The sequence below is a fragment of the uncultured Lacinutrix sp. genome (assembly GCF_947500325.1).
GTDB lineage: Bacteria > Bacteroidota > Bacteroidia > Flavobacteriales > Flavobacteriaceae > Lacinutrix.
In genome coordinates this window covers 1-42,572 of record NZ_CANMRQ010000026.1, presented here as the reverse complement: position 1 = coordinate 42,572, position 42,572 = coordinate 1, and the positions used below count along the sequence as shown (strand labels likewise).

Genomic DNA, 42,572 nt, shown 5'->3' with positions numbered 1-42,572 from the left:
ACTAGCACTTTGATCTTGAACATACACAGAGCGAATGTTTTTAACACTTTTAGAAGCGTGTTTTACTGCTTTTTTTGTTGCATCTTCCCAACTTTTATCAGAGTTTGATAATACTTCAATAACTTTTAATACTGCCATAATTTTTATTTTTAATTAAATGATTAGTATAAAGCTACGACTATTTAGTCAAATTTTATTGATTTATAAAACCTAAGCAATATAAATATACGATAAAGTGGTGTTTTTTTTCGATTATCCGTTTATCGCTTCTACCGTGTTTACTTTTCCTTTAAGCATTTCTTTAAGCATATTTTCAATACCATTTTTTAAAGTAAATGTAGAAGAAGGACAACCGCTACATGCTCCTTGTAGGATTACTTTTACGGTTTTTGTTTGTTCATCATAAGATTCGAATTGAATATTACCTCCATCACTTGCTACAGCAGGTTTAACATATTCTTCTAATATATTCACTATTTCTTTAGAAGTATCATCTAAAGTTTCAAAATGAGCATCTATTTTTTCAGTAGTATTTTCAATAACTTCAGGAGCACTTGCAGAAACTATTTCTTTTCCATTTTCAATATAAGTTCTAATAAACTCTCTTAGTTCATTTGTTATTTCTTGCCACTCAGCAACATCGTATTTAGTAACAGATACGTAATTTTCATCAATAAAAACACTTTTTACAAAAGGAAGGTGAAATAATTCTGTTGCTAAAGGCGAGGGTTTTGCTACATCAATTGAAGTGAATTCGTATGCAGCAGTTACTAATTTTTTATTGGCAACAAACTTTAAAACAGAGGGATTTGGCGTGCTTTCAGCATAAACAGTAACAGGAACTTTCTTAGTGTTATCCGTATTTTCAACAACAGTTCCACCATTATTTAGATACTCTTCAATTTGTTGAGCAACTTCTGACTGAACATCTTTCCATTCTACAATATTGAAGCGTTCAATAGCAACAAAATTACTAGTGAGATATACTTTTTTTACAAAAGGTAAATAGAACAATTGTTGCGCTAAAGGTGATGATTTAGCTTCATCGATATTATTAAATTCGAAGCTTTGGTGCTGTGTAATAAATTGATTTAGTTCAAATTTGATTATAGTATTATTTGAAGTTTCTTGTATTGTAACTTTATATGGAGTCATTTAGCTTTAAATTTTTTACAAAAATACTAAAAGAAAAGTAGAGGAATCAATATATATGCTAATTAATGAAAAGTTCAATTCGTCTAAAATTTTAGCTTTTTTGATAAATCCTTTTTATATTGCTAGCTTTAACTTTTGTGGGTTTAATTATATAAACTAAATCTTTATATTTGGCAAAATATAATTTATTCGACAAAAAAGAGTTAATAATACCAATGGCTTGAAGTTTAGAACCAATATCTACTTTGAAAATAAACATTTTATGAGATTACAAAGGTTATTTATGTTAGCAGTTTCTGTGTTTTTATACAGTCAAATTGCTAAGGCGCAGGAAGGTCTTCCTATTTATTCTGATTACTTAACAGATAATTATTACTTAATTCACCCATCAATGGCTGGAGCAGCTAATTGTTCTAAAATTAGAATAACTGGACGTCAACAATGGTTTGGTGATGATAATGCACCCGCTTTACTTACTGCAAGTATTAATAGTAGAATAGGAGAGAGTAATTCTGGAATTGGTGCAATCGTATATTCTGATAAAAATGGATTTCATTCTCAAACAGGAGTATATTTGACTTATGCACACCATATTTTATTTTCTAGAAGTACTACAGATTTAAACCAATTGTCTTTTGGTTTAAGTGCAGGAGCTTTGCAGTATAAGTTAGATGAGACAACGTTTCTGCAAGATGGAGATAATGATCCATTAATTGCTGGAATTGAGCAATCTGCAACAGAATTTAATGTTGATTTTGGCTTTTCATATAACTTATATAATTTTTACGCACATGCTACAATAAAAAACTTATTGAATAATGATGGTGTGAATTTTAATAATAATGCAGATGGTCTTAATTTTAATAATTTAAGAACTTATCTAGTCTCTTTAGGTAATACGTTTAGTAATTTTAATAGTGATTGGAGTTTTGAACCGTCAGTAATGTTTATGTATAGAGAAGCTACAGAAGAAGCTTCTTTCGATATTAATGTGAAAGCATACAAGGCAATGGATTTTGGTAAAATTTGGGGAGGATTATCTTATAGAAGAAGTTTAGATGGTGCCGAATTTCAACAAGGATCTGGTGTAAGTAGTCAAAAATTACAATATATTACTCCACTTTTAGGTGTTAACCTTAATAACTTTATGTTTGCCTATACATATAGTTATCAGTCTAATTCGGTAGTGTTTAATAATGGAGGGTTTCATCAATTAACATTAGGTTATAACTTTGGTTGTGCTAAGGAGCGTTACCATTGTAATTGTCCTGCAATTAATTAATGTAAATAATACATATAAAAAAGCCTCGATTAATATCGAGGCTTTTTTATTACAATTAAAATGGAGATTATTCCCATTTGTAATTTTTGTTTTTTGCTTGTTTTTTTATGGCTTTAATCATGGCGCTTTCTAAACCATTATTATTACTCTTTTGTTTTGAAATAAAAACTTTACGTTTAGCATTTAATTCTTGAATTTTTTGCTGAATAGTTTCACGCTCTTTTTTCTTTTGTTTTATGTGTTTTTCTATTTCAGTTTTATTTTTTCCTTTTAATTCGGATGGTAACTCGCTCAGTTCAATTTCTTCTAATTTAAAGTTTTCATCATCAGATGCATCTACTAAATCCCATGATTTATTTTTATATAAGTGAGAACTCTTACTAACAGTTCTACTTACAGCATTTGCATTACTATATTCTTTTGCATTGCTATCTTGATCTGCTTGTAATTGCATTTTTGAAGCGCCTATATTACCATACGCGACATAAGTATTATTTAGTTTCTTATTAAATTCTAAAATTTCATCATCGTATGGAGAAGAAACATAATATGTTTCCCTATTATGATTAATTGCCATATAATCGCCATGAGCATTATCTGCTCCATCTTTCCAATAACTAGAAATACCTTGATTATAATCACCGCAAAAAATAGTGTTTACAGTAATATCATTATTATGTGCTTTTTTAGTAGCTTCTTTATAATTTACTTTACCCTGAGTAAAAGGTTCGTTTCCTGCTATAAAAATGAGCCTTAAATCTGTTTTGTTTCCTTTCCAATCTAACTGATCAATTGCAGTGTTAATAACGTGGCCACAGTATTCATTTCCTCCTTTGGTAGTTAATGAAAATAGTTGTTTTGAAATTTCATCCAAGTCATCGCTAAAGTTTATAACTTGACGAATGTAACCTTCGCTTCCATTTAAATTATCATTACCATATTCGTATACTGCTATTTGTAAATTAGGTTTGTCATCATCACATTTAGCATAAGATAATTCATTTACTATTTGCCATAACTGTGCTTTCGCTTGATCTATTAAACCATCCATACTATTGCTAGTGTCTAATAATAAGGCAACTTTAATAGAATGTTTTTTAGGTTTGTGAGCGTCTTTTGTTGCAGTATTAATTACATATCTGTCATTTTCTTTTTTGTTGTTGGCATTACAAGCAGATATTCCTAATGCCATTAGAGCTATAAAGCTCATTTTGATTGCTATTTTCATAATTTATATTAATTTAAATTTAACCGATATAGATGCTATTAGTTTTATTTTTCTAAAATCAGGAGTTTTGTAGTAATCATTTTTTGAATCTGAATTATAAATACGACTTGAATTACCACGAATTTTAATAGAATTATTAGCAAGGAAATTGAGGTTATCATTGCTGTCTTCTTTTATATGTATTGCTTTGCCAATTTTTTGATTTACAGCATTTGCATAATCTGAAGCTTTTGTTTTTGCTACTTTAAGAGCTTCGATTTTATTTTGTCTCCGTAGATTTTCAATGTCTGAATGACTTATTTTTATTATGGATGTGTTTGAAATCTCTAGAGTGTCACATACTCTATATACTTTACTTAGAGATTCACTATCGCTAACTAAGAGTTCTAAATACTTAATTTTTGAAACTTCATTTTTAGCTAAAAACCTTTTTAGATAATTACCAGTATAATCTTTCACCGATAATTGTTTATCTGTATCTATTCCAATTGATTTAAGAGATGAAATAAGTTGTTGTTCTTGCTTTTCAATACTAATTTTACCTCTTTTATCATTTTCATTTAAAACAATACTAATCGTAATTTCATTTGGTGTTATTTCTGTTTCAACTTTACCTGTAACATCAATATATGGCTCGTCTATAAAGTTTTTTTGCACATTTTGAGAGAATAAAAAGATAGTGCTAAACAGAAAAATTTGGATGGATATAATTATTTTTTTCATAATCTTAATTTTCTAGTTTTAATTCTTTTACATTAATATTACCTTGATCTGAAACCATAAAAAATTTATTTTTAATGACTTCTTTGGGTTCTGGTTTTTCTTCTTTTGGTTTTTCTGTGTACTGTAATTTTATTTCCATACCAATTTGAATAACGGGTTCAACAATTGAAGGGTTAATAACAATGTCATATGCTTTAAAAGATAATGGTTCGTAATAGTAAGAGGTTTGTTTTTTTGCTTTAAGAACTCCTTTTTTCTTCTTTAAAGCTTCCATAGAAATACTATTAAAAGCTTGATAGTTTTTATAAAATTCTTTTGGAAAATAACAGTATTTAATATCTGCTATAGTAGGTTTGTAGTTCGATAAATCAAAACCTAGATCTTCATAAAATTTTTGTTTTTCTTTTAGAGTTTTTAATATTTCAGCCCTAAGTTTTGTATATACAGTTTCAATATTATCAATGAAATAATCAACCTTAACAAGATTATATACTTCATTTTTTGCAAAAGCAGATAGTATTTTTTCAAATTGATTAACCTTAGTGAATTTTACATGAATATTTTGTTGTAATTCAAAGCCTTTAGGGACTTCATGATATTTTTTACTGAATAATTTGCGCTCAACAACTGTTTCGTATACAGGAACAAAAGAAATAACATCAATTACAAAGTCTTTTGATGGAACACCTATTGAGACTAATTCATTTTTAATTTTATTCACAGTCTCATTCATTAGTCTATTCGTGTCTTCACTTGTTTCTCCAATTTGTACGACATTAAAAACAGCAGTGTAGGCATCTGCGACAACATTATTTAAGGCTTTTACATCTATAGATATTTGAGCATTAGGTGTTAATGTTTGGCGCCTAAAACGGTTAATGTTTTGATCATAAATATTAGCGTTTCCTAAACTTTCGGAGCTCATTACATTTTGTCTTGAAATAGTTGTAGCATTACCTTTAATTTGGGCAAAGGTTATTGTGCTTACAAATAGAAATACTAGATGCATTTTTGTTTTCATATAATTTTTATTTGTTATTAAATCTGGGTAAACTTAAAATCAACTTAGTTTTAAAAAAAACGATAATGAGTAAGCCTTGTTTTTAAATGAGTGAATAGTCTATATGATTGAGTAAACAAGTAGAAATAGTAACATTTAAACTTATAATTTGAATGTTTCGGTTTTAATATGCCAACTAAAGTGTGTAAGTTTATCCTTTAGAAATATTAATGAATACAAATAAATACTACATATTATTCTTAATCTGTGCTTTAAGTTTTATCAAACTTGATGCTCAGAACGATGAAATTAATGACAATAAAGTCGAAGATATATATTATACCATTAAAGGATCTGTTAAAGAAAGTGATACAAAAGAACCAATACGAAATGTAAATATTCAAGTTAACGGAGGTAAATACACGTCTACAGATAGAGAAGGAGACTTTAGGATTGAAGCTAGAATAGGAGATGAGCTTATGGTTAGTCATAAAGATTTTCAAACGGTATACCATACTATAGATAGTGGAGATAGAATAGCAATAGAAGTACAACCTAATTATAGTCCTGTACAGACTAAAAAATATAAACGGAATAATTCGTTTAATAGTTTAATTGACTCTGCTAAGTTTTATAGAAAAAAATCTGCAGAAAAAAGTGTTCAATTCATTACTGAAAGTATAAAGAATAGCACATCTGTTAAACAAAATGCAGAAGCTTTCGAAACACTTGCAGATATTTATATGCATTGGAAACAGTATGATTTGGCTATTACTAATTATAGAATAAGCCTTAATAACTATAATTCTAATGATGTTAAATTGAAACTGGCTGAAGCTTATATGAAGAATAAAAACTTTCAAGAAAGCTTAACTGTTTATAATAGTTTGAATAAATCTAATTTATCAAATTATCAAACAGTAGAATTGTATGAAGGACTTGGTGATGTTAATAGATCTATCAAGGATTATAATGCCGCTATAGATGCTTATAAAACAAGTTTAAATATTGCTAGACAGAGTTTTATTACGCCAAAAATCACCGATTTAAATTCCAAGTTAGCCCAGACATATGGTGAGAGTGGATCTAAGGGTGAAGCCAAAATTTATTTTAAAAACTCCTTAGATTTAGCATCTCAAGAAAATAAAACTAGAGCAATAAAAGAAAAAATTACAGTTGCAGATTTTAATAATTCTAATGCAGATTATGAAGAAGAAATTCAGTTAAGAAAAGAGGCTATTCCTCAAATTCAAGATATTGAAACCGATTCTATAATTGAAAACGAAAGCGATTTTACAATACAAAAACAAAATTATAAAATAGGTAATGCCTATTATCTTCAAAAGGATTATAGTAATGCTATATCTTACTTAGAAAAAAGTATAGAAGAAGCAGATAAACGAGAAGATCTAGATGTTGAAAAAGATGGAAAACGTAAATTATTTGAAGTGTATGAAAATGCTGGTGATTTTGAGAAGGCAAAAAAAGCATTCGATGATTATACTGAGACTTTAGATGCTTTATATGCAAAAAAAGATCAAGAAATTATACATGCAAAACGTTTCGCAAAAAAACTTTCTGATAATGAAAATCGTATTATTTTATTAAAAAAAGACCGTGAACTATCAGAAAGTAAATTTGAAGCCACAGTTGAACGTAACAAGAGGCAAAAAATAACAATATACTCGCTAATTGGAGGATTATTACTCTTATTATTAATAGCCTATTTAATGTATAAATACATTAAACAACAAAAAACAGCAAATAATTTATTAGCATTAAAGTCATTAAGAAGTCAAATGAATCCTCATTTTATTTTTAACGCACTCAATTCGGTAAATAGTTTTATAGCTACTAACGACGAACGTACTGCTAATAAATATTTAAGTGATTTTTCAAAACTTATGCGTGCTGTTTTAGAAAATAGTGAAGAAGACTTTATACCATTGCAAAAGGAAATTGAGCTTTTAGAATTGTATACTAAGTTAGAGCATTTTAGATTTCAGGATAAGTTTGATTATAATATAACTGTTGATGATACTATTAATGTTGATGATTTTCAAATACCTCCAATGTTATTACAACCATATATTGAAAATGCAGTTTGGCATGGACTACGTTATAAAAAAGAAAAAGGAATTTTAGATATTTCTATAGTTAAAAAAGAAAAAGAAGAAATAGCAATTACAATTGTAGATAATGGTATTGGGCGTGAAAAATCTAGAGCACTAAAAACAGAGAATCAACAAAAACAAAAGTCGAAAGGTATGGGTAATATTAAAAAGCGTGTGTCTATTTTAAACGAAATGTATAAAGATAAAGTTGATGTGTTTATAGACGATTTCCAGTCTGAAGGAGATATAGGAACTAAAGTAGTAGTGACTTTAAAACGAGATTAAATGAAATTAAAATCGATAATAGTAGAAGACGAAGAAACAAGTAGAGAAATTTTAAAAAATTATCTCAAAAAGTATTGTCCTAATGTTGAAATTAAGGGTGAAGCTGCTAATATAAATGAAGCTTTAGAACTCATTAGAGGCCAAGACTTAGATTTAGTCTTTTTAGATGTAGAAATGCCTTATGGTAATGCTTTTGATTTGTTAGATAAAGTTGGCGATCGTAATTTTGAAACAGTTTTTGTAACGGCATATAATCATTATGCTATAGAAGCTTTAAATGCACATGCGTCGTATTATTTAATGAAACCTATTGCTATTGACGATTTGATTAAAGCAGTCGATTATGTCGTAGAAATTAAAACAAAAGAAGATGCTTTACAAGATCAAGTTTTAGTACCAAAAACAAGTAAAAATGTTGATGGTAAAATTACGATACCACAACAAGATGGTTTCGAAATTATTAGTATAGCAGATATTTTATTCTGTAAAGCTGATGATAATTATACTGAGATTTACCTTAATAATAATAAACGTAAAATAGTAAGTAAAACATTAAAACACTTTGAAGAAACACTTAAAGGGTCAAGTTTTGCTCGTGTGCACAAGAGTTATTTGGTAAATGTGAATGAAGTTGTGAAATATGTAAAAGGAAAAGGTGGAAGCGTTATATTAAGCAATGGAAAAGAAGTGATGGTGTCACCATCAAAAAAATCTGAATTATTATCTTACTTTAAATAATAAAATTCCTGAGTAAGCAGGAATTCCATAAAAGAAAACAAGAATATCGTATGCTTTTAAAAGAATAAAAGTATTCTTTATATATAAACCAAAAAGGAGCTCTAAAAGTAAAAAGAGATTCCTTTTTTCAAAGGAATTTTATGCCAATAATAAAACCAGTAAAAGGAAAAACACCACAAATACCACAAGATTGCTACATAGCAGAAAATGCTACTATTGTTGGAGATGTGACAATGGGGAAAGAATGTAGTATATGGTTTAATGCAGTATTACGTGGAGATGTGCATTACATTAAGTTAGGTAATAAAGTTAATGTTCAAGATGGAGCAGTAGTACATTGTACTTATCAAAAATATCCAACAACTATTGGGAATAATGTATCTATAGGACACAATGCTATTGTTCATGGCTGTACTATTCATGATAATGTACTTATAGGCATGGGAAGTATTGTAATGGATAATTGTGTAGTAGAGAGTAACAGTATTGTAGCAGCTGGAGCAGTTGTTACTCAAAATACAATTATAGAATCTGGTAGTATTTATGCTGGTGTACCAGCAAAAAAAGTTAAAGACATAAGTAAGGCACTTATTAATGGAGAAATAAACCGAATTGCTGAAAATTATGTTAAGTATTCTAGCTGGTTTAAAGAGTAGTTTTTATAATAGAGATTAATGCTTCAATAGAGTTTAATGTATTAATCTTTTTTGTAGACATAAACTCCTCAAAACCATTCTGGGTTTCTTTTATAATTATAGGATATGTATAATTTGTATTAGTATGTTTTGTTTCAAATTCATCAATATGAAGAAATTCCATGTCAATATTACTTTGTTCTCTAAAATCTTTCCAAACTTTGTTTTCAGAAAAGGTGTCGAAAGTAATTGCACATAAATTGCAATTATATGTTTTAGGGCTAAAAATTTTATGGGCAACATCTAAAAATGTATTAGCAAGACCTGAATTTGCGTTATAGATGAAGATTAGTTTTTGCATACTACATAAGTAGTGATTATATAGTATAACTTACTAAAAATTTAAATATTCAACTTTAAAACGATTTCCTAAAAGTGACTGCATCACTTCAGTATTTTTTATATTAATATAAAAAGCGTTTGTAGGTTTTTTAATATCATTATTTAATAGACTATACTGCTTTAATATGGTTTTAGTTTGCTTGGCTACCGCTGCACCAGAATCTATAATTTTAACGTGTTTAGGTAATAGATCTAGTAATTGAGGAATAAGATATGGGTAATGTGTACAGCCTAAAACCAAGTAATCAATATTAGCCTCTAGCATTGGTTTAAGATAAGGCTTCAATAATGATCTCATAGTTGTTGTATTCAGCATTCCTGTTTCAACTAAAGGCACTATGCCTTCTCCTACTTGTTCAATTATTTTAATGCCATTAGAATACAGGTCTAATGTTTCATGAAATAATGCGCTAGATAAAGTGCCTTTCGTAGCCAAAATACCTATTGCTTTGGTTTGTGTTTGTAGTGCGGCAGGTTTAATAGCAGGCTCAATACCAATAAAAGGAACATCATATTTTTCTCTTAAAATAGAGATGGCATTGGTTGTAGCAGTATTGCAAGCAACTACGATTATTTTACAGCCTTTTTGTAATAGATACTCTGTATTTTTTATACTAAGTTCTATAATTTCATTTTTAGTTTTTGCGCCATAAGGTGCGTTTTTACTATCGGCAAGGTAAATAGTATTTTCATTTGGTAATAAGGTGCGAATTTCTTTCCAAATAGAAGTGCCTCCAACACCAGAATCGAATATGCCAATAGGTTGTTTACTCATAGAAATGATAATGTTATAAAAATACAAAAGCCACCTTAAATAAGGCAGCTTTTATAGTTGTAAAATTAAGTTTTAATTAGATACCTAATTCTTTCTTTACATCTGAAAGTAAATCTTTACCTTCTGCAGTAATTAAAGTTGCTCTGTCTAAAACATATTGAAAACCTTGTGCTTTCGCTACTTTATTAATTGCAGCTAATGCTTTTTCTTGAATAGGCTTTAATAATGCTAATTCTTTCTTTTGAAGTTCTTGTTGAGCATTAGCAGCATATTGCTGAATACTTTGTGAATCTGTTTGTACTTCAACTAAACGCTTTTCATTCTCTTCTTGAGTTTTTCCAGCAGCCTCAGTTTCGTATCTTTTCATTTTGTTTTGATACTCTGTACGCATAGCTGTTAAATCTGCTTCGTAAGTTTTTCCTACTTTTTCCATTTCCGCTTGCGCAGCTTTCATCTCTGGCATTAAAGAGATAAGCTCATTTACATTAATGTGAGCGACATTAGATTGGGCATTTGTAAAACTAGTTGCTCCAATAAATAATGCTGCTGCAATAAGTAGTGTTTTAAATTGTTTCATTTTTAATAGTATTTATTTGTGTGTTATAATTATTAATTGTTATCGTCTTGAGTATCGTCTTCTGGAGCACTTTCTTTCGCTTCTTTTGCTTTCTTACGGTCCTCTAAGATTTTTTTTCTTTTTTCTTCTAATGCTTTTTTTCTTGCAGCTCTATCTGCTAACTTTTTTTGTCTACGTTCTTCTAAAATTTGCTCTCTAGTTTTTGGAGCTTCTTCACTTTCAGAACTTTCTTTTTTATTTTCAGTACCTTCTTCTTTATCTCCAGCTTTTTCTTCTTCACTCATTTGATTCTCTCCATCTTCAGTTGTTTTGTTTTCGGCATCTAATTTTTCTTGCTTAGCTTTTTCTCTATCTGCTAAAATTTTTGCTCGCTTTTCGGCTGCCGCTTTCTTGCGCTCTTCAACTAATTTTTTTCTTGCCGCTTTCTTTTCATCTAATGCTTTTTGTCTAGCGTCTTTTCCTTCATTTACTTCAACAACAACATCTTCTTCTTTAGCTTGTTTTTTATCTTTTCTAGACTTTAATTGCTTACGTTTAGATGCTCTTGTTATTGTTCTTAATACGCGTTCACTAATATCAAACCTTTCAGCAGAATACAACATTACAACATCGGCAGATTTATCAAAAACGAAATCATATTTTCTTGCTTTTGCAATATCTTGAACGGCTTGAAAAATTTGATCTTGGATAGGCTGCATTAATTGCCTTTTTTGAATCATTAAATCTCCATTTGGTCCAAATCGTTTTTGTTGATAGTCTAAAATTTCTTTTTCTTCAAAATTTATATCTTCTTCACGTTCTTCAATTAATTCTTTGGTTAATAATACTTTTTCAGTATTTAAAGCCTCACGCTGTTCTTTAATAGAATTTAGTTTAGCTTCTATCTCAGTTTTCCATTTTTGTACCTTAGATTCAAGTTGAGTTGTTGCTTCACCATATTCAGGAACATTTTCTAAAATATATTCGGTATCTATGTAGCCAATTCTAACACCTCTGCCTTGGGCATTAATATTCCAGCTCAACATAGACATTATAGTCAATAAAAAAAGAACTTTAAATTTCATCTGTTTAGTTTTTATATTCATAAGCTATAAACTCAAAAAATGACAGATGATTGTCTTGATCCTGTCTTATATTTTGAATTACTTAGTTTCAAAATAACGAATTTTAATTTTAAAAATTTAATTCCTGAATCAAATACTCAAACTGTACATTGAAAATATCGTGCCAAAAATAAAAATTTATAGGGATAGTACATATAAAAACAGCTTTTAATTTATTGATTAAAAGCTGTTTTTGTCTTAAAATTGTTGTCCAATAATAAAGTGCGTTTCCCAACCATGTTTAATTGTTTGACCAGGTAATGCATCAAATCCATGACCAAAGTCAATACCTAATAATCCAAATGCAGGCATAAATATTCTAACACCTAAACCAGCAGATCTTTTAACATTAAAAGGATTATAATCTTTAAAATTATCATAAGATGCACCTGCATCTAAAAACCCTAAAGCAAATATTTTTGCACTTTGTTTTAATGTAATAGGATATCTTAATTCTAACGAGAATTTATTGTAAGCAGCGCCACCATCTTGACTAGATAAAGCTTGATTTGGATAACCTCTTAATGCTATAACTTCTCTACCATCTAAACTAAAATTACCTAAACCGTCACCACCTAAATAAAAACGCTCGAAAGGAATAACACCTCTATCTTGATTATAAGCGCCTAAGAAACCAAATTCGATAGTAGATTTAAATACAAATTTGTCCACCAACTTAGTATACCAATCTCCTTTAAATTTTACTTTATAAAATTCTAACCATTTAAAACGTTCTTGATCAATTTTAGATATTCTATCTGCAGCAGTAGTTCTTTGTGCTGCGGTACTATTTGTATTAGCTAGAATTGCCGACTTTTCATCACGCTCTTCTTTTAGAGATTTATAATCTATTCCATTAAATGCAGAATATGGTAAAGAGAATTTGGCAGTGACATTAAAGTTAGAACCTCCTGTTGGGAAAATTGGATCGTTAAATGTATTATTTCTACTTAAACCTATGGTGTATGATAAATTATTAGAGTAACCGTCGCCAAATGTGAACAGACCAGTATTGTAGTTTTTTAAATTATAATGCTGAAAACTTAAGGCCTGAGATAATGTGAAATAATCATCCGGTACAGATAAACGTTTTGCTAAACCGAAAGTAATTCCAGTAATATTAAAGCGTCTATTTTTATCTGCTCTTCTTGTTTGAGGATCAAATAAAAATTGTTTTGTATGTGATAATGATGTTGAAAATTGAACAGGTTTCTTTCCTCCCATCCAAGGTTCAGAAAACGAGAAGCTATAGGTTTGGAAAAATCTACTTGCTTGTAAACGTAAAGCTAATTTTTGACCATCACCAGTTGGTATAGGTTTGTATGCGTCTGCTTTAAAAAGATCTTTAATTGAGAAGTTGTTAAAAGATAATCCAAGTGTACCTATAAATCCACCACCACCATAACCACCTTGTAGTTCTATTTGGCTAGATCCAGATTCAACTACAGAGTATTCCATATCTATAGTACCATCTTCAGGATCAGCATTGTTAAAGTTAGGAGTAATTTGCTCTGCATCAAAGAAACCTAATTGACTCAATTCACGAACAGTTCTTACAACATTGGCTTTACTGTATAATTCACCTGGTCTTGTTCTTATTTCTCTATAAATAACATGGTCATTTGTTTTTTCATTACCAATAACAGATACTTTATTAAAGTGTACAGGTTTACCTTCAGTAATTCTAATTTCCATGTCAATAACATTGTTATCTGCATTCACCTCTACTGGATTAATTGTAGAGAACAGGTAACCATTATCTTGGTATAAGTTAGTTATATCATTACCATCTGGTTTTGTTTCATCTGCAATTCTTTTTGCTAATTCTACACCGTTATATGTGTCTCCTTTTTCTATACGTAATATACGGTTCAAAAATTCATCAGTGTATACGGTGTTTCCAACAAAAGAAATGTTACCATAGCTATATTTTTCGCCTTCTTCAACTTTAATATTTAAAGTAACATGTTTTTTGTCATTAATTATCATTGTGTCCGAAATAATACGAGCATCTCTATATCCAACAGATTTGTACTTGTTTATTACATTTTCTAAATCTTCTTTATATTCAGCTTCAATATATTTTGAGCGTTTTAGAATACGAATTATATTTTTTTGCTTCGTATTTTTCATCGCTCTTCTAAGCTTTTTGTCACTTAAGATTTCGTTACCTTCAAAATTAATCTTCTTTATCTTTACTTTCTCTCCGCGATCTACATTAAGTAACATGTTTACTCTTGCTTTTTCAATAGAGTCGTTTACTTCAGAAGTATTTATAATAACCTTAGTGTTTAAATAACCTGCTTTACGATTTTTATTTTGAATGTAGTTTTTAGTAGTTGTAATAAGGTTTTCTGTAACTTTAACACCTTTTTGAAGCTTATTTTCTTTTATTAGAGCTTCTTTTTTTCCTTTTTTTACACCATTTATTTGAAGTTCACTTAATTCAGGCAAATCAGATAATCTAATTTCAAGATATGCGTTTCCATCTTCAACTTTAGTAAGATAAACCTCTATGTCACTAAAAAGATTTGATGTCCATAGTTTTTTTACAGCATTACTTATTTTTTCTCCAGGAATAGATATGTCTGTTCCTTTTCTTAATCCAGAATAAGTGATAATAGTTTGCTCACTAAAGCTAGTATTTCCTTTTACTGTTATTTCTGCTAAGGTGTATGTTTTACTATTTGCATAAGATAACTCTTGCGCCTGAGCAAAAAAACTTGTCATTGTAATGATTACAACTAATGCGTACTGTAGGATTTTTTTCAATTGTAATTGTTTAGCTAATTTGTTCACTTGTTTTCCCAAATCGTCGTTCTCTTTTTTGATATTCTGAAATAGCGTCATAAAGATGCTGTTTTGTAAAATCTGGCCAAAGTATTTTTGTAAAATACAATTCGGCATAAGCAATTTGCCATAATAGAAAATTGCTAATACGTTGTTCTCCACTAGTTCTAATTAGTAAGTCAACGTCTGGTAAATTTTGCGTGTAAAGATGCTCATTAATAATCGATTCGTCAATATTTTCTGTAGAAATTATATTATTTTTAACTTTAATACTTATTTCTTTAACGGTATTTAATAATTCTTCTCTAGAACCATAGCTTAAAGCTAAGGTTAAAGTCATTCGATTATTGTTTTCTGTACTTTTAATAACATCACTTAATTCCTTATTTACTTTAGAAGGTAAGGTTTTAAGGTTGCCAATAGCTGACAGTTTTATGTTGTTTTCTTGAAGTGTTTTTATCTCTTTTTTTAAAGAAGACACTAATAATTTCATTAAAGTATCTACTTCTAACTTTGGGCGATTCCAATTTTCGGTAGAAAAGGCATATAATGTTAGATTTTCTATTCCTAGTTCTGCACAAGCTTCTACTGTTTCTCTAACAGATTTAGTCCCGTTTTGATGTCCAATAGCTCTAATTAATCCTTTTTGTTTAGCCCAGCGACCATTGCCATCCATAATTATGGCGATGTGTTTAGGTAATTTTTTTGTATTTAAATCTTTTATATCCACTTTCTTTATTGTGGGCAAAAACATGGGTTTCTACCAAAAGTATAAGTTAAAGTAATGCCTGTAAAGACATACCAATCATTATTATTAATGTTTCCAAAGCTTAATGATGAATCAGCACCTTGAAAATCGGGCAAACTACCATCTAATTCATCAGAAAAAGTATACCTAGCACCAATTTCTAAAGCTAAAATAAAATCTGTTGATATTGCCGCTTTATAGCCTAGAACCATTGGTATACCATAAGCAAAGCTAGATGTATTAGCAGGTGTGAATTCTCCTTGACCGTTAAAAAAGAAATTATCATGTTTTGCTACACTAATTCCAGTATACAAATATGGTGTTGATACAAAATCGCCACCATGTAAATCAAAGGGTAAAAATGTAAATTCCATTCCAGCAGATAATTCTAGAAGATCATTAGTAAATCCAAAACCTCTAATTTGTCTACTAGGATCATCAGAATCACTATCATTAGCTTCTAATTGAGTATACATAAGTGATACTCTATAAGAATGTCTTGGACTTCTATTCCATTTATATATGGCACCAAAAGCTACGTTATTGGGCGCAATGTAGTTAGTTGCTCCAACATCGCCTATAAAGTTACTGCCCCCAACGAAAATACCAAATTCGTTAATTTGAGCAGAACTTAATTGTGTGCTTAAAAATACTATTAATAAAACAGTTAAATACCTCATAAATCTTCAAAGTTTGCAAATATAATAAATAAGATTAGCCTATAACAATTTAGACCAAATAGTTACAGTTTAAAACAGCTTTTAGATTGAAATATTGTAAAAAAGTGATTTTTGCTTGATAGATTGTTGAAAATATAGCTTTAATTTCGTTTGTCTTCTCCCCAAAGCAGTTTTTTTCTAAGAGTCGTTAAGAAGCTTTCACTATCAAATTCAATCATATTAATAGTAAAGGGAGCTTTTTTTATAGTTATAACTGTATCATTAGAAAGCGTAGCTATTCTTGAGTCAAGAGATACTAGGTAATTGTCTTCTCTACCACTAACTTTTAATTCTATTATTGTTGAGTCTTCTATAACTAAAGGTCTAGCACTTAAATTATGTGGTGCTATAGGAGTTAATACAAAACTTGTAGTATCTGGAGTGATTACTGGTCCTGCACAGCTTAATGAATAACCGGTTGAGCCAGTAGGAGTTGCTATTATTAATCCATCGCTCCAATAAGATGTTAAATATTCGCCATTAAGTTTTGTTTCTACAGTAATCATTGAAGTTGTATTTTTTCTACTTACTGCTATTTCATTAAGAGCAAAATCTAAATCTATAATATCTTTGTTTTCAGGAGTTGTCTCTATTGCTAATAATGTGCGTTTTGATAAAGAATATTTTTTATTATAAATATGGTCAATAGCTTCTTTGATATTTTCTGTTTGTATAGTCGCTAAAAAACCTAGCCTACCAGTATTAATACCTATTATAGGAATGTTTAAGTCTCGAACAAAAGTAATAGCTCTTAAAATAGTACCATCACCACCAATACTAATAAGTAAGTCAAAACTTTCATCTAAAATATTGAAAACTTTATAGTTAGATAGGTTGCCTAATTTAGATTTAATGTCTTTGTAAAATTCAGCTTCAAGAAAGAAAGAAGCTTTGCGTTCTTGTAATGTTTTAGTTAAAACTTTGAGCGCTTCTTTAGACTGTTTTTTAGGATATTGACTATAAATAGCTACTTTCATCTATTACATGTTTAAGTATTTATTTAAATAGTCTGATCGTTCTTTTAAACCAATCAAGAAACTATCTTCCTCATGACTAGATAGTACATTGTAGCTATATCTTCTAAAGGTTTGTGTTATTTCATTTAAATCTGCATTACTTATTTTTAATGTGATCTGAGCTACGTCATTTTCAATTTTTGATATAAAAGCACCTAGTAGTTTACCATTATTAGATTCAACAATTTGACTTGCTTCACTAAAAGAATAATCCGTTAATCCTTTTTCAACAATGATAATAGCTCCAGCTTCTGCAAAAAAGGGTGTTTCATTAAATAGACTAATGACATCGTTTAATTCGTAATACCCTAAGTACACATTTTTATTACTTAATACAGGCATTATATTCGTGGAGTTCTGAGCGAAAGCTTCTAGAACATCTAGCCAGTTTGTATCTTCTCTTACAAAAAAGCCTTCACCAGCATAGCGATAGTCTTCTATTTGTTTATTGCTTTCAAAGCAGTGTGCATCATTTTCTGAGATACAACCTAAATAAACGTCATCTTCATTTTTAATAGGAATATGCGAATAAGTTAGTTGGTTAAAAAGTAATTGAATTTCACTTACCTTTTCAGTGTTTAAAACTGGTTTTATATCATTTATAACGTAATCAAGGAGATTCATTGCAAGTTGGTATTTTATGCAAATTAATTAAAAAATAGTTCAAAACCGCAGTTCTACTTCGTATTTTTGTGATTATAAATTTAAGTTCAAAAATGACAAAACTAAGCGTCAATATAAATAAAATAGCCACTTTAAGAAATGCACGTGGTGGTGATGTGCCTAACTTAGTACAATTTGCAAAAGATGTTCAACGCTTTGGAGCAGAAGGAGTGACTATACATCCTAGGCCAGATGAACGCCATATTCTTTATCAAGATGCTCGTGATTTAAAATCAATAGTGCATACCGAATATAATATAGAAGGAAATCCTAATCCTAAATTTATAGATTTAGTATTGTCAATAAAGCCAACACAAGTAACTTTGGTTCCAGATGCCGTAGATGCTATTACTAGTAATGCTGGTTGGGATACTGTAAAACATAAAGATTTTTTGACTGAAGTTATTACGGAGTTTCAAAATAACGGAATAAGAACTTCTATTTTTGTTGATCCCGAAACAAGTCAAATTGAAGGAGCAAAAGCTACAGGAACAGATAGAATAGAATTGTATACAGAAGCTTTTGCACATCAATACGGCTTAGGAAATAAAAATGGAATAAAACCTTATACAGCTTGTGCAGAGATTGCAAATACAATTGATTTAGGTATAAATGCAGGTCATGATTTGTCTCTTGATAATATTAAATTTTTTAAAGAGAATATTCCTGGTTTATTAGAAGTGTCTATAGGTCATGCTTTAATCTCTGAAAGTATATATTTAGGTATTGAGAATGTCGTTAATATGTATTTGAATAAGCTTAAATAATGCAATTGTACTCCAATATAATAGGCCAAGGACAACCGTTTTTAATTCTTCATGGATTTTTAGGCATGAGTGACAATTGGAAAACCTTAGGTAAACAATTTGCCGAAGATGGTTTTGAAATGCATTTAATAGACCAGCGTAATCATGGTAGAAGTTTTCATAATGATGACTTTAGCTATGAAGTATTGGCAGAAGATTTAAAACTGTATTGTGATGAACATAATTTACAAAATGTTATTTTATTAGGTCATTCAATGGGAGGAAAAACAGCAATGTTGTTTGCTACTTTATATCCAGAAATTGTTAAACAATTAATTGTAGCCGATATTTCTCCACGTTTTTATCCTATACATCATGATGCTATTTTAGAAGGATTAAGCAGTTTAGATTTTGGTGTTTTAAAAAGTAGAGGAGAAGCAGATAAACAATTGTCAAATTATGTTCAAGAATTTGGAACACGTCAATTTTTGCTAAAAAACCTCTATTGGGTAGAAAAAGGACAATTAGGACTGCGTATTAATTTAGATGTTTTAAAAGAGAATGTTTCAGAAGTTGGTGAAGCCTTACCAGTGCATTCTAAATATGAAAAAGACACTTTGTTCTTAAGAGGAGACAAAAGTGAATACATTGCTTTACAGGATGAAAAATTAATTAAAATTCATTTCCCTAGTGCTAGAATTGAAACTATTTCTAATGCAGGACATTGGTTACATGCCGAAAACCCTAAAGATTTTTATACTACTGTTGTTAATTTCGTAAATTGAATTCATAAATAATTTTAAAAAGAAATTAATATGAATCTAATAATCCGCCTTTTATTAAACGCTATTGCTGTTTTTGCATTAGCACATATTTTAAATGGAGTGCAAGTAGATAATTATGTTACAGCAATACTGGTTGCTTTAGTATTATCGATTTTAAATTTATTAGTGAAACCGTTATTAGTTATACTAACATTGCCAATTACTATTTTCACATTAGGCTTGTTTCTTTTAGTTATAAATGGAGTAATTATTTTGTTGGCAGATAAATTTATTAATGGTTTTTCGGTGAGTAACATATGGTCTGCAATATTGTTTAGTATTCTATTATGCATATTACAATCATTGTTGCATTCCTTTTTAAAAAAGGATAAAAAGAAAGCATAATAATAGCTGGATTTCAGTAAGTTAAAAACTTTGATGGAGTGTAAAAAAGTACTACTTTTGCACTCCATTTTTGGTTACAATAAAAAAGTCTATTCAAAATGAATATTACAAGAGAAAATAAAGATGCATTAAATGCTGTAGTAACAGTAGCAATTGAAAAAAATGATTACGCTACTAAAGTTGAAAAAATCTTAACAGATTATAGAAAGACGGCTAACATTCCTGGATTTAGAAAAGGGCACGTGCCAATGGGAATGGTAAAAAAACAATACGGAAAAGCTGTTTTAATTGATGAGGTTAATAAATTAATTCAAGATGGATTAAATAAATATCTTACCGAAGAAAAACTAGATGTTTTAGGGCAGCCATTACCAAAAATGCAAGATGAAATTGATTGGGATAGCGAAACTTTTTCTTTTGAATTTGAATTAGGCTTAGCACCGGAATTTGATGTAAATTTAAAAGGTAAAAAGGCTATTACACATTATAATATTGTTGCAGACGATAAGATGATTGACGATCAAGTTGTAAATATTCAAAAACAATATGGAAAGTTAATTGCTCAAAATGAAGTAGTAAAAGACAGTGAGATTACTGGAACTTATACTAATGAAGAAGAAGGAATTGATAATAAAGTTACATTAACTTTAGATAAATTTAAAGGCAAAGCTACAGAAAAGCAATTTGTAGGTGCTAAGGTTGGAGATGTTCTTACATTAAAAACTAAAGGACTTTATAGTGATGATCATGAATTAATGCATGCATTAAAAATAGAACATGATAAAGCTCATGGTTTAGCAATCGAGGTGAATTTTGAAATTTCTGAAATCAATCAAAGAGAATTAGCAGATTTAGATCAAGAGTTATTTGATAAATTATTTGGTAAAGATACTGTGAAAACGGTTTCTGAATTAAAAGAAAAGATTAAAGAAGATGCTGAAAAGCAATTTGTGCAACAATCTGATCAAAAATTATTAAATGACGTTACTGAGTATTTAGTTGACAATACAAAGTTTGACTTACCAGCAGAGTTTTTAACAAAATGGATGCAAACTGCAGGTGAAAAAGAAATGGATGAAGCGACTGCAAAAGAAGAATATGAAAAATCTGAAAAAAGCTTACGCTACCAATTAATCGAAGGGAAAATCATGGAGGCTAATGGTCTTAAAGTTGATTTTGAAGATGTTAAGGAAAGTGCTAAAGCAATGATTAAAGTGCAAATGGCGCAGTTTGGGCAAATGAATCCTTCAGAAAAAGAATTAGAAGATATTGCAGCACGTGTATTATCTAATCAAGATGAAGTAAAGCGTTTAAGTGAGCAAGTAGTAAGTCAGAAATTATTAAATCTGTATAAAGAGAAAGCAAACGTAAAAGCTAAGGAATTAACATATGAAAAGTTTGTTAAAGAAGTTTACGGTGATAAATAAGACCAACGTTCTTTTTAAAGAATAATCATTATATTTAGGCGTTGAATTTTTTATAATTCAACGCCTATTTTATTCGCGTTAAATTCGATATAAAACTTTTGAAAAACGCATGAATTACATTACATTTAAAATCTTCTGAAAGACTTTAGATAACAAAAAAAGATTAAATTTTTAAAATACATATGGATTACGGAAAAGAATTCGAAAAATTTGCAATAAAAGATCAAGGTATTAATAGTAACTACTACGGTAAAATTATTAGTAGTATGTATCCTCAAAATATGACGCCTTATGTTATAGAAGAACGTCAATTAAATATCTCACAATTAGATGTGTTTTCTCGTCTAATGATGGATAGAATACTTTTTTTAGGAACTGGTATTAATGATAATATTGCAAATATCATCCAAGCGCAATTACTATTTTTAGCAAGTACAGATGCTTCTAAAGATATTCAAATGTATATTAACTCTCCAGGAGGAAGTGTTTATGCTGGTTTAGGTATTTATGATACTATGCAGTTTATAAATCCAGATGTCGCTACAATATGTACAGGAATGGCAGCATCAATGGGAGCTGTATTATTGTGCGCAGGCGAAAAAGGAAAAAGAAGTGGTTTAGAACATTCAAGAGTTATGATTCACCAACCATTAGGTGGAGCACAAGGTCAAGCTAGTGACATTGAAATTACTGCTCGCGAAATAATAACACTTAAAAAAGAATTATATGAAATAATTAGCAAGCATTCTGGTCAGGATTACGACAAAGTATATAATGATAGTGATCGTGACTACTGGATGAAAGCAGATGCTGCTAAAGAATATGGTATGATTGATGAAGTTTTAACTAGAGACTAATAAAATTTTATTAGTATTTAAACTAAAAAAATGGCAAAGGAAGAATTAGAATGTTCGTTTTGTGGTAGGAAAAAGCCAGAAACAAGTTTATTAATTGCAGGACTAGATGCGCATATATGTGATCGTTGTATAGAGCAAGCACATGGTATTGTTTTAGAAGAATCTAAGCAAAGCGATAATAGTGAATTATCTGCTGAATTAATGTTACGTAAGCCACAACAAATTAAAGCGTTTTTAGACGAATATATTATAGGTCAGGAATATACTAAGAAGGTTATGTCGGTAGCGGTTTATAATCACTACAAGCGTTTACTGCAACCGCCAACTAATGATGATATTGAGATACAAAAGTCTAATATTATTATGGTAGGTGAAACAGGAACGGGAAAAACATTAATGGCTAAGACTATTTCAAAAATGTTGAATGTGCCTTTAGCTATAGTAGATGCTACGGTATTAACTGAAGCAGGATATGTTGGAGAAGATGTAGAAAGTATTTTAACACGTTTATTGCAAGCAGCAGATTATAATCTTGAAAAAGCAGAAAAAGGAATTGTTTTTATAGATGAAATAGATAAAATTGCTCGTAAAAGTGATAATCCATCTATTACTAGAGATGTATCTGGAGAAGGTGTACAGCAAGCATTATTAAAATTATTAGAAGGAACTGTTGTAAACGTGCCACCAAAAGGAGGACGTAAACATCCAGATCAAAAATTTATAGAAGTTAACACAGAAAACATTTTATTTATTGCTGGTGGAGCTTTCGATGGTATAGAACGTGTTATTTCAAAACGTTTAAATATGCAAGCTTTAGGTTATAGCGCTGCAATGAGTGAAGATACAGTAGATAAAGACAATATTTTACAATATATTATTCCAAAAGATTTAAAAGATTTTGGTTTGATTCCTGAAATTATTGGGCGTTTACCAGTTTTAACCCATATGAATCCATTAGATGGTAACACGCTTAGAGCAATTCTAACAGAGCCTAAAAATGCTATTATTAAGCAATATAAGAAACTATTTTCTATGGATGACATAGAGTTAAGTATCACAGAAGGCGCCTTAGAATATATTGTTGGTAAAGCTATTGAGTATAAACTGGGAGCAAGAGGCTTGCGTTCACTTTGTGAAGAAATTTTAACAGATGCTATGTTTGAGTTGCCTGGTTCTGACACTAAGAAACTTAGTGTAACAAAAGCATATGCAGAACAAAAGTTATCTAAGTCTACTTTAAAGAAATTGAAGGCAGTATCTTAGGTAAAGGAAATAAAAACTATTAATTAAAACCTATTCTTAATTAAGAGTAGGTTTTTTTATTTTATAAAATGAACTTTAGAGAGTATTTAAAAATTGAAACTGATAGATTAGTTTTAAGGCAAATTAATGTGCAAGATATAGAAGTGATTTATAAGTTGCGTTCTAATTCAATTGTATGTAAGTTTATATCAAGACCTTTATATCAAGATAGAGCAGAAGCCAAAGCACAGATAGAAAAACTTTTACAGCAAATAAGTGAGAATGCTTCTATTACTTGGATTATAATGTATAATAATAAATCAGTTGGGACTATTTGTTTGTGGAATTTTTCTAATGATAGAAAAACGGCAGAAGTAGGATATGATCTTTTACCTAAATATCATAATAAAGGTATTATGACAGAAGCTTTGCAGCCTGTTTTAAAATTTGGTTTTAACGTACTGCAATTAAATACTATTGAAGCATATACTCATAGTGATAATATTAATTCTAGACGCCTTTTAGAGCGTCAAGGTTTTATTTTTTGGCCAGAAAAGAAAGATGAAGGTTTTCCTCTTAATGTGATTTACAGTATAAAAAAACCACTCTAGTACTTAGAGTGGTTTTTCTTTCTATTCGAATTTGGATTAACAAATTAACACATCTTCAAAAGGAATTTAGATTAATAGCAAATAAATATAGTTATAATTATCTGTATTTCAAAAGATTGTATGGTGTTTATTATTCTATAATGATAAACTCTATCCTTCTGTTTTTCTGGTACTCGTCGTCGTCACAAGATGTTTTACAATCTATTAACGGTTGTGTTTCACCATAACCGTGAGATATTAATCTCTCTCTGTTAACACCTTTGCTTACTAAATATGATAAAGCAGACGCAGCACGTTTTTTAGATAACTTCATATTGTAACTATCATTACCTCTGTTGTCTGTATGAGCATTTATTTCAATTTTCATTTCCGGGTATTCAGCTAAAATGCGTGCAATACTATTTAAAGAAATTAAAGATTCTTGTTTTATGCTCCATTTATTATAATCGAAATAGATGTTGTTTACAACAATCATTTTCTTGTCTTCTACTTCTTCAATTACTGCTTTTGTAGCGTCTAATTCTAATTTTTTATTATATGTTTTATCTCCTCTAATATTTGATGTAAAATCAAAATTTGCTTTATCAAAACCATCTTTTTCGATTGCTATTGTATAAGATTCAAAAGGGTTTACTTTAAAGTTATACGTAGCGTTTTCTTTAGTTTTTTGCCTAGCAATTTCTTCTCCTTCTTCATTAAATAAAACAACTAGTGTATTTGGTAATTTGATTTGAGAATCTTTATCAACAATAACACCTTCTAAATTTTGAGCGACATCTTTTACAGAGAATTTATAAATATCATAGCGTCCTTTTCCAAGAGATTTATTTGAACTTAAATATCCTTTGTTTTTTGAAGCCATAAAATAAGCAACTTCATCATATTCTGTATTAATAGTATTTCCTAAGTTAATAGGAGTTCTAAAGCCATTAGTTATGATTTTACTTTTAAAGATATCAAAGCCTCCAATATTATCATGTCCTTGAGATGAGAAATATAAGTATTCTCCATCTTTAGGTATTGAAGGATATTTATCATCAAGTTGAGTATTAATTTTGTCTCCTAGATTTTTTACTTCAGTTAAAGAACCATTTTCTTTTATTTTAGAAACATAAAGGTCGTAACCACCATAACCACCTGGTTTATTTGATGAGAAATATAAAAACTTTCCATTTGGAGATACAAAAGGGTTTTCTATTGAGTAGCCATTAGTGTTTACGTTTAATAACTCTTCTTCAATCCAATTACCATGGGAATCTTTCTCTAAAGTAACTTTGTATAATTTATAAATTGACGTATTGTCTTTAGTACTTCTTGTAAAATACATAGTTTGCTCATCTGGAGAAAATGTTATCTGGTCTTCATTGTTAGTATAAGTATTTATTATTCTTGAAAATAATAAAGGCTTTTTTAATGAACCATCATCTTTAATATCTAAACAAAATAGATTTTTATAACCTTCACCAGTAGCTTTGTCTTTTTTAGATAATCCTCCAAGTTTCTTTGCGGAAACCATGATAAATTTATTCATAAAAAAGCCAGAACCATATTCAGAATATTTTGTGTTGATTCCTACATCTAAAGTTGTAAATTCAAAACCATTAGAACCAATAGAAGTTTTTGGAATTATTGAGTTTTCATTTAAGTTAGCTTCAGCAAGAAAATCTTGATCAGAATCTTGAGCAAAGGTCAGATTTATAGCAAATAAAAAGACTAGTATGAGGGATAAATTTTTCATAATCTATAATTAGTATTAATTATGACGTAATTATAAACTAAGAATACTGTTTTCGTTATATTTTTTAGGTGAATAGCATGAATACTCGTTGAGGAATTTTACACAACATGTAGTTTGTCGATAATTTATTTATTGTGGTGTTTTAAGGATGGATCATCATTAAAATGTCTAAAAAACTATTTTTTAATAACAAAAATTAAAAAAATGAAACAAAACAATAATGTGTGTTTTTTGTTAAATCCTAGAAGAATACAGATTGGCGATTTTTTAAATATTTGGTCGTTAAAAATAAATAAAACCGAATGATTTTAAATCGATTAACGGTAAACGGTTGTTTAATGATTGAGTTTCAGTAAATCCTCAATATAATCACGTGTGTTAGATAATCTTGGAACTTTATGCTGTCCGCCAAGTTTATCATTTTGTTTAAGCCAATCGTAAAATAGTTGGTTTCGAGCGATATTAATTTTAGGTTTATTTAATGTGATATTATTATATCGCTTAGCTTCATAATCTGAGTTTAGAGACTTAAGTGCATTATCAAATAATTCATTGAAATAGTCAATGTCTTTTGGAGGCGTTTTAAACTCTATAAGCCATTCATGTGCTCCTTTTTCTTTACCTTCCATAAAAATTGGAGCAGCAGTATAATCTACAATTTCACTTTCAGTTTTCTTACAAACTTTTTTAAGTGCATTTTCAGCATTTTCAATAATAAGTTCCTCTCCAAACACATTAATATGGTGCCTTGTTCTTCCAGAAACTTTAATGCGATATGGGGATATAGAAGTGAATCTAACAGTGTCACCAATTTTATAACGCCACAAGCCGGCATTGGTAGAAATGATTACAGCATAATTTTTATTTTTTTCTACCTCACTTAATGGAATTACTTTTTGATTTGGAGTGCCATGCGTTTCCATAGGGATAAACTCATAGAAAATACCATAGTCTAACATTAAAAGTAATTCACTTGAATGATTTTGATCTTGAATTGCAAAAAAGCCTTCAGAGGCATTGTAAATTTCATAATATTTGAAATCTTTCTTTGGTAGTATATTACGGTATTGTTCTATATATGGATTAAAACTAACGCCTCCATGAAAATAGACTTCTAGATTAGGCCATATATCAAATAGTGACGTTTTTCCAGTTTTATCTAAAACATTATTTAATAATACAAGCATCCAAGATGGCACTCCAGCTAAACTTGTAACATTTTCATTAATAGTTTCATTAACAATAGCAGCCATTTTAGTTTCCCATTCACTCATTAAAGACACTTTACTGCTTGGTGTACTACTAAACTCAGCCCAAAATGGCATATTATCAATTAATATGGCGCTTAAATCACCAAAAGCAGTACCGTTTTCTTTGTATAGTTCTTTGCTGCCTCCTAGGCGTAAACTTTTACCAGTAAATAGTTGTGAGCCTTCGTTGTTATTTAAATACATGCATAATAAATCTTTACTAGCTGCATAATGACAATCTATTAAAGACTCTGTGCTTACAGGTATAAATTTGCTTTTCGCATTTGTTGTACCACTAGATTTTGCAAACCATTTTATTGGACTAGGCCAAAAAATATTGTTTTCACCCAAACGAGACCTTTCAATTAAGTCTTTATGGCCTTCATAGTTTTTTATGGGTATACGCTCTGCAAATTCTTTGTATGATTTAATGGAAGAAAAATCATATAGTTTACCAATCTCAGTGTCTTTAGCTGTTTCTATAAGTCCAAAAAGTAATTCTTCTTGCACTTCATTTGGGTATTTTAGAAACAATTCAATTTGGTGAAAACGTTTCTTTAAAAACCATGACGCAATTGAATTTACTAAAGGTATTGGCATATTTTTGATGTATATTTAGATTTTAAAAATAACACTTTTTTTTATGACCTACCAAGGCGTTTTAACAAAAATGACAACTGAGTTTTCTCAGCCAATTCAATATTATTTAGTTTTTGAAAATGATTTTATTCACATGAATCAATTATTAAATAAAACGTTGAGATTCCAATTTGTTAAGCATCAATGCTTAAACTGTAAATTAGATAAGCCAATTTATAGACAAGGGTTTTGTAAAAGTTGTTTTTTCGATATTCCTCAGGCTGCAGATTGGATTATGAGACCAGAATTAAGTACGGCACATTTAGGTAAGGAAGATCGTGATTTAGATTATGAGAAAAGTGTACAGTTGCAACCGCATATAGTGTATTTGGCAAATTCTAGCAATGTAAAAGTAGGTGTTACAAGAAAAACGCAGGTGCCTACCAGGTGGATAGATCAAGGTGCTCATGAAGCTATAGAAATTGTAGAAGTGCCTAATCGTTATTTGGCTGGCATTACAGAGGTTGCATTAAAGGATTATGTAGCAGACAAAACGAATTGGAGAAAGATGCTTAAAAACGATATTGAAGATGAAAACTTGATTGAGTGGCGAAATAAATTAAAGCAATATATCCCAGATGAGGCACAAGATTATTTTTTAGAGCATAATACCGAAACATCTATAGAGTTTCCTGTATTACAATATCCTGAAAAACCCAAAAGTTTAAACTTTGAAAAAGCTGGAACTTATCAAGGTGTTTTAAAAGGAATTAAAGGGCAGTATTTAATTTTTGAAGATGGAACCGTAAGTAACATTAGAGGAAATGAAGGTAGTGTGGTTAGTATTGAAATAGTATGATTTAATTTGTAGTTTTTGTTTCTAATTATCGAAAGATTGTAAATCGGGTTTCAAAAATTCTACTTTTGCTTTATTAGAATTGAAAATATCAAAGCTGTAGTGTTGATCAATAAGTTCTTTAAAGTTGTTTTTAAGCTGTGGAAATTCATTTAAAAACGCTTTGAAACTTTTAGATTTCGATTTAAGAATAAAATGGTAAACTATTTTAATAGCTACTATCGTTAATGTTTTGTTGTATTTGTCTTTTGCTCCTACAAAAACCACAAAATTTTGTAATTGAGACTGAATGTTTTTTTCGGCGATTTCAATTCCGTCATTTTTAATACTAATCCATGCTAATCTTAGGTGGGCTTCATGGCTAAATATTTTTGGGTTTAGTTTACATTCTATAAATTGTTTTACAAATTCTATATCACTTAAATTATAGTGTGTTTCCATGGTAATTGTTTTATTATCGTAAAATAAGTAATAACCAAAAAAACCTCGCATTTTAAAAATGCGAGGTTCGTATATATTGTAAGAGTAAACGTATTTACTATACGTTTGCTGCGTCTCTTAATCCTTGGATGTAAGAAGCTTTTTGAATTTGACGTCTGCGAGTTACAGAAGGCTTAGTGAAGAACTGGTTCTCTCTTAAGTTTTGCATCACTTTAATGTTACGGTGCTTTCTTTTGTAACGTTTTAAAGCTCTTTCTATATTTTCTCCGTCTTTAATTTCTATTCTTAACATATCTGTATATTATGTGTATTCTTAAAATTCAGGTTGCAAAGGTACGTTTTACTTTTAAATTCAACAAAAAGAATTATAATTTTTATTTGTTTTTTTCCAATTTTAGATGAAATAAATTTTTGCAGTATTAATCATTGCTATAATAATAAGTAAAACACCAGTTACTTTATTGACAACGAGCGTTATATTTTGAACTTTATTTTTTATAACTAAACTAAATTTACTGTATAAATATAATGTCAATACTTTACCTAAATAAACGCCTATAAAAAATAAAAACAAAATAGCTATTGACGATTGTAAAGATAACATATACATGCTATCATTAATATAACCTATCGCTACTAGCCAATACACTAATACTGGAGGATTTAAAATACCAGATAAAAAACCAGTTAAATATTTTGATTGAATAATTTTTTTCTTTTTAGAATTCTTTTCCTTTTGTTTTTTAAAGAATAAATAAGCTCCAATACAAAGCAGAATGAGAACAATTATAATTTGTAACCATTGATTTTTTTCGATAAAACTTTGAACAATTGTATTGCAATGTAGCGCGTAAAATGAAAGTATAACTTCTGCCAAACCTGCAGCAAAAGCAATTTTTAAGGCTTGCTTTGCATCGTGTTTTAATGTAGTATTTATTACAATAATATTTGAAGCTCCTAATGGAAGTGCACCAATAAAAGCTGCTAATAAACCTAATATAAAATAGATTGTTATCATGTACTTTTTGTAGATGAAAAAACAAAAAGCTTACAATGATTTTTATTAGTTATTCTTTTTTCTTCTTTTTCTTTCCAAACAAGTCTATAATATCTTTTACTGTATTTCCTGTTGATTTAGACGAGTCTGTTTTTGTAGAATCGGTTTCTTTATCGTTTCCAGAAAAAATATCTTGAATAATATCTGTAACTGGTGGAGAAGACTCTGTGTTTACTGAGTCTGTTTCATTATTATTTGTACCAAGAACATCACCTATCATGTCATTAAGCTTATCCTTGCCATCGTTAAGTAATTTTTGTTTTTGTATGTCTATTAACTGTGCTGTTAGTTTTTGCACACCACTAGTTAAATCTGTTTCTACTTTAGGTTTAGTAAATGAACCAGTTAAATTTGTAGTAACTGGGATTGTTATATTATTTACTTTGTCATCATTTATTTTTCCAATTAATCTATTAACTTCACTACCTAAATATTTTGCAGGTACATCTAGTACTAAATTGTAATTCATTGTTTTGTCAAAACCATGAGAACCATCTACGGTAATATTGATGTCTTCGTACTTTATATTAAATGGAGATATATTTACTTTGCCATCGTCAAATTTTAAAGCGGTTTTTAAGTTTTTTAAATCTAATTTTTCAAAGTCAATAAAATTTAAATTACTATTTAAAGCACTAAGTAGTTCAACATTTTTAGGAGTTACTTTGGTTGATAATAATTCGGCTAAAGCGCCTCCAGAAATAGAGCTTAGAATAGGAGTGAAGTCATCGCCTAAAACACCTTTTAAAGAAATAGCACTATTAAGTTTGCCTTGTAGTGCTTGAGCTATTGGAGCTAAACTTTTTAGCATGTCTAAATCGTTAAATGATTTAGATATATCAAAGTTCTCAATCCCTAAATCCATATTAAAAGTTGGGATTTTTGTTTTAGTATCTACAAGACCACTTAAAGATAAATTACCATCAAAAAGACTAGAAGTTACCTTTTTTAAGTCGGCTTTTTCATCTTTAATAACAAGCGTGCCTTTAACATCTTTTAGAGTTAAATTATCGTATAAAACCGTTTTAGCATCAGCATTAATAGTGCAATCTAAAAATGCTGGAATTTTTAAAGCATCGTCTGGCTCTGTACTTTGATTAACAGGTCTTTCTGAACCACCTTCAACCATAAAATCACTAACTGTAAAAGTATTTGAGTTTACATTAAAGTTTCCTTTTAATTTTTTATCACTCAATAAAAAGCCTAAAAGGTTATTTATATTTCCTGTAGCATCTAAGTCTGTTTTTCCTGTAGTGGCTTTAAAATGCTCTAGGGTGACAATGCCAGGTTTAAAATTAATATCTGCTTGAGATATTTTTATTGGATTTACAATGTCTACCGAAGAAAATTCAAAATCACTAATACTAATGTCACCGTTGTTTTTAATACGTTCATAAGCATTAGTATCTATAGCGTTTATATCAAAATTAGTATTGATTTTCCCTTTAACAATGCCTTGTAACTTGTTTTCAAGTTCTAAAGGATATGCTTTTGTAATATTTGCTAGATTAAGAATACCATCAATACTTGCATTTATTATTTGATTACTAGTAAGGTTCTTTATAGTTGCTGAAGATTTAAAAGCGTCTTCATCAATTTTAAAATCTAAGGTTTTAATATCTAGAAAAGTGTCATCTGTTTTTCCAGTAGTATTTTTTACCGAAGCATTTATACTAATATTTTCAACGCTTTTTGGTAAATCTGGATATTTAAACGATGCGTTGTTTGAAGCAATATTAATATCTATAGTAGGAATTGTATTGTCAGTAGCTAAACCTTTAATTATACCTTTTACTTTAAAATTCCCTGTAGTTTGTACGTCGCTAATGTTCTTAGAGTATACTGTAGGAATAACAGCTAAAAAATCTTTAAAATCTGATCCAGGGTTTTCAAAAGTAATATCGATATTTTGACCATTATCTACATTTTGGACAAAGCCATTAAATTCCAAAGGCAGATTGTTTATTAAACCTTTGTTTTTTTTAAATGAATATTTGTTTTGTTCTAAATCTAAGCCAATCAAAGCATCTAATTTAATTTTGTTATTACTTAAATATTCAGTGCTGTCAACAGCTAATGTTATATTTGCTTTAGTTTTAGTATCCATTTCTGAAACAGTTTCTGAAAAAACACCTTGGCCAGAATGATTAAGTTCGGTTATATAAATTTTATTATTAGCAACTTCATCTAAATAGGTGAAGGCACTATTTTTTATTGCATAATCTTGAATGTCAAGTTTGAAACCCTCAGAAGTTTCTGAAGTACTATTTTTAGTTTCACTTTCCTTAGCTATATCCCAATTTGAATCTCCAAATTTATTTGTCTTTAATGTTATTAATGCTTCTTCAATATCTATACTGTTTATAATTACAGGATTTTCACTTGCTTTTTTAAAAAGCTCTTTCACAGACATATCAAAAGAAAGAGACTTTACATCTGCTAGTGTTTCATTTTCAAATGGCGCTAAATTGGTAATTTTAAGACCATCAAGAGAAACATTGGCTTGGGGAAAACTGCTAATAAAACTTAAGCTAACATCAGTAAATTCAACTTTTGCATTTACATTATCGTTAATGAAATTGCGAACCATGTCTTTAATTTGAGATTGAAAAATAAATGGAGCTGTAACTAATATAATTATTAATATTAGTAAGGTTATACCTGTAATTTTTAATATTTTTTTCATCTTTAATGTTTGTCTTTCAACTTCGCTCAAGAAACTTAAGCATTAAATTTTAGGGTGTGTGTTATAATAGTTACGCAATAATGATACTAATTGTCGAAATGGGTTCTTAATTTAAGACAAATTTATAATAATTCGATTTCCTCGTTGATTTTTAGGTTAAAACGTTTTCTAAATAAATAAACACCTAAATATAAAAATGGAGTGTCTAAAGCGGCAATAAGAACCTTGAATAGAAAACCACTAACTAATAATCCTTTAAAATTTTCCCATGGAATAATACCAAAAGAGCATAGTAGAATTAAAATTGTAAAAGTGTCTACAAATTGAGAGAACCAAGTGGAAAAGTTATTTCTAAGCCACAATTTTCTACCATTGGTTAAACGTTTCCAAAAGTGGTAGATTTGAATGTCTACAAATTGAGCAAATAAGTAAGTTATCATACTTGCAAACACTGCGATAACAGAATTTCCAAAAACGGTTGTAAACATTTCATTGTTTACATAAGACCAAGATGTGGCAGGTGCTTCATTAGCAATTAAAATAATGAATAGAGAAAAAACCGAAGCAAAAATACCAGCAATAACAATGTCATTCGCACGCTTTTTACCATAGATCTCACTTATTAAATCTGTAATTAAAAAAGTTATAGGATAGGGTAATATACCAACCGAAATCTCGAATAATTTACTGCCAAAAATTTCAACATCAATAGGGTGCCAATAAAAAAACTTCTGAAAAATTAAATTAGAGACAACTAAAGATGTTATAAACAAGGCGCCTAAAAACAGGTAGATACGTTGTGCTAGAAGTTTGTTTTTTAGAGTCATTAAAATCGTTAATAAGTTCTTACAGTAAATATAAACTAAACCATTTACTTTTAGTTATTTTGCTTTCTCTTATGTTGCAGACACGAAATTTTTATATAGCGTTAGGAAGTAATACCGGTGATAAATTTAAAAATTTACAATCGGCAATAGATGCTATTTATAAAAAAATTGGTTGTGTTAGAGTAATATCTAAAGTTTATAAAACCCCAGCTTTTGGTTTTGATAGTGATACAGATATTGAAGATTTTTATAATGCTTGTTTAATTCTTGAGAGTGATTTAAAACCAAATAAAGTTTTAAAAGAATTATTAGAAATAGAAACTGGTTTAGGTCGTATTAGAACAAAAACTAAAGGTTATGAATCTCGAACAATAGATTTAGATGTTTTATTTATTACTTCTGGAAAGGAATCAGAGATTATTGATACTAAATCTTTAAAAGTACCGCATCCTGAGTTACATAAGCGTAAATTTGTTTTAGAACCATTAAACGCGATTGCTCCAAAATTTAATCATCCAAACTTAAATAAAACAATTTCAGAATTATTGGTAGATTGCGATGATGAAAGCGAATTAGAGTCTGTGAATATTTGGTTGAAGAATCCAAGTAAACAGCTTCATGATTTTTCAAAATATAATTACATAGCTATTGAAGGAAATATAGGAGCAGGAAAAACGACTTTAGCAACTAAAATGTCTAATGATTATAATGCAAAACTTATTTTAGAAAGATTTGCAGATAATCCTTTTTTGCCAAAATTTTATGATGATGCGCAACGCTATGCATTTACTCTAGAAATGTCTTTTTTAGCAGATCGTTATCAGCAAATTAGTGATGACTTATCTCAGCTAGATTTGTTTAAAGATTTTATGGTTAGTGATTATGATATTTTTAAATCACTTATTTTTTCTAAAATTACTTTGCATGAAGATGAGTTTAAACTTTACAGAAAGTTATTTTACTTAATGTATAAAGATATAGCTAAACCAGATTTGTATGTTTATTTATATCAAAATACAGAAAGACTCCAAGAGAATATTAGAAAAAGAGGCAGGGAATACGAACAAAATATAGATAACGAATATCTAGAAAAAATAAATTCTGGTTATTTAGAGTTTTTAAAGAATCAAACGGAATTAAATGTGAAAATTATAGATATTTCAGATCGTGATTTTATAAAGAGTAGAGAAGATTATCTTTTTATTTTAGATGCAATTTGTAAAAATTAAACGCTTTTGTCATACCATATTTGATACGGAATCTACTATTTTAGAAAAGATAACTTCGAAAACACATCCCAAAGAACAACACCACAGCTTACAGAAATATTTAATGAATGCTTAGTGCCATATTGAGGAATTTCAATAACATAATCACTCTTACTAACAATATCTTGAGAAACGCCTTTAACTTCATTACCAAATACTAAAGCATAAGTTGTATGCTCTTCTGGAGAGAAATTATTTAACATAGTAGCATTTTCAGCTTGTTCTATAGAGCAAATTTTTACGTTTTCTAATTTAAGTTTTTCAATAACAGTCATTGTGTTATCTGCATATTCCCAATCAACAGTATCAGTACTTCCTAAAGCAGTTTTGTGTATGTCTTTATGTGGAGGTTTAGCAGTAATACCACACAAGTAAATCTTTTCAATTAAAAAAGCATCACTGGTTCTAAAAACAGAACCTATATTGTTTAAACTTCTAATATTATCTAAAATAATAATGACAGGTGTTTTTTTTGCTAATTTGAAACTATCAACACTTAATCTATCAAGTTCATTATTTTTTAATTTTCGCATCTTATATTAATTGAATCAAACAGTTATCTTGTGAATAATTATAGATAACTTAAATGAAATTGACTTTAAAAAAAATCAATATTTAGTTACATTAGCAAACTTACTTAAAAACAGAATTCCATTGGCAAAAAAGACGAAAAAAGTAACGCCTTTAATGAAACAGTATAATGCAATTAAGGCAAAGTATCCTGATGCATTGTTGTTATTCCGAGTTGGAGATTTCTACGAAACCTTTGGCAGTGATGCTGTTAAAACTGCTGGGATTTTAGGGATTATTTTAACTAAAAGAGGAGCTGGAAGTGAAACAGAAACTGAATTAGCAGGTTTTCCGCATCACTCATTAAATACATATTTGCCAAAATTGGTTAAGGCAGGAGAGCGTGTTGCTATATGTGATCAATTAGAAGACCCTAAACAAACAAAAACGATTGTTAAAAGAGGAGTTACAGAATTGGTAACACCTGGAGTCGCTCTAAATGATGAAGTGCTCCAATCTAAAACTAATAATTTTTTATGCTCTGTTTATTTTGGTAAAAACAATATTGGTATTGCTTTTCTTGATATTTCTACAGGAGAGTTTTTAACATCTCAAGGAAATCAAGAATATATAGACAAGTTGTTACAGAATTTTAATCCAAGCGAAATATTAGTATCTAAGCAAAAGCGATTGCAATTTAATGAAATCTTTGGCGGCGATTTTCATACTTTTAATTTAGAAGATTGGGTGTATCAAACAGATTATGCTAATGAAACACTTTTAAAACATTTTAATACTAAATCTTTAAAAGGCTTTGGTATTGAAGATTTAAAAGAAGGCGTTATTGCATCAGGTTCAATTTTACATTATTTAGCAGAAACGCAACATAATAAATTAGAACATATTACTTCTGTATCAAGAATAGCAGAAGATGAATATGTTTGGATGGATCGTTTTACTATTCGAAATTTAGAATTATATAATTCAACTAATAACAATGCTGTTACATTATTAAATGTCATTGATAAAACAATCTCTCCAATGGGAGGTAGATTGTTAAAAAGATGGTTAGCATTGCCTCTTAAAAATGTTGAAAAAATAAAACAACGCCATGAAGTAGTCTCTTTCTTAAAAGCCGAAAAAACAATTCATGGAAAGATTCAAAATCATATTAAATCAATAGGAGATTTAGAAAGACTTATTTCTAAAACTGCGACAGGAAAAGTTAGCCCTAGAGAGGTAATACAACTTAAAAACTCTTTAGAAGCAATATTGCCAATAAAAGAGTTATCGTCAAATTGCGATAATGAATCACTAAAAGTAATTGGAGATACACTTCAGAGCTGTGATTTACTTAGAGAAAAAATTAAGATAACTATTAATGAAGAAGCGCCTGTAAATGTTTTAAAAGGAAATACAATAGCAGAAGGTTTTTCTTCAGAGTTAGATGAGTTAAGAGCTTTATCTTCTTCAGGAAAGGAGTATTTAGATAAAATGCTACAAAGAGAAAGTGAACGAACAGGTATTACGTCTTTAAAAATAGCATCGAATAATGTATTTGGGTATTATATAGAGGTAAGAAATACGCATAAGGATAAAGTCCCTGAAGAATGGATTAGAAAGCAAACATTAGTAAATGCAGAACGTTATATTACTGAAGAGTTAAAAGAGTACGAAGCGAAAATTCTTGGAGCAGAAGAAAAAATCCTTTCTATAGAACAGCAATTGTTTGGAGATTTAGTGATTTGGATGAACCAATATATTAAAGCTGTACAACAAAATGCATTCTTAATTGGTCAATTAGATTGCTTATGTGGATTTGCACAATTAGCTAATGATAATGATTATGTGTACCCAATAATTGATGATTCGTACGATTTAGAGATAAAAGAAGGGCGTCACCCTGTAATTGAAAAACAATTACCAATAGGAGAGCAGTATATAGCAAATGATGTGTTTTTAGATAGAGATACACAGCAAATTATTATGATTACTGGACCTAATATGTCAGGTAAATCGGCAATACTTAGGCAAACAGCACTAATAGTATTATTAGCTCAAATTGGAAGTTTTGTACCAGCAGAATCGGCAAGAATTGGATTAGTAGATAAAATATTCACAAGAGTAGGAGCAAGCGATAATATATCAATGGGAGAGTCAACATTCATGGTAGAGATGAATGAAACGGCTTCGATACTTAATAATATCTCAGATAGAAGTTTAGTGCTTTTAGATGAAATAGGAAGAGGAACAAGTACTTATGATGGTATTTCCATAGCATGGGCAATTAGTGAATATTTACATGAGCATCCAGCTAAAGCAAAAACGTTATTTGCAACACATTATCACGAGTTAAATGAAATGACAGAAACGTTTTCTCGAATTAAAAACTTCAATGTTTCAGTTAAAGAATTAAAGGATAATGTCTTGTTTTTAAGAAAATTAGTAGAAGGAGGAAGTGAGCATAGTTTTGGTATTCACGTTGCCAAATTAGCAGGAATGCCACAACAGGTATTACATCGCGCTAATAAAATTTTAAAGAAATTAGAAAAATCTCATTCTAGTGAAGAACTAACTAATAAAGTGAAATCTATAAAAGATGAAATGCAGTTAAGCTTTTTTAATTTAGATGATCCGTTGCTAGAAGAAATAAAAGAAGAAATATTATTGACTGATATTGATACACTTACCCCAGTTGAAGCACTAATGAAATTGAATGAAATAAAACGAATGTTAGTTAAGACAAAAGCTACTTAAAAAAAATATTTAATAATTTTTTTAAAAACACTTTGGTATTTGTAAAAAAGACTTAAATTTGCATCCGCAATAGCGATATTGTTATGTTCATTAAAAGACTGCGAAAGTAGCTCAGGGGTAGAGCATCACCTTGCCAAGGTGGGGGTCGCGGGTTCAAATCCCGTCTTTCGCTCTGAGATATTTCCTTTAAAAAATATTCCATGCTGAAGTGGTGGAATTGGTAGACACGTTGGACTTAAAATCCAATGTCCATTAGGACGTACGGGTTCAAGTCCCGTCTTCAGTACTAAGCCTCGAAAACATTTGTTTTCGAGGCTTTTTTTTGTAGTCTACGTAAGATTATAAGTTGCCTGTTTTAACTTAAGAAACAACAATTTAAAGACAGAAACATTACATTCATCTACAGAACTGTTAGCACTCATCTAAATTTAAAATATAGAATTGAATAGTTATAGATATTTATAATTGATTTTAAGTATTTAATAAGATTGAAGCTGAAGATAATACTTACAAAAAAAAGGAAAAACCTTATTTTTTGTAAGGTGTTTAAATATAGTTATGTATCCTATATTGTATAATTTGGTTCAAAATTAAACGAATCCCTCACTAAAATTATTAATATCCCTCTTAATTAAACCATGAATTTATAGTCATGGTTTAATTAAGAATATGAATAAACCCTACAATTGTAAAACTTTGGCGAGCATACAAAAGTAGGGTCAGGAATAATAACCAATTTTACTAATAAAACTGACCATTATGTTGAAATATTTTCAAAGTATTTTCTCAAGGGTTAATATATTATTTTTTAAAAATAATATATGTAGCTCTATAGGAAAAGGAACATTTGTTCAAAAAATAATTAAAAATCAATTTCCAAATAATAGGGTTAACGTAAAGTTTAATATATTTATTGTTCCTTATTTTTTATTAATATTTTTATTTGCTTTTTCTTTTGAAGCTAAGGCACAAGTAGTAAATACTTGGGGAGGTTTATCTGGTACTTTACCAGAAACTAATTTTCAAACAAGTAGTTTTTCTGCAATTGGTGATGGTACAACTTATGTTACTGTTGATATTGCAAGGTCTCCTTCTGCAACCGTTAGCGGAGTAGTCAATGCAGTTCCTCCAACAGTAACTCTTACAAGCAGTTTTAATAATTCAAGAGCTATTATAGGAGTATCTGGAAATACGTACACTTATACATTTAGTGAACCAGTACATGTCATTTTAAGCTCTCAAGAACATAGTGATCTTATAAGGACAGAGAATATTAAAATTTCTAGTCCAGATCCGGGAGCTTTATTTACAGGAAACCTTACCAATGGACAACCGGGACATTTTATTAATAATAATAATACTTCTGAAATCCATATTGGATCTAATGCATCAATTACTAGTGCAGGCACGTATTGGATAGTTCAAAGTAATATTGCAGTTACAACATTGTCAGTTGAATATTATGTTACAGATGCAACTGAGGCTGCTTCTGGAGAACCGTTTACGTTAGATTTAGCTCCTACACCATATATAAGGTTAGACGATACAAATCTAACTGGAGCTGGGGGAATAGATATAAATGTACCTGGTTGTTCTAATAGTTCAGAGTTTATAGATACTGCAACCACTGGAGCAACTTCTGTATTTACAGCGCCACACGGTCTTTCATTTATGACCATCACATTAACAAACCCACAAGATATAGGTAATGAGGATTTAAGTATAAAAGGAATTTTTCCAGGAATTTCAGTTACTGGTAACGGTACAACAACATTAACCGTTAATAATGATAGTGCAGATGTAAATACATTACGTAATACATTAGATGATTTAGTTTATAAAAATTCTACTGCAGTGCCAGAAACTGCTACTCCAAGAATTGTAGAAATTACGGTTACCGATCCTTTTGGAAATACCTCTGCAACTGCTACGGCAACTATAACATTAACTAATCCTCCAAATTCTGGTTCAACCTCTGGCCCTTTATATGTATTTACAACTGATACCACAGTTGATTTACTTACAGCTTTAGATGGAGCTCAAGATGCCGGAGGCACATGGGTTGATAATGATAGTACTGGAGCTTTAGCTGGAAGTATAGTAACCGTATCAGGTTTACCTTTAGGCCCTTCAACTTTTAATTATGTGGTTTCTGGAGCTGGACCATGTGCAGATGCAATAACAACAGTTTTAGTTATAAAATTAGAAGGAAGTGAAATAGCTTTAACAGCACCAGCTGCCTCTACAAATTGTGGAACTTTGACTACTAGTTATAGCAATGCAATTTTTTCGGCAAACTCAGACGATCCTATTTTTATTTTTGATGGTGGAGCAGGAGCAGGACAGTTAGAGTCCCCAATTGGAGGAGTAGGGACAACTTATGATTGGTATATATATAACCCAACAAGCAATTCTTATGATGATTACGCTTTAAATTCGACACCTTTACAAACTGGTTTAGTTGATGGAGGATATTTGGTGGTACGTAATGATGGAGGAACAATAGAAGAAGGAAGAGCATGGGTATGGAATACACAAATTCAACCAAATGCCGGAACCGATTTAACCGCTTGTCTAGGAGATACTATAAGCTTAAACGGTATTGCAGCTAACAATCCAACATTTACTTATTATGATCCAGTAGAGAGACCTTTCAAGATAACAGCTTCAACTATCTTTTCAGTGACTTTCAATATAACACATACCTATATATCCGATGTAGGTTATTATATGGTTTCTCCTGATGGTTTGATAACCATTCCTTTAGGGATAAATGAAAATGGATCCCCATGTTATGCAGCAGATAATGCTGTCAATTTAACATTTACGAATGATCAAACCATTGTACCAACACTTCCAGTTTTTGATATATGTGAATTCTCAAGAAACAATGCATGTAGTGGTGCAGGACCTGCTTTGACAGGAACTTATAATGCGTATTATGCAAATCCATCAAATAATTCGACTGTTTGTACTGTTTTTTCACCTGCTGTTGGTCCTACTCCAATTGATATAACACCGTTTATTGGTTATGATGCTAGGCAAGGTGGATGGAAAGTACAAGTATATGATTGTGAAAATTTAGATGTCGGCGAAATAGACTCCGTAATTATTTCTTTTTCAGAAGGAGCGAATACCTCTTCATTTACTAGTGGTGTTATTCCAGATGGTACCCCAGCAGCACAAATTAATGATGGGTCTTGTACACCTGGTACAGCTTCTATTTATGAAGTACCTTTTACTGCCCCAGTGGTAGCAGGAGAAACGCTTAATATCCAAAACAATATTGGGTTAAATAGTACCGGAGGATATGAATGGTCTTATAGTACAGATAGTGCAACAGGACCATGGAGTACAGGTTTTGAAAATGGAACATTAACACCTTCAGTTGTTGTTAATGAGACCACATGGTTTAGGCTTTCTGCAGATAATGGTACAGACTGTGGAGGTGAAGATGTTGTAGAAGTGACAGTAATAGATAATCCAAATTCTGGAATAAGTACAGATGCTTTTGTTTGCGCAGGAGATGCTGTTGTTGATTTAAATACGTTAATAACTGGAGCAGACTTAGGTGGTTCATGGAGTGTGTCTGGAAGTTCTCCAAATAATCCCGGAGGAGACTTTAGTGCAGGAGCAGAAACTTATGATCCTACTACAGGTGGAATTTATGAATTTGATTATACAGTAAATGCTATTTTGCCTTGTACTGTGAATGGAATAACATCGGTTACTGTTTCAGTACAAATGGCTCCAAATGCAGGTAGTGATAATACAATTTCGGCTGATACAACAACAGGTTTAATAGATTTGTTCACAACCCTTTTAGGAACACCAGATACAGGAGGAACTTGGGATTTAGATACGGTATCTGGTTCAGATGATCCTGGATCGAGTTTTGATCAAGGAGCAGGAACATTAGATAGTTCAGCTTTATCTTCAGGAACATATATCTTTAATTATACAGTAGCTAATTGTGCAACTTCAATAGCAACAATAACAATAAACTTTACACAAACAGCCGCAGATACGGATGGAGATGGGAATCCTGATCCGTCAGATCCTAATCCTGGTGCGCCAACAGCAGAAGATGATACAGCAAATACAGGTATTGGAATTCCTGTAACTATTGATGTTTTAGATAATGATGATTATTTAGATAATAATGATTTAACTAATGGAGGAATAACAACAGTTACAGATACAGGAACAGGAACTGCGAGTGGAATGGTAAGTATAGATACAACTACAGGCGAGATTACATATTCTCCTGCTAGTATGGAATATGGAGATGTTACCATCATTTATCAAGTTTGTAATGATGCAAGTGGATCATCAGTTTGTGAGCAAGCGACAGTAACAATCTCTATTACTGGACCAGATTCTGATATGGATGGCATTCCAGATGCCGTAGATCAAGATGATGATAACGATGGTATCTTAGATGTTGCAGAAGGACCAGGTGATCCAAGTGGGGATGATGATAACGATGGTGTACCAAATTACTTAGATGATGATCCAGCCGACCCAATGGTAGGCGATGTAAATGGTATGGTAGAGCCAGCATATGATACAGATGGCGATGGTGTTAGTAACCATTT

Annotated in this window: 37 protein-coding genes and 2 tRNA genes; 17 read left to right on the top strand and 22 right to left on the bottom strand. The window is 30.0% G+C overall.

Annotated elements, in window-relative coordinates; genetic code table 11:
• Together Q0997_RS18535 and Q0997_RS18530 are read right to left on the bottom strand one after the other, a co-directional pair.
• The coding region (locus tag Q0997_RS18535; RefSeq protein ID WP_299891743.1) for a dodecin family protein at positions 1 to 138 on the bottom strand (138 nt) is incomplete at its 3' end.
• A 114-nt stretch (positions 139 to 252) separates the two neighbouring features.
• Positions 253 to 1,155, bottom strand: coding sequence for a NifU family protein (locus Q0997_RS18530; RefSeq protein WP_299891737.1), 903 nt, complete (start codon positions 1,153 to 1,155; stop codon positions 253 to 255).
• Between the two features lie 262 nt (positions 1,156 to 1,417).
• Here Q0997_RS18530 and Q0997_RS18525 point away from each other — a divergent pair, with 262 nt between their 5' ends.
• Entirely contained in the window at positions 1,418 to 2,437 is a 1,020-nt protein-coding gene (locus Q0997_RS18525; protein WP_299891735.1) for a type IX secretion system membrane protein PorP/SprF, read from the top strand.
• Positions 2,438 to 2,504: 67 nt separating this feature from the next.
• Here the strand turns inward: Q0997_RS18525 and Q0997_RS18520 are convergent, their stop codons facing one another.
• The 3 genes from Q0997_RS18520 to Q0997_RS18510 are packed head-to-tail and all read right to left on the bottom strand — an operon-like array spanning position 2,505 to position 5,409.
• Positions 2,505 to 3,665 (bottom strand): VWA domain-containing protein, encoded by a 1,161-nt coding sequence (locus Q0997_RS18520; protein ID WP_299891733.1) that lies wholly within the window; start codon positions 3,663 to 3,665, stop codon positions 2,505 to 2,507.
• 3 nt (positions 3,666 to 3,668) lie between these two features.
• Positions 3,669 to 4,388 (bottom strand): SIMPL domain-containing protein, encoded by a 720-nt coding sequence (locus tag Q0997_RS18515; RefSeq protein WP_299891731.1) that lies wholly within the window; start codon positions 4,386 to 4,388, stop codon positions 3,669 to 3,671.
• Positions 4,389 to 4,392: 4 nt separating this feature from the next.
• Positions 4,393 to 5,409: an SIMPL domain-containing protein gene (locus Q0997_RS18510; protein WP_299891728.1), complete on the bottom strand. Its 1,017-nt coding sequence runs from the start codon at positions 5,407 to 5,409 to the stop codon at positions 4,393 to 4,395.
• Positions 5,410 to 5,618: 209 nt separating this feature from the next.
• Between Q0997_RS18510 and Q0997_RS18505 the strand changes: the two genes are divergently transcribed.
• The 3 genes from Q0997_RS18505 to Q0997_RS18495 all read left to right on the top strand — a co-directional run bounded on the left by Q0997_RS18505 (position 5,619) and on the right by Q0997_RS18495 (position 9,181).
• Positions 5,619 to 7,787 carry a histidine kinase gene (locus tag Q0997_RS18505; protein ID WP_299891726.1) on the top strand — a complete coding sequence of 723 codons (2,169 nt, stop codon included), beginning with the start codon at positions 5,619 to 5,621 and terminating at the stop codon, positions 7,785 to 7,787.
• Positions 7,788 to 8,525: a LytTR family DNA-binding domain-containing protein gene (locus Q0997_RS18500; protein ID WP_299891723.1), complete on the top strand. Its 738-nt coding sequence runs from the start codon at positions 7,788 to 7,790 to the stop codon at positions 8,523 to 8,525.
• Positions 8,526 to 8,665: 140 nt separating this feature from the next.
• Positions 8,666 to 9,181: a gamma carbonic anhydrase family protein gene (locus tag Q0997_RS18495; protein WP_299891720.1), complete on the top strand. Its 516-nt coding sequence runs from the start codon at positions 8,666 to 8,668 to the stop codon at positions 9,179 to 9,181.
• On the opposite strand, the gene Q0997_RS18490 is transcribed toward Q0997_RS18495, so the two are convergent.
• The 9 genes from Q0997_RS18490 to Q0997_RS18450 all read right to left on the bottom strand — a co-directional run bounded on the left by Q0997_RS18490 (position 9,171) and on the right by Q0997_RS18450 (position 17,914).
• Complete coding sequence (locus Q0997_RS18490; protein WP_299891718.1) at positions 9,171 to 9,521, bottom strand: GTPase; 351 nt, start codon at positions 9,519 to 9,521, stop codon at positions 9,171 to 9,173. The genes Q0997_RS18495 and Q0997_RS18490 overlap by 11 nt on opposite strands.
• 33 nt (positions 9,522 to 9,554) lie before the next feature.
• On the bottom strand, positions 9,555 to 10,337 hold the full coding sequence (murI, locus tag Q0997_RS18485; protein ID WP_299891715.1) for a glutamate racemase: 783 nt from the start codon (positions 10,335 to 10,337) through the stop codon (positions 9,555 to 9,557).
• 76 nt (positions 10,338 to 10,413) lie between these two features.
• The gene (locus Q0997_RS18480) at positions 10,414 to 10,914 is read right to left on the bottom strand and encodes an OmpH family outer membrane protein (protein WP_299891712.1); all 501 of its coding nucleotides are present in this window, start codon (positions 10,912 to 10,914) and stop codon (positions 10,414 to 10,416) included.
• A 32-nt stretch (positions 10,915 to 10,946) separates the two neighbouring features.
• Complete coding sequence (locus Q0997_RS18475) at positions 10,947 to 11,978, bottom strand: OmpH family outer membrane protein (RefSeq protein WP_299891709.1); 1,032 nt, start codon at positions 11,976 to 11,978, stop codon at positions 10,947 to 10,949.
• Between the two features lie 237 nt (positions 11,979 to 12,215).
• On the bottom strand, positions 12,216 to 14,867 hold the full coding sequence (locus tag Q0997_RS18470; RefSeq protein ID WP_299891706.1) for a POTRA domain-containing protein: 2,652 nt from the start codon (positions 14,865 to 14,867) through the stop codon (positions 12,216 to 12,218).
• The gene (locus Q0997_RS18465) at positions 14,800 to 15,537 is read right to left on the bottom strand and encodes an isoprenyl transferase (protein WP_299891740.1); all 738 of its coding nucleotides are present in this window, start codon (positions 15,535 to 15,537) and stop codon (positions 14,800 to 14,802) included. Before Q0997_RS18465 ends, Q0997_RS18470 begins: the two co-directional genes overlap by 68 nt.
• Before the next feature lie 5 nt (positions 15,538 to 15,542).
• Positions 15,543 to 16,235, bottom strand: a complete 693-nt coding sequence (locus tag Q0997_RS18460; RefSeq protein WP_299891703.1) for a DUF6089 family protein — start codon at positions 16,233 to 16,235, stop codon at positions 15,543 to 15,545.
• A gap of 140 nt (positions 16,236 to 16,375) precedes the next feature.
• The gene (locus Q0997_RS18455; protein ID WP_299891701.1) at positions 16,376 to 17,251 is read right to left on the bottom strand and encodes an NAD kinase; all 876 of its coding nucleotides are present in this window, start codon (positions 17,249 to 17,251) and stop codon (positions 16,376 to 16,378) included.
• Between the two features lie 3 nt (positions 17,252 to 17,254).
• Complete coding sequence (locus Q0997_RS18450) at positions 17,255 to 17,914, bottom strand: acetoin utilization protein acuB (RefSeq protein WP_299891698.1); 660 nt, start codon at positions 17,912 to 17,914, stop codon at positions 17,255 to 17,257.
• 92 nt (positions 17,915 to 18,006) lie between these two features.
• Here Q0997_RS18450 and Q0997_RS18445 point away from each other — a divergent pair, with 92 nt between their 5' ends.
• The 7 genes from Q0997_RS18445 (at position 18,007) to Q0997_RS18415 (ending at position 24,005) form a co-directional block, all read left to right on the top strand.
• Positions 18,007 to 18,720 (top strand): pyridoxine 5'-phosphate synthase, encoded by a 714-nt coding sequence (locus Q0997_RS18445; RefSeq protein ID WP_299891696.1) that lies wholly within the window; start codon positions 18,007 to 18,009, stop codon positions 18,718 to 18,720.
• On the top strand, positions 18,720 to 19,484 hold the full coding sequence (locus tag Q0997_RS18440) for an alpha/beta fold hydrolase (RefSeq protein ID WP_299891693.1): 765 nt from the start codon (positions 18,720 to 18,722) through the stop codon (positions 19,482 to 19,484). The genes Q0997_RS18445 and Q0997_RS18440 overlap by 1 nt, the downstream gene beginning before the upstream one ends.
• Before the next feature lie 30 nt (positions 19,485 to 19,514).
• Positions 19,515 to 19,868 carry a phage holin family protein gene (locus Q0997_RS18435; protein ID WP_299891691.1) on the top strand — a complete coding sequence of 118 codons (354 nt, stop codon included), beginning with the start codon at positions 19,515 to 19,517 and terminating at the stop codon, positions 19,866 to 19,868.
• 98 nt (positions 19,869 to 19,966) lie between these two features.
• Positions 19,967 to 21,295: a trigger factor gene (gene tig / locus Q0997_RS18430; RefSeq protein ID WP_299891688.1), complete on the top strand. Its 1,329-nt coding sequence runs from the start codon at positions 19,967 to 19,969 to the stop codon at positions 21,293 to 21,295.
• A gap of 182 nt (positions 21,296 to 21,477) precedes the next feature.
• Entirely contained in the window at positions 21,478 to 22,152 is a 675-nt protein-coding gene (gene clpP, locus Q0997_RS18425) for an ATP-dependent Clp endopeptidase proteolytic subunit ClpP (RefSeq protein ID WP_299891685.1), read from the top strand.
• Between the two features lie 30 nt (positions 22,153 to 22,182).
• Entirely contained in the window at positions 22,183 to 23,415 is a 1,233-nt protein-coding gene (clpX, locus tag Q0997_RS18420; RefSeq protein ID WP_299891683.1) for an ATP-dependent Clp protease ATP-binding subunit ClpX, read from the top strand.
• A gap of 68 nt (positions 23,416 to 23,483) precedes the next feature.
• Positions 23,484 to 24,005 (top strand): GNAT family N-acetyltransferase, encoded by a 522-nt coding sequence (locus tag Q0997_RS18415; protein WP_299891680.1) that lies wholly within the window; start codon positions 23,484 to 23,486, stop codon positions 24,003 to 24,005.
• Positions 24,006 to 24,135: 130 nt separating this feature from the next.
• Here Q0997_RS18415 and Q0997_RS18410 read toward each other — a convergent pair whose 3' ends face one another.
• Both Q0997_RS18410 and Q0997_RS18405 read right to left on the bottom strand, forming a co-directional pair.
• Complete coding sequence (locus Q0997_RS18410) at positions 24,136 to 25,743, bottom strand: OmpA family protein (protein WP_299891678.1); 1,608 nt, start codon at positions 25,741 to 25,743, stop codon at positions 24,136 to 24,138.
• A 335-nt stretch (positions 25,744 to 26,078) separates the two neighbouring features.
• Positions 26,079 to 27,593 carry a GH3 auxin-responsive promoter family protein gene (locus tag Q0997_RS18405; RefSeq protein WP_299891675.1) on the bottom strand — a complete coding sequence of 505 codons (1,515 nt, stop codon included), beginning with the start codon at positions 27,591 to 27,593 and terminating at the stop codon, positions 26,079 to 26,081.
• Between the two features lie 43 nt (positions 27,594 to 27,636).
• On the opposite strand from Q0997_RS18405, the gene Q0997_RS18400 reads away from it, so the two are divergent.
• A complete protein-coding gene (locus Q0997_RS18400; protein ID WP_299891672.1) occupies positions 27,637 to 28,431 on the top strand; it encodes a DUF2797 domain-containing protein in 795 nt (264 codons plus the stop codon).
• A 21-nt stretch (positions 28,432 to 28,452) separates the two neighbouring features.
• On the opposite strand, the gene Q0997_RS18395 is transcribed toward Q0997_RS18400, so the two are convergent.
• The 5 genes from Q0997_RS18395 to Q0997_RS18375 form a co-directional block, all read right to left on the bottom strand.
• On the bottom strand, positions 28,453 to 28,869 hold the full coding sequence (locus Q0997_RS18395) for a hypothetical protein (protein ID WP_299891670.1): 417 nt from the start codon (positions 28,867 to 28,869) through the stop codon (positions 28,453 to 28,455).
• 97 nt (positions 28,870 to 28,966) lie between these two features.
• Complete coding sequence (gene rpsU / locus Q0997_RS18390; protein ID WP_299891667.1) at positions 28,967 to 29,161, bottom strand: 30S ribosomal protein S21; 195 nt, start codon at positions 29,159 to 29,161, stop codon at positions 28,967 to 28,969.
• Between the two features lie 102 nt (positions 29,162 to 29,263).
• Positions 29,264 to 29,887, bottom strand: a complete 624-nt coding sequence (locus tag Q0997_RS18385; RefSeq protein WP_299891664.1) for a LysE family transporter — start codon at positions 29,885 to 29,887, stop codon at positions 29,264 to 29,266.
• Positions 29,888 to 29,936: 49 nt separating this feature from the next.
• Positions 29,937 to 32,612 carry an AsmA-like C-terminal region-containing protein gene (locus Q0997_RS18380; RefSeq protein WP_299891662.1) on the bottom strand — a complete coding sequence of 892 codons (2,676 nt, stop codon included), beginning with the start codon at positions 32,610 to 32,612 and terminating at the stop codon, positions 29,937 to 29,939.
• 122 nt (positions 32,613 to 32,734) lie between these two features.
• A complete protein-coding gene (locus Q0997_RS18375; protein ID WP_299891659.1) occupies positions 32,735 to 33,439 on the bottom strand; it encodes a queuosine precursor transporter in 705 nt (234 codons plus the stop codon).
• 71 nt (positions 33,440 to 33,510) lie between these two features.
• Here Q0997_RS18375 and folK point away from each other — a divergent pair, with 71 nt between their 5' ends.
• A complete protein-coding gene (folK, locus tag Q0997_RS18370) occupies positions 33,511 to 34,668 on the top strand; it encodes a 2-amino-4-hydroxy-6-hydroxymethyldihydropteridine diphosphokinase (protein ID WP_299891656.1) in 1,158 nt (385 codons plus the stop codon).
• Between the two features lie 35 nt (positions 34,669 to 34,703).
• Here folK and Q0997_RS18365 read toward each other — a convergent pair whose 3' ends face one another.
• Positions 34,704 to 35,240 carry an RNA methyltransferase gene (locus tag Q0997_RS18365; protein ID WP_299891654.1) on the bottom strand — a complete coding sequence of 179 codons (537 nt, stop codon included), beginning with the start codon at positions 35,238 to 35,240 and terminating at the stop codon, positions 34,704 to 34,706.
• Between the two features lie 121 nt (positions 35,241 to 35,361).
• Between Q0997_RS18365 and mutS the strand changes: the two genes are divergently transcribed.
• The 4 genes from mutS to Q0997_RS18345 all read left to right on the top strand — a co-directional run.
• Positions 35,362 to 37,974: a DNA mismatch repair protein MutS gene (gene mutS / locus Q0997_RS18360; protein ID WP_299891652.1), complete on the top strand. Its 2,613-nt coding sequence runs from the start codon at positions 35,362 to 35,364 to the stop codon at positions 37,972 to 37,974.
• 100 nt (positions 37,975 to 38,074) lie between these two features.
• Positions 38,075 to 38,146, top strand: a tRNA-Gly gene (locus Q0997_RS18355).
• 30 nt (positions 38,147 to 38,176) lie between these two features.
• Positions 38,177 to 38,260, top strand: a tRNA-Leu gene (locus tag Q0997_RS18350).
• Positions 38,261 to 38,733: 473 nt separating this feature from the next.
• On the top strand, positions 38,734 to 42,572 hold a 3,839-nt coding region (locus Q0997_RS18345), incomplete at its 3' end, for an Ig-like domain-containing protein (protein WP_299891649.1).

Excerpts from the sequence above, each read along its gene's own strand:
- Q0997_RS18530 (WP_299891737.1), bottom strand. The coding sequence starts at position 1,155 with ATGACTCCATATAAAGTTACAATACAAGAAACTTCAAATAATACTATA.
- Q0997_RS18525 (WP_299891735.1), top strand. The coding sequence starts at position 1,418 with ATGAGATTACAAAGGTTATTTATGTTAGCAGTTTCTGTGTTTTTATAC.
- Q0997_RS18520 (WP_299891733.1), bottom strand. The coding sequence starts at position 3,665 with ATGAAAATAGCAATCAAAATGAGCTTTATAGCTCTAATGGCATTAGGA.
- Q0997_RS18515 (WP_299891731.1), bottom strand. The coding sequence starts at position 4,388 with ATGAAAAAAATAATTATATCCATCCAAATTTTTCTGTTTAGCACTATC.
- Q0997_RS18510 (WP_299891728.1), bottom strand. The coding sequence starts at position 5,409 with ATGAAAACAAAAATGCATCTAGTATTTCTATTTGTAAGCACAATAACC.
- Q0997_RS18505 (WP_299891726.1), top strand. The coding sequence starts at position 5,619 with ATGAATACAAATAAATACTACATATTATTCTTAATCTGTGCTTTAAGT.
- Q0997_RS18500 (WP_299891723.1), top strand. The coding sequence starts at position 7,788 with ATGAAATTAAAATCGATAATAGTAGAAGACGAAGAAACAAGTAGAGAA.
- Q0997_RS18495 (WP_299891720.1), top strand. The coding sequence starts at position 8,666 with ATGCCAATAATAAAACCAGTAAAAGGAAAAACACCACAAATACCACAA.
- Q0997_RS18490 (WP_299891718.1), bottom strand. The coding sequence starts at position 9,521 with ATGCAAAAACTAATCTTCATCTATAACGCAAATTCAGGTCTTGCTAAT.
- murI (WP_299891715.1), bottom strand. The coding sequence starts at position 10,337 with ATGAGTAAACAACCTATTGGCATATTCGATTCTGGTGTTGGAGGCACT.
- Q0997_RS18480 (WP_299891712.1), bottom strand. The coding sequence starts at position 10,914 with ATGAAACAATTTAAAACACTACTTATTGCAGCAGCATTATTTATTGGA.
- Q0997_RS18475 (WP_299891709.1), bottom strand. The coding sequence starts at position 11,978 with ATGAAATTTAAAGTTCTTTTTTTATTGACTATAATGTCTATGTTGAGC.
- Q0997_RS18470 (WP_299891706.1), bottom strand. The coding sequence starts at position 14,867 with ATGACGCTATTTCAGAATATCAAAAAAGAGAACGACGATTTGGGAAAA.
- Q0997_RS18460 (WP_299891703.1), bottom strand. The coding sequence starts at position 16,235 with ATGAGGTATTTAACTGTTTTATTAATAGTATTTTTAAGCACACAATTA.
- Q0997_RS18455 (WP_299891701.1), bottom strand. The coding sequence starts at position 17,251 with ATGAAAGTAGCTATTTATAGTCAATATCCTAAAAAACAGTCTAAAGAA.
- Q0997_RS18450 (WP_299891698.1), bottom strand. The coding sequence starts at position 17,914 with ATGAATCTCCTTGATTACGTTATAAATGATATAAAACCAGTTTTAAAC.
- Q0997_RS18445 (WP_299891696.1), top strand. The coding sequence starts at position 18,007 with ATGACAAAACTAAGCGTCAATATAAATAAAATAGCCACTTTAAGAAAT.
- Q0997_RS18440 (WP_299891693.1), top strand. The coding sequence starts at position 18,720 with ATGCAATTGTACTCCAATATAATAGGCCAAGGACAACCGTTTTTAATT.
- Q0997_RS18435 (WP_299891691.1), top strand. The coding sequence starts at position 19,515 with ATGAATCTAATAATCCGCCTTTTATTAAACGCTATTGCTGTTTTTGCA.
- tig (WP_299891688.1), top strand. The coding sequence starts at position 19,967 with ATGAATATTACAAGAGAAAATAAAGATGCATTAAATGCTGTAGTAACA.
- clpP (WP_299891685.1), top strand. The coding sequence starts at position 21,478 with ATGGATTACGGAAAAGAATTCGAAAAATTTGCAATAAAAGATCAAGGT.
- clpX (WP_299891683.1), top strand. The coding sequence starts at position 22,183 with ATGGCAAAGGAAGAATTAGAATGTTCGTTTTGTGGTAGGAAAAAGCCA.
- Q0997_RS18415 (WP_299891680.1), top strand. The coding sequence starts at position 23,484 with ATGAACTTTAGAGAGTATTTAAAAATTGAAACTGATAGATTAGTTTTA.
- Q0997_RS18410 (WP_299891678.1), bottom strand. The coding sequence starts at position 25,743 with ATGAAAAATTTATCCCTCATACTAGTCTTTTTATTTGCTATAAATCTG.
- Q0997_RS18405 (WP_299891675.1), bottom strand. The coding sequence starts at position 27,593 with ATGCCAATACCTTTAGTAAATTCAATTGCGTCATGGTTTTTAAAGAAA.
- Q0997_RS18400 (WP_299891672.1), top strand. The coding sequence starts at position 27,637 with ATGACCTACCAAGGCGTTTTAACAAAAATGACAACTGAGTTTTCTCAG.
- Q0997_RS18395 (WP_299891670.1), bottom strand. The coding sequence starts at position 28,869 with ATGGAAACACACTATAATTTAAGTGATATAGAATTTGTAAAACAATTT.
- rpsU (WP_299891667.1), bottom strand. The coding sequence starts at position 29,161 with ATGTTAAGAATAGAAATTAAAGACGGAGAAAATATAGAAAGAGCTTTA.
- Q0997_RS18385 (WP_299891664.1), bottom strand. The coding sequence starts at position 29,887 with ATGATAACAATCTATTTTATATTAGGTTTATTAGCAGCTTTTATTGGT.
- Q0997_RS18380 (WP_299891662.1), bottom strand. The coding sequence starts at position 32,612 with ATGAAAAAAATATTAAAAATTACAGGTATAACCTTACTAATATTAATA.
- Q0997_RS18375 (WP_299891659.1), bottom strand. The coding sequence starts at position 33,439 with ATGACTCTAAAAAACAAACTTCTAGCACAACGTATCTACCTGTTTTTA.
- folK (WP_299891656.1), top strand. The coding sequence starts at position 33,511 with ATGTTGCAGACACGAAATTTTTATATAGCGTTAGGAAGTAATACCGGT.
- Q0997_RS18365 (WP_299891654.1), bottom strand. The coding sequence starts at position 35,240 with ATGCGAAAATTAAAAAATAATGAACTTGATAGATTAAGTGTTGATAGT.